At 30.4% G+C, this 57671-nt stretch carries 52 protein-coding genes, 1 pseudogene and 1 riboswitch (2 of these 54 only partly in view); of the genes and pseudogenes, 10 read left to right on the top strand and 43 right to left on the bottom strand.

What is annotated here, in order from left to right:
- From CLOPA_RS07745 to pyrB, 12 genes are all read right to left on the bottom strand, one after another.
- On the bottom strand, positions 1-183 hold the start of the coding sequence (locus CLOPA_RS07745; RefSeq protein ID WP_015614879.1) for a sugar phosphate isomerase/epimerase family protein. The gene continues 600 nt to the left of window position 1, outside the view; only the first 183 of its 783 coding nucleotides appear in the window; the start codon lies at positions 181-183; the stop codon falls past the left edge of the window.
- A 93-nt stretch (positions 184-276) separates the two neighbouring features.
- Complete coding sequence (locus tag CLOPA_RS07740; RefSeq protein WP_015614878.1) at positions 277-1077, bottom strand: hypothetical protein; 801 nt, start codon at positions 1075-1077, stop codon at positions 277-279.
- Positions 1078-1405: 328 nt separating this feature from the next.
- Positions 1406-4591 (bottom strand): carbamoyl-phosphate synthase (glutamine-hydrolyzing) large subunit, encoded by a 3186-nt coding sequence (carB, locus tag CLOPA_RS07735; RefSeq protein WP_015614877.1) that lies wholly within the window; start codon positions 4589-4591, stop codon positions 1406-1408.
- An 83-nt stretch (positions 4592-4674) separates the two neighbouring features.
- On the bottom strand, positions 4675-5760 hold the full coding sequence (gene carA, locus CLOPA_RS07730; protein ID WP_015614876.1) for a glutamine-hydrolyzing carbamoyl-phosphate synthase small subunit: 1086 nt from the start codon (positions 5758-5760) through the stop codon (positions 4675-4677).
- 559 nt (positions 5761-6319) lie between these two features.
- On the bottom strand, positions 6320-7837 hold the full coding sequence (locus CLOPA_RS07725) for a M1 family metallopeptidase (RefSeq protein ID WP_015614875.1): 1518 nt from the start codon (positions 7835-7837) through the stop codon (positions 6320-6322).
- Between the two features lie 223 nt (positions 7838-8060).
- Entirely contained in the window at positions 8061-8642 is a 582-nt protein-coding gene (gene pyrE, locus CLOPA_RS07720) for an orotate phosphoribosyltransferase (protein ID WP_015614874.1), read from the bottom strand.
- Between the two features lie 38 nt (positions 8643-8680).
- On the bottom strand, positions 8681-9580 hold the full coding sequence (locus tag CLOPA_RS07715; protein ID WP_015614873.1) for a dihydroorotate dehydrogenase: 900 nt from the start codon (positions 9578-9580) through the stop codon (positions 8681-8683).
- Positions 9573-10313 carry a dihydroorotate dehydrogenase electron transfer subunit gene (locus CLOPA_RS07710; protein ID WP_015614872.1) on the bottom strand — a complete coding sequence of 247 codons (741 nt, stop codon included), beginning with the start codon at positions 10311-10313 and terminating at the stop codon, positions 9573-9575. Before CLOPA_RS07710 ends, CLOPA_RS07715 begins: the two co-directional genes overlap by 8 nt.
- A gap of 58 nt (positions 10314-10371) precedes the next feature.
- Positions 10372-11241 carry an orotidine-5'-phosphate decarboxylase gene (pyrF, locus tag CLOPA_RS07705; protein WP_015614871.1) on the bottom strand — a complete coding sequence of 290 codons (870 nt, stop codon included), beginning with the start codon at positions 11239-11241 and terminating at the stop codon, positions 10372-10374.
- Between the two features lie 14 nt (positions 11242-11255).
- Positions 11256-12443: a dihydroorotase gene (locus CLOPA_RS07700; protein ID WP_015614870.1), complete on the bottom strand. Its 1188-nt coding sequence runs from the start codon at positions 12441-12443 to the stop codon at positions 11256-11258.
- 100 nt (positions 12444-12543) lie between these two features.
- A complete protein-coding gene (locus CLOPA_RS07695; protein WP_015614869.1) occupies positions 12544-12966 on the bottom strand; it encodes an aspartate carbamoyltransferase regulatory subunit in 423 nt (140 codons plus the stop codon).
- Entirely contained in the window at positions 12967-13890 is a 924-nt protein-coding gene (gene pyrB / locus CLOPA_RS07690) for an aspartate carbamoyltransferase (protein WP_015614868.1), read from the bottom strand.
- 439 nt (positions 13891-14329) lie between these two features.
- Here pyrB and CLOPA_RS07685 point away from each other — a divergent pair, with 439 nt between their 5' ends.
- Entirely contained in the window at positions 14330-14953 is a 624-nt protein-coding gene (locus tag CLOPA_RS07685; RefSeq protein ID WP_015614867.1) for a DedA family protein, read from the top strand.
- A gap of 110 nt (positions 14954-15063) precedes the next feature.
- Here CLOPA_RS07685 and CLOPA_RS07680 read toward each other — a convergent pair whose 3' ends face one another.
- Complete coding sequence (locus tag CLOPA_RS07680) at positions 15064-15636, bottom strand: xanthine phosphoribosyltransferase (protein WP_015614866.1); 573 nt, start codon at positions 15634-15636, stop codon at positions 15064-15066.
- Between the two features lie 194 nt (positions 15637-15830).
- Positions 15831-17570 carry an ABC transporter ATP-binding protein gene (locus tag CLOPA_RS07675; RefSeq protein ID WP_015614865.1) on the bottom strand — a complete coding sequence of 580 codons (1740 nt, stop codon included), beginning with the start codon at positions 17568-17570 and terminating at the stop codon, positions 15831-15833.
- 544 nt (positions 17571-18114) lie between these two features.
- On the opposite strand from CLOPA_RS07675, the gene CLOPA_RS07670 reads away from it, so the two are divergent.
- Together CLOPA_RS07670 and CLOPA_RS07665 are read left to right on the top strand one after the other, a co-directional pair.
- Positions 18115-18312, top strand: a complete 198-nt coding sequence (locus tag CLOPA_RS07670) for an alpha/beta-type small acid-soluble spore protein (RefSeq protein WP_015614864.1) — start codon at positions 18115-18117, stop codon at positions 18310-18312.
- Between the two features lie 123 nt (positions 18313-18435).
- Positions 18436-18843, top strand: a complete 408-nt coding sequence (locus tag CLOPA_RS07665) for a hypothetical protein (RefSeq protein ID WP_015614863.1) — start codon at positions 18436-18438, stop codon at positions 18841-18843.
- Between the two features lie 85 nt (positions 18844-18928).
- On the opposite strand, the gene CLOPA_RS07660 is transcribed toward CLOPA_RS07665, so the two are convergent.
- The 10 genes from CLOPA_RS07660 to CLOPA_RS07615 all read right to left on the bottom strand — a co-directional run bounded on the left by CLOPA_RS07660 (position 18929) and on the right by CLOPA_RS07615 (position 30281).
- Positions 18929-20212, bottom strand: a complete 1284-nt coding sequence (locus CLOPA_RS07660) for a homocysteine synthase (protein ID WP_015614862.1) — start codon at positions 20210-20212, stop codon at positions 18929-18931.
- 69 nt (positions 20213-20281) lie between these two features.
- Positions 20282-21199: a homoserine O-acetyltransferase MetA gene (metA, locus tag CLOPA_RS07655; RefSeq protein ID WP_015614861.1), complete on the bottom strand. Its 918-nt coding sequence runs from the start codon at positions 21197-21199 to the stop codon at positions 20282-20284.
- 209 nt (positions 21200-21408) lie between these two features.
- Positions 21409-21515, bottom strand: a riboswitch (SAM riboswitch).
- Between the two features lie 313 nt (positions 21516-21828).
- Entirely contained in the window at positions 21829-22587 is a 759-nt protein-coding gene (locus CLOPA_RS07650; RefSeq protein ID WP_015614860.1) for an SDR family NAD(P)-dependent oxidoreductase, read from the bottom strand.
- A 364-nt stretch (positions 22588-22951) separates the two neighbouring features.
- The gene (gene yiaK / locus CLOPA_RS07645; RefSeq protein WP_015614859.1) at positions 22952-23959 is read right to left on the bottom strand and encodes a 3-dehydro-L-gulonate 2-dehydrogenase; all 1008 of its coding nucleotides are present in this window, start codon (positions 23957-23959) and stop codon (positions 22952-22954) included.
- 178 nt (positions 23960-24137) lie between these two features.
- Positions 24138-24608 carry a YhcH/YjgK/YiaL family protein gene (locus tag CLOPA_RS07640; RefSeq protein ID WP_015614858.1) on the bottom strand — a complete coding sequence of 157 codons (471 nt, stop codon included), beginning with the start codon at positions 24606-24608 and terminating at the stop codon, positions 24138-24140.
- Between the two features lie 213 nt (positions 24609-24821).
- Positions 24822-26141, bottom strand: a complete 1320-nt coding sequence (locus CLOPA_RS07635; RefSeq protein ID WP_015614857.1) for an MFS transporter — start codon at positions 26139-26141, stop codon at positions 24822-24824.
- 557 nt (positions 26142-26698) lie between these two features.
- Positions 26699-27556: an SDR family oxidoreductase gene (locus CLOPA_RS07630; RefSeq protein ID WP_015614856.1), complete on the bottom strand. Its 858-nt coding sequence runs from the start codon at positions 27554-27556 to the stop codon at positions 26699-26701.
- Between the two features lie 138 nt (positions 27557-27694).
- Positions 27695-28741 carry a mannonate dehydratase gene (gene uxuA, locus CLOPA_RS07625; protein WP_015614855.1) on the bottom strand — a complete coding sequence of 349 codons (1047 nt, stop codon included), beginning with the start codon at positions 28739-28741 and terminating at the stop codon, positions 27695-27697.
- A 49-nt stretch (positions 28742-28790) separates the two neighbouring features.
- Positions 28791-29795 (bottom strand): Gfo/Idh/MocA family protein, encoded by a 1005-nt coding sequence (locus CLOPA_RS07620; protein WP_015614854.1) that lies wholly within the window; start codon positions 29793-29795, stop codon positions 28791-28793.
- A 15-nt stretch (positions 29796-29810) separates the two neighbouring features.
- A complete protein-coding gene (locus CLOPA_RS07615) occupies positions 29811-30281 on the bottom strand; it encodes a YhcH/YjgK/YiaL family protein (protein ID WP_015614853.1) in 471 nt (156 codons plus the stop codon).
- 510 nt (positions 30282-30791) lie between these two features.
- Between CLOPA_RS07615 and CLOPA_RS07610 the strand changes: the two genes are divergently transcribed.
- The gene (locus CLOPA_RS07610; protein ID WP_015614852.1) at positions 30792-31781 is read left to right on the top strand and encodes a LacI family DNA-binding transcriptional regulator; all 990 of its coding nucleotides are present in this window, start codon (positions 30792-30794) and stop codon (positions 31779-31781) included.
- A 331-nt stretch (positions 31782-32112) separates the two neighbouring features.
- Here the strand turns inward: CLOPA_RS07610 and CLOPA_RS07605 are convergent, their stop codons facing one another.
- The 4 genes from CLOPA_RS07605 to CLOPA_RS07590 form a co-directional block, all read right to left on the bottom strand.
- Positions 32113-32424, bottom strand: coding sequence for a hypothetical protein (locus CLOPA_RS07605; protein ID WP_015614851.1), 312 nt, complete (start codon positions 32422-32424; stop codon positions 32113-32115).
- 504 nt (positions 32425-32928) lie between these two features.
- Positions 32929-35208, bottom strand: coding sequence for an ATP-dependent Clp protease ATP-binding subunit ClpA (clpA, locus tag CLOPA_RS07600; protein WP_015614850.1), 2280 nt, complete (start codon positions 35206-35208; stop codon positions 32929-32931).
- A gap of 3 nt (positions 35209-35211) precedes the next feature.
- The gene (locus tag CLOPA_RS07595; RefSeq protein WP_015614849.1) at positions 35212-35511 is read right to left on the bottom strand and encodes an ATP-dependent Clp protease adaptor ClpS; all 300 of its coding nucleotides are present in this window, start codon (positions 35509-35511) and stop codon (positions 35212-35214) included.
- 255 nt (positions 35512-35766) lie between these two features.
- Positions 35767-36675, bottom strand: coding sequence for a hypothetical protein (locus CLOPA_RS07590; RefSeq protein ID WP_015614848.1), 909 nt, complete (start codon positions 36673-36675; stop codon positions 35767-35769).
- A gap of 222 nt (positions 36676-36897) precedes the next feature.
- On the opposite strand from CLOPA_RS07590, the gene CLOPA_RS07585 reads away from it, so the two are divergent.
- Positions 36898-37077: a hypothetical protein gene (locus CLOPA_RS07585; protein ID WP_015614847.1), complete on the top strand. Its 180-nt coding sequence runs from the start codon at positions 36898-36900 to the stop codon at positions 37075-37077.
- A 125-nt stretch (positions 37078-37202) separates the two neighbouring features.
- On the opposite strand, the gene CLOPA_RS07580 is transcribed toward CLOPA_RS07585, so the two are convergent.
- The 4 genes from CLOPA_RS07580 to CLOPA_RS07570 all read right to left on the bottom strand — a co-directional run bounded on the left by CLOPA_RS07580 (position 37203) and on the right by CLOPA_RS07570 (position 40052).
- Positions 37203-37592 carry a DUF1523 family protein gene (locus tag CLOPA_RS07580; RefSeq protein ID WP_015614846.1) on the bottom strand — a complete coding sequence of 130 codons (390 nt, stop codon included), beginning with the start codon at positions 37590-37592 and terminating at the stop codon, positions 37203-37205.
- Between the two features lie 661 nt (positions 37593-38253).
- A complete protein-coding gene (locus CLOPA_RS25535) occupies positions 38254-38406 on the bottom strand; it encodes a hypothetical protein (protein WP_015614845.1) in 153 nt (50 codons plus the stop codon).
- Positions 38407-38611: 205 nt separating this feature from the next.
- Complete coding sequence (locus tag CLOPA_RS07575) at positions 38612-38998, bottom strand: phage holin, LLH family (protein ID WP_015614844.1); 387 nt, start codon at positions 38996-38998, stop codon at positions 38612-38614.
- 85 nt (positions 38999-39083) lie between these two features.
- Complete coding sequence (locus CLOPA_RS07570; RefSeq protein WP_015614843.1) at positions 39084-40052, bottom strand: GH25 family lysozyme; 969 nt, start codon at positions 40050-40052, stop codon at positions 39084-39086.
- A 331-nt stretch (positions 40053-40383) separates the two neighbouring features.
- Here CLOPA_RS07570 and CLOPA_RS24915 point away from each other — a divergent pair, with 331 nt between their 5' ends.
- Positions 40384-40536, top strand: coding sequence for a hypothetical protein (locus tag CLOPA_RS24915; protein WP_015614842.1), 153 nt, complete (start codon positions 40384-40386; stop codon positions 40534-40536).
- A 181-nt stretch (positions 40537-40717) separates the two neighbouring features.
- Here the strand turns inward: CLOPA_RS24915 and CLOPA_RS07565 are convergent, their stop codons facing one another.
- Positions 40718-41095 carry a hypothetical protein gene (locus CLOPA_RS07565; RefSeq protein ID WP_015614841.1) on the bottom strand — a complete coding sequence of 126 codons (378 nt, stop codon included), beginning with the start codon at positions 41093-41095 and terminating at the stop codon, positions 40718-40720.
- A 685-nt stretch (positions 41096-41780) separates the two neighbouring features.
- Complete coding sequence (locus tag CLOPA_RS07555) at positions 41781-42575, bottom strand: COG4705 family protein (RefSeq protein WP_015614840.1); 795 nt, start codon at positions 42573-42575, stop codon at positions 41781-41783.
- A gap of 269 nt (positions 42576-42844) precedes the next feature.
- Between CLOPA_RS07555 and CLOPA_RS07550 the strand changes: the two genes are divergently transcribed.
- The 3 genes from CLOPA_RS07550 to CLOPA_RS07540 all read left to right on the top strand — a co-directional run bounded on the left by CLOPA_RS07550 (position 42845) and on the right by CLOPA_RS07540 (position 45840).
- Positions 42845-44020, top strand: a complete 1176-nt coding sequence (locus tag CLOPA_RS07550) for an amidase domain-containing protein (protein WP_015614839.1) — start codon at positions 42845-42847, stop codon at positions 44018-44020.
- 110 nt (positions 44021-44130) lie between these two features.
- Positions 44131-44931, top strand: coding sequence for a polysaccharide deacetylase family protein (locus CLOPA_RS07545; protein WP_015614838.1), 801 nt, complete (start codon positions 44131-44133; stop codon positions 44929-44931).
- 183 nt (positions 44932-45114) lie between these two features.
- Positions 45115-45840, top strand: coding sequence for a polysaccharide deacetylase family protein (locus CLOPA_RS07540; protein ID WP_015614837.1), 726 nt, complete (start codon positions 45115-45117; stop codon positions 45838-45840).
- 176 nt (positions 45841-46016) lie between these two features.
- On the opposite strand, the gene CLOPA_RS07535 is transcribed toward CLOPA_RS07540, so the two are convergent.
- The 4 genes and pseudogenes from CLOPA_RS07535 to CLOPA_RS26785 form a co-directional block, all read right to left on the bottom strand.
- Entirely contained in the window at positions 46017-47144 is a 1128-nt protein-coding gene (locus CLOPA_RS07535) for an alpha/beta hydrolase family protein (protein ID WP_015614836.1), read from the bottom strand.
- Positions 47145-47216: 72 nt separating this feature from the next.
- Positions 47217-47801 carry a TetR family transcriptional regulator gene (locus tag CLOPA_RS07530; protein WP_015614835.1) on the bottom strand — a complete coding sequence of 195 codons (585 nt, stop codon included), beginning with the start codon at positions 47799-47801 and terminating at the stop codon, positions 47217-47219.
- A 290-nt stretch (positions 47802-48091) separates the two neighbouring features.
- Positions 48092-49439, bottom strand: a pseudogene (gdhA, locus tag CLOPA_RS07525) (NADP-specific glutamate dehydrogenase).
- Positions 49440-49644: 205 nt separating this feature from the next.
- Positions 49645-49725: a phage terminase small subunit-related protein gene (locus CLOPA_RS26785; protein ID WP_080648290.1), complete on the bottom strand. Its 81-nt coding sequence runs from the start codon at positions 49723-49725 to the stop codon at positions 49645-49647.
- A gap of 376 nt (positions 49726-50101) precedes the next feature.
- Here CLOPA_RS26785 and CLOPA_RS25985 point away from each other — a divergent pair, with 376 nt between their 5' ends.
- Positions 50102-50341, top strand: coding sequence for a hypothetical protein (locus CLOPA_RS25985; RefSeq protein WP_015614834.1), 240 nt, complete (start codon positions 50102-50104; stop codon positions 50339-50341).
- A gap of 409 nt (positions 50342-50750) precedes the next feature.
- Here CLOPA_RS25985 and CLOPA_RS07510 read toward each other — a convergent pair whose 3' ends face one another.
- The 5 genes from CLOPA_RS07510 to CLOPA_RS07490 form a co-directional block, all read right to left on the bottom strand.
- On the bottom strand, positions 50751-51434 hold the full coding sequence (locus CLOPA_RS07510) for a hypothetical protein (RefSeq protein ID WP_015614832.1): 684 nt from the start codon (positions 51432-51434) through the stop codon (positions 50751-50753).
- Positions 51435-51464: 30 nt separating this feature from the next.
- Positions 51465-52040 carry a matrixin family metalloprotease gene (locus CLOPA_RS07505; protein ID WP_015614831.1) on the bottom strand — a complete coding sequence of 192 codons (576 nt, stop codon included), beginning with the start codon at positions 52038-52040 and terminating at the stop codon, positions 51465-51467.
- A gap of 731 nt (positions 52041-52771) precedes the next feature.
- Complete coding sequence (locus CLOPA_RS07500; RefSeq protein ID WP_015614830.1) at positions 52772-55552, bottom strand: bifunctional YncE family protein/alkaline phosphatase family protein; 2781 nt, start codon at positions 55550-55552, stop codon at positions 52772-52774.
- 251 nt (positions 55553-55803) lie between these two features.
- Entirely contained in the window at positions 55804-56199 is a 396-nt protein-coding gene (locus tag CLOPA_RS07495) for a hypothetical protein (RefSeq protein ID WP_015614829.1), read from the bottom strand.
- A 1359-nt stretch (positions 56200-57558) separates the two neighbouring features.
- On the bottom strand, positions 57559-57671 hold the 3' end of the coding sequence (locus tag CLOPA_RS07490; protein WP_015614828.1) for a hypothetical protein. 148 nt of this gene lie beyond the right edge of the window; 113 of the gene's 261 nt are visible here — the last part of the coding sequence; the start codon falls outside the window, past its right edge; its stop codon occupies positions 57559-57561.

Here is a 57671-nt window from a genome sequence, read left to right as displayed (position 1 = left end):
GCTTATTTCTAATTTATATTTATCTTTTATCTCTACAAGTTTTTTTACATAATCAACTTCATACTCAAAGGGACTATTTAAAAACACTTCTGCACAGAGAAAACCTAAATCTGAAATCAATTTTATGCTATTCTCTGTTTTAACATTTGGATAAAACACTGCCGATGATAATCCTATCTCCATAAAACCTCTCCCAAAACACAATTAGGCATGTGAAAATAAATAGTAAGTCAAAGATGCTCTAGCATACTGACTAGTTATCTATTTGAATATGCCTTAATTAGCTATAGACCCGTCTCCCTTTAGATACTGAGTAACATTATCTATCACTATCTCAAGTCCTTTATTATTTATATTATTTATTTGAATATTGGTACCTGTTATATTTGTATTTATATTTGTCTTATCTTTAATGTTATATTTCCATATAAATTTAGAAGGCCTATTATCAAACCATGGTAATTGACTTATATATGCTATATTATTATCATCTATAAATTTAGGTGACTGCTGCCATATGTAATTATTGTTTTGTGCTAATATGCTATCTTTACTAAAAACTGTTCCATTACTTGATGTATATGAAGTATTTGTAATATCAGAAGATGTCCCATCTGCATTTACAAGAAGCACATTTTGTTTGCTTTTCTCATAGGCAACGGCTGATGTACCTGAGGGATTAATATTAAAATCTATATCAGAATCCTGATTTTGTATATTTGTGATTTTTCTTGCGCTTGAACTATCATCATATATAATATTTAAAGCTTTTCCATCAGGCATAGTTACTGTAAATGTTTTGTCAACTGGTTTTTGCGGTTCTTCCTTAGCTTTTGCTTTTTCATCAGCTGCAGCTGTATCTTTTTTACTAACTGTATTTTGTTTCGGATCATTATTCCCTTGAGATACTTTTTTCGTATTAAAATTATTTTTAGTCCAATTATTTAGACTGCCATTTATCAATATTATTCCAAGTATAACAACAATGGCAATCACTATTATAATAGTGATAGTTTTGTTTCTCCTCTTTCTCATTTCTTTTCTATACCGATTACTAAAAATACTTGGTTTTCCCAATTTAAAAACCTCCTTACATCAACATACATTATTTATTATAACTCATTGTTAAATATTTTAATAATAATTTTTTGTATATTTAAAATTAACAATACGCAAATGCCTATCCAAAGCAAACTTTTAATATAAGTCATATGAAAATAAAATCTAGTCAATGAAAAATTAACACTATCAAAATTATTTTATTTGAACAATTTATTTTGATAGTGTTTCTATTATATTTTTAATATAGTTCCCAATTAAAAGCTTTTAAAATAATTAACTCATTTACGTATTCTATTATTTTAAAGCTTTCACTTGTTATTTATTACTATATACTTAAGTGCTACTATAAAAAATACTTATTCATAGGTGAATATTCCACTTCTTTACCTGATATCTCATAATTTACAGCAGTTACAAATATATTTGCAGTATCTATACAAGTAAATACTGGTATTCTATGTTCTGCTGCTTTTCTTCTAAGCTTAAATCCTAAGGTATCTATGTTATTTCCCTTTGTAGGTGAATCAATTATAAATGCTATTTTTCTCTCAACCATATTATCAGTTATTTCAGATAATGACTCTATATTGCACTTTATACCATTATCCTTCAAGAATTTTCCTGTACCCTCAGAGGCAATTATATTGAAGCCAAGTTCAATATATTTTTTAACTACCTGTAACCCCTCTTCTTTATCTATATCTTTTAAAGATACATATATATTTCCACTCTTAGGAATTTCATAATTTGCAGCACAGAATCCCTTATATATAGCATCTTCAAAATTATCACCTACACCAAGTACTTCACCAGTAGATTTCATTTCAGGTCCTAAATAAGTATCTACATCTACCAGCTTCTCATTAGAAAATACTGGTATCTTTACTGCACACAATTTATTTTCCTCATTAATTCCAATTCCATATCCAAGGTCTTTTAATTTCTTTCCAAGTATAATTTCTACTGCCAGCTTCACCATAGGTATTCCAGTAACTTTACTCAAAATAGGCACTGTTCTGGAAGCTCTTGGATTTACTTCTATTACATATATATTATCTCCATCAAAAACATATTGTATATTTACAAGTCCCTTAATTTCAAGTGATTTTACAATTCTCTCTGTATATTCCTTTAGAGTATTGAGAACATCCTTTGAAAGCGTTCTGGTTGGATACATTGTTATACTGTCTCCAGAATGTACCCCAGTTCTCTCAACATGTTCCATAATACCAGGTATTAATACATCTTCACCATCTGAGATTGCATCCACTTCTATTTCTGTACCTTTTATATATTTATCTATAAGTACAGGGTGTTCCGTAGATAAATTAACAGCTTCCTTCATATATCTTTCAAGAGTCTTTTTTTCATACACTACCTGCATAGCTCTTCCGCCTATTACATAGGAAGGTCTTACTATTACAGGGTATCCTAAAGTTTCAACTGCTTTATAAGCCCCTTCCATGCTGGTTACAGATAAGCCTTCAGGTAATGGTATGTTTATACTATTTAAGAGTTCACTAAACTTTTCTCTATCCTCAGCTAAGTCTATAGATTTAAAGGAGGTTCCAAGAATCTTTATTCCTCTTTTATCAAGCATTTCTGCAAGATTTATGGCAGTTTGACCACCAAATTGTACAATAACACCATAAGGTTTTTCCTTCTCAATAATATCTAATACATTGTCTATATATAGAGATTCAAAATATAATTTGTCCGCTGTATCAAAATCCGTACTTACAGTTTCAGGATTGTTATTTATAATTATTGATTTATATCCAGCTTCCTTAATACCCCAAACTCCATGAACACAGCAATAGTCAAATTCAATACCCTGACCTATTCTTATAGGACCGGAGCCTAAAACTATTATCTTTTCATTATCTGAAACAGCATCTTCATCCTCATCTTCGTAACAAGAGTAATAATACGGGGTATCTGCTTCAAATTCACCACTGCAGGTATCTACCATTTTATATACTGGTTTTACATTATTTTCTTTTAAAATATCTTTTACTCTATCTTCACCTATTTTTGTAAGTCTGTTTATTTCCTTTACAGTAAAGCCCATCTTTTTAGCTTCAATTATGTTTTCTTTTGCGGACTCTTCTTTAAGTTTGTTTTCCATATCTATTATTGTCTTAATACTATTTAAAAACCATTTATCTATTTTGGTTATATTGTGTACTTCATCTATGGAAATTCCCTTTCTCATAATCTCTGCTATGGCAAAAATCCTCTCATCATCCTGTTCCTTTATTTTATCAACAAGAGCATCTACATCTAGAGCTTCAAAAGCCTCAATTCTCAGTGCACTAAATTTTCCTTCAAGAGATGTAACTGCCTTTAAAAGAGCATTATGGAAAGTTCTATCTATAGCCATTACTTCCCCTGTAGCCTTCATCTGTGTACCCAATGTTCTAAGAGCTGTATCGAATTTATCAAAAGGCCATTTTGGTATCTTAACTACACAATAGTCTAAAGCTGGTTCAAAACAAGCACTAGAATTTTTAGTAACATAATTTTTAAGTTCATCTAGACTATATCCTATTGCAATCTTAGCTGCAATCTTAGCTATAGGATAACCTGCTGCTTTAGATGCAAGAGCACTGGAACGGCTAACTCTAGGATTTACTTCTATTACTATATAGTTATTACTTTTAGGATCTAAGGCATACTGTATATTGCAGCCACCTTCTATTTTAAGATTTCGTATAATTTTTATAGCAGCATTTCTAAGCATCTGATATTCAGTATCTCTTAAAGTCTGTGAAGGTGCCACAACTATACTATCTCCTGTATGAACACCTACGGGATCTATATTTTCCATATTACATATAATTATGCAATTATCTTTCTTATCTCTTATTACTTCATACTCAATTTCTTTCCAACCAGCCACACTTTGCTCTAATAGAATTTGATCTATAGGACTCATTTCAATTCCTCTGCTGGCTATTTCAAGAAGTTCTTCCATATTTTCTGCTATCCCGCCACCAGTTCCACCTAAAGTGTATGCTGGTCTTATAATTACCGGGAATCCATACTTATTTACAAAGTCTACACATTCTTCAATATGGTTTGCAATTATACTCTTAGGTATAGGTTCATTTATCTCTTCCATAAGATTCTTGAATTCTTCTCTGTCTTCAGCCTTCTTTATAGCTTCACTATTTACACCCAGAAGCCTAACATTGTACTTTTCAAGAATCCCCACATCTTTTAATTTCATTGCAAGATTAAGAGCAGTCTGACCTCCAAAACCTGCAAGTATTCCATCCGGTCTTTCTTCTGATATTATTTTTTCTAGTGCTTTTACAGTTAATGGTTCTATATAAACTTTATCTGCTATATGATAATCTGTCATTATAGTAGCTGGATTACTATTTACAAGAACAGTTTCTATTCCTTCCTCTTTTATAGCTTTAATAGCTTCCGTACCTGAATAGTCAAATTCAGCCGCTTGACCTATAATTATTGGGCCTGATCCAATGATAAGAGCTTTTTTTATAGTTTTATCCAAAGGCATATCTGTTTCCTCCAAAATCGTTAGTATTATAACGAGCCAATAGTCATATTATTATAATGGCCAGTTATTTTTTAATTAATTATTTAAATTGCTTCATCATTAATTGACCCATCCATAATGGTTAAGAATTTATCAAATAGATAAGCTGTATCTATTGGACCTGGTGCCCCTTCTGGATGGAATTGTACTGAAAAAACTGGCAGAGATTTATGTTTCATTCCTTCAACTGTGTTATCATTAAGATTTCTATGTGTAACTATCATACCTTTATTTTCTATGCTTTTTTCATCTACTGCATATCCATGGTTTTGAGAAGTTATATATGCTTTATCTCTCTCAATATCATAGATTCCATGATTCCCACCTCTATGACCGAATTTTAATTTGTAGGTATCTCCGCCTACAGCTAATGCCAATATCTGATGTCCAAGGCATATACCAAAGGTAGGTAAAGATTTCATTAAATGCTTTACTGTTTCAACAGTTTCAGGTATTGCCTTTGGATCTCCAGGACCATTACTTAAAAATAATCCATCTGGTTTTATCTCCATAATATCATTATAGGTAGCATTGTATGGGAATATTGTTATATCACAATTTCTCTGTTTTAAATTTTCAATTATATTTTGTTTAGCACCAAAATCCATTAATGCTACTTTAAAACCTGTTCCTGGAATATGTTTAATCTCATTTGGACTTACTTCCTCTACATAGCTTTTACTAAGCTCAGTGCTATTCATAATTTCTTTCAATTTTTCTAAAGAGAATTCTTCGTTGGAAATTACACATTTCATAGAACCTACATTTCTTATTCTTTTTGTAATTGCTCTAGTATCTACATTATAAATACCAACCACATTCATGTTTTTAAGCATTTCATCTAAACTTGCTTCATTCATATAATTTGATGGATTATTACTTACTGATTTTACCACAAAACCTTTAGCATATACCTTTTCTGATTCATTTTCAAAACTATTTGTTCCATAATTTCCGATCAAAGGATATGTCATATTTATTATTTGACCTGCATAGGAAGGATCAGTAAGTACCTCTTGATATCCAGTCATACAAGTATTAAAAACCAATTCTCCAACGGATGTGCCAATTTTTCCAAAGCCATCCCCTTTATATATTGTACCGTCTTCCAAATATAATATGCCTTTCATAAAATCCACCTCTTCTTTATATTAAAAAACTAAACTATTAATATTTATACAGCATTTTTTATATTTATTCACAGATTAACATAAGTCTATTTTTTCTGTCAACTTATATTTAAGCCTTTATAGCTTTATTTTTAGTCAGTAGGCATATGAAAATAAATAGTAAGTCAAAGATGCGACGAATATTTTGCATCCTATAAGGAAACAGGTTCCGAGGATAGTAGTCTATCTGAGGGTTCTGTTGACAAAATAGGATACAAAATAGGCTAGCATACTGACTAGTTATTTATTTGAATATGCCTTATACAAAAATAGAGCCTTCTACTATGGCAGAAGGCTCTTGCATACGAAAACAAAGCTATACATAAATAATGCTGCTTTTACACAATATATACAATCTTACCTTCTCAGCCTCTCTGGACCAAATTTAAAGGTCGTATTTAATTTCTATATATTATAATACACTATTATTGTATAAATATCAATTATTTCTTTTAAATTTTGATCACGGTAAAAGAATAATCAATTAATATAGCCTATTATTATATCTTTTTCACAAGACCTATTCACCTTTTAGCCACTTATTAAAATAATCATTCCAATCCTTCCCTGTAATTTCATTTGCTACTGATATAAAATCTCCTGTTTTGGTAACTTTGTATTTATATCTGTTAAAATAAGTTTGAATTATTTTAAAGAATTCCTCGTCTCCTACCTTTTCCCTAAAATCATCCAGCATTACAGCCCCTTTATAATAAACCAAAATAGAATATTCCATATCATCCTTAAAATCCTGTACTGGTTTTAACATGACTTTTTGATTTGGATTAGCTGCAGCATAAGTATAATAATAATCCTTTAATTTCAAAAAATCATCTCTGTTATTTTTTACACTCTCATTGTATATATCTTCTGAATAACATGCAAAACTTTCATCCAGCCATGCTTCATTCACCTCATCATCTCCTATGACACCATACCACCATTGATGAGCAGTTTCATGAACTACAATGACTTCATAATAACCACTTTTCTTATATTCTGGATTATCAGAAATGAACACTATACCTGGATATTCCATACCAGTTAAAAAACTGCTTTCTGCTACAGAATAAGTTTTATAAGGATATTTACCAAAAAATTTATTGAAAGTTTCTACAGCATTCTTTGCATAATTCATTTCATTGGAAAGTTCTTCATCTGTTCCAAGACCATAACATTTTACATTTATTCCATCAACCTTTTCCTGCTTAAACTTAAACTTATTACTGGTAGTGAAAGCAAAATCTCTAACATTATTTTCATTGAAAGAATAAGTTTTTAAATTGTTTTTGATTTTTTCCTTGCCGGATTCTCCAGTAGCTGCCACTATGTAATCCTTAGGAACTGTTACATTTACTTTGTAGTCAGATACTGTACTGTAAAAAGGATCTCCCATGCTGTAATAAGAATCTAAATGCCAACCTTTTTCATCATATTCTGCTGCTATAGGATACCAATTTCCAAAATTATAGGATGTATTATAATAACTTAATCTATCTTTCCCTTTCGGAATTTTTACTGTGAAATTTAAACTAAAATCAATTTTATTTCCTGGTTTCAGTTCCTTTTCCAGAGGTACTCTTAAAATTGTTTTATCTTTTCCACTTATTTCGAAATCAGAAGTTTTACCATTCACCCATAAATCCTTTATGTCAATACTTCCAGCACTAAATCCATCTGGAAAGGTTTCATTAAATCCAAATTGTGCAGGTGTAGTAGCTTTTTCTTTATAGGCATTAGGATAAATATGAAAATATACTTCTTTAAGAGGACTTTTACTCTTATTCACATAGGTTAACTTTTCTTCCCCAGTTAAAGTTTTAAGTTCAGTATCCAATTTTACATCTAGTTTGTAATTGTTCTTAGGAAAATTAACTTTTGTATTACTCTCCACTGCAGGCTTTATGGAATTTATACTCTTTATTGCAGGGCTAGCAGGACTAAAAGTCTGCGCACTTTCACTGCCTTTTCCACATCCTGAAATTAATAGCATTATGACTGTAAATATACATATAAGCTTTGACATCTTTTTTAACATAAATACACCTCCCATATGAAAGTTTGTGTAAAATTCACAAATATCATACAGACTAATTTATTTTTATTTATTTTTTTACAACAAAAAAAGTGGTAAACTAAATCTACCACTTTTATACATCTCCAAATAAATAAGCAAAGCTTTATTAAATATTTTACAGCTCTTTTCTACTTTTTGATGAATCTTTCTTACTACAAATAATTTTTACTAAAAACTTCAGTAATTAAACTATATTCCTACTTCCTGGTTTTACATATGGAATTCCCTTTGCGCAAAGAGGGCAACTTTCTTTTTCATAGCTTTCAATTTCCAGCTTAATGGCACTGTATATAGGTAATTCAGTCTTTACATCTTTTGCCCTTCTATCCACTATACAACATAATGCAACTACTTCGGCTCCAAGCTTTCTTAAAATTTCCACTACTTCAAAAGAAGATTTTCCTGTAGTAACAACATCTTCAGAAATTATTACCTTATCACCTTTTTTAACTTCAAAGCCTCTCTTTATAGTCATCTTCCCATCTACTCTCTCGGCAAAGATTCCAGGCTTTCCTGTCTGTCTTGCCAATTCATAAGAAACCAATACCCCACCCATAGCTGGTCCTACAATTATATCAAAATCCACATCCTTTATTTTATCTACAATTACGCTTATAACCTTTTCTGCCTTGTCAGGATGTTGTAAAAGTTTAGCACATTGACAGTACTTTTCGCTGTGCCTTCCTGAGGATAATAAAAAGTGTCCCTCCAAAAGTGCTTCTGATTCTCTTAAAATTTCTATAACCTTATCTTCTGAATTTCCCATAATTTTATACTCTCCTTGTATCTTTTTTAGTGATTTTTTTATTTAATTATACCTGTTATTTCTGACAAATCATTTATTCCTTCTTTTTTCATAAATGCTTCAATGTCATCTATTATATCAAGGCATATATCTGGCTTCATGAAATTAGCAGTTCCAATTTGTACTGCAGTAGCTCCTGCCATAATGAATTCTAAAGCATCTTTTCCATTTGATATTCCGCCCATACCAACAACAGGTACATCTACAGCTTTTGCTACTTCATAAACCATTCTAAGCGCTATAGGTTTTATACATGGACCAGAAAGTCCTGCACTTACATTGTCAAATATAGGCTTTCTCTTATTAATATCAATTGCCATGGCCTTAAATGTATTTACTAAGGATATGGAATCCGCTCCAGCTTCTGTACATTTAACTGCCATATCTACTATGTCCTCAGCATTTGGAGATAATTTTACCATTAGTGGCTTATCGCAATATTTTTTTACTCTGCTCACCACATCAAAAGCTACATTAGATTTTATACCAAAAGCCATCCCACCATGTTTAACATTAGGACAGGAAATATTTAACTCTATAATGTCCACATCTGTGTTATTTAATAATTCTATACCCTTTTCATAATCCTCTGTAGTTCCACCACCTAAATTAGCTATAACTACTGTATCAAGTTTTTTCATTGCTTGAAGTTCTTCTTTTATAAAATGTTCAACTCCTGGATTTTGAAGACCTACGCTATTCATTATTCCACTGGCTACTTCATAAATCCTCATACCATTATTACCTTCCTTAGGCATAATAGTTAAACCCTTTGAAGAAATTCCGCCCAGTTTACCTACATCAAAATAATTAATGTACTCATTTCCAAAGCCAAAGGTTCCAGAAGCAGCTATTACAGGATTTTTAAAATCTACTCCACAAATGCTAACATTAGTCATTTATTACAAGCTCCTTTCCTAAAAATACAGGTCCTTCCTTACAGGATCTCTTTCTTCCATCCTTAGTTTTACATGTACATACAAGGCATGCACCAATTCCACAAGCCATTCTGTTTTCCATAGACACATATAATGGTATATCTTTCTCATTACACATTTTTATCACTTTTGCCATCATTATTTCTGGTCCACAGCAGACAACTACGTCATATTTTTCCACATCGAGTAAATCAGTTACGTAGCCTTTATGTCCAGCTTCACCATTTTCTGTGGATAAATAGAAGTTATTAACATATTTTTCCACACTATCCACAGTTTTGCTATTATTTCTAAAACCAGCATATAAATCTACAGAAGAAGCCTTTAATTCCTTAGACAAGTATAACATAGGTGCAATGCCTATACCACCTGCTACTAAAGCCACTTTTCCCTGCAATTTATCTAGGTCAAATCCATTTCCCAAGGGTCCTGTAAGTTTTATTTCGTCACCTTTTTTTAATTTAGCTAAAATTTCTGTACCTCTTCCAAAGACTCTATATAAAAATTTTATTTTTTCTTCATCTTTATCGTATATACTTATAGGTCTAGATAATACCGGTTCTGTATCCCAAGCTCTCAAGAGATAAAACTGTCCAGGTTTACCTTCAAAGTTTCCCGCTATAGTAATTTCATAGATGTCTTCCTCTATTTTTTCATTGCTGAATACACTTTTCACCATATATTTTTTGCTCATGAGTTTCCTCCAAAATTAATATTTCTAACCTATGTTCTTTAAGGCATATGAAAATAAATTATTTATTTTTTGAATATGCCTTAATATCATCTCTCATATTTATAGCAGCATTTCTGGCACATTTTTCAAAGTCGTGCTGCCCATCCTCAACTTTTTTATATGCAAGAAGTATGCCCCTTGAGGAATTCACTATTCCTCCATTACCTTCTGATAAATAATTAGCTACTTCCTCTGCAGTTCCTCCCTGAGCACCATAGCCAGGTATTAAAAAGAAGGTAGATTTATACTTATCTCTTATTTCTTTACCTTCAAAGCCTGTAGTACAGCCAACCACAGCACCAATAGAACTGTATCCGCATTCACCTAAATAAGCTTTTCCCATAGTATTTATCTTTTCACCAACTATATTATACACTCTTTCCTCTTTATCTGTAGCTATATATTGTATATCCTTTGAGCCAGGATTAGAGGTTCTTAAAAGTATAAATGCTCCCTTTTCCTTATTTTCTATGTAAGGAAGGTATGGTTCTACACTATCAAAGCCCATATAAGGATTTAGAGTAACAAAATCACTTTCAAAATCTCCCTCAAAATGAGCCTTTGCATACATTTCAGCAGTTTTTGCTATATCTCCTCTTTTTATATCTGCTATAGATATAGCTTTTTCATTCTTTATATATTCTAAAGTTTTCTTGTAGGCTCTTAATCCACTTAATCCGTAAGCTTCATAATATGCGATTTGCACCTTGTAGCAAGCAACTACATCTAGAGTTTCATCTATTATTTTCTTATTAAAATTAAATAGAGCATCTTCCATGTCATTGTATTTATCTAAAAACCATTTTGGTATGTAGTCCATATCTGTATCCAGCCCCAAACAAACATGGCCATTTTTTGCAACTCTTTGGTAAAGCTCATCTATAATCATAATTTATAATCCTCCTACACGCTCTGAAAGACAGTTTTACCTGACTTTATTGTTCTTACAATTGAACCATATAATTCTCTTCCATCAAAAGGCGTATTTTTGCCCTTTGACTGAAAATTCTTTGAATCAACGGTATATTTACTATTTAAATCTACAATTACTAAATCCCCCGTATAACCTATGGATATTTTGCCCTTATTAACCTTTAGTATCTCTGCAGGAGTTTTAGACATTATTTTAGAAAGTTTATTTATAGTTAAATTACCCTCTTTAACAAGCTTCGTATAGCATACAGAAAAAGAAGTTTCAATACCAGATATTCCACAGGCACCCTTTTCCTTATCCTCTTTGCTATGTGGAGCATGATCCGTACCTATGGCATCAACATAACCTTTTTCAATAGCATTTATAAGATATTCCACGTCCTCAACTTCCCTAATAGGAGGATTTACCTTATATATATCTTCTCCTATGAGAGCTATATGATGTGGTGTGACTTCACAAGTTATATTAAAGCCATCTCTCTTTGCATCAATAATAGCCTTCATAGCCTCCTTTGTACTTACATGAGATAGATGTAAATGACAACCGGTAAATTTGGCTAAAGTAATATCTCTTTCGGTCATAATATTTTCAGAAAGTCTGGTACTTATTGGTGTAATTTCCTCATCCTCTGCATGAGACATTACTACGAAATCTCTTTCTTTAGCTATAACCATGGCGTCATGCATAATTTTTCCGCTATACACACCTTTTCCATCATCAGATATACATTTTACAGAAGCATCAATTTCACTGAGATGGCTAATATCTTTTCCCTGAAGATCTTTAGTTATACTTACAGTTTGATATGCATCTACAAGGCCAATTTCCTTTGCCTTATTAATAACATAATTTACAATTCCCATATTACTGCATATAGGTTTAGTATTTCCCATAAGATTTGCAGTAGTATAACCACCTCTAACTGCTGCTCTACTGCCTGTTTCTATATCCTCTTTATATTGTAAACCTGGATCCCTAAAATGACTGTGCAAATCCACAAAAGCAGGCATAACCACATAGCCTTTTGCATCAATAGTTTCACAATCCTTATCTAAGTTATCCCCTATTTCCTTTATAATTCCATCTTTAATATATACGTCACCAATAAAATTAGAGGCACAATCTATAATTCTTCCGTTCTTTATCAAAAGTTCCATAATCTTTCGCTCCTCTTCCTATGAAATAATAAGTTATTTTTAAAGGAAAGCTTTATTAAACATTTAACCATATTTTATAAAAATTTTTATTTTATATACTCTATACTGTTACTATTTCATCACAATATTCACACCTATATTCACCTTTTTCCTTATCAACAAGATGAAATATGTGCGGTACATATTTTTCAATAGAGGTTATGCATCTAGGATTCTTACACTTAATTACATTTTCAACTCTTTCCGGTAGGCTTAGTTTTTTCTTCTCTTTAATTTTTTCATTTTCTATTATATTAACTGTAATATTAGGGTCCAAAAGTCCAAGCATTTTAAAATCCAGATCTATTACATTTTCAATTTTAATTATATCCTTTTTTTCATCCTTTGTACTATTCACATTCATTATTAAAGCTGTAGGAAAGTCTGCATCTTGAAGATTTAAATAATTATAAATCTTTATCCCATGACCTGCCTTTATGTGATCTATAACTATGCCATTTATTATACTGTTTATAGTAATCAATTAGCACACCCCCAAAAGTTTAGCAATCAATGCCATTCTCACATACATGCCAAATTTTGCCTGAATAAAATAGCAGGCTCTTTTGTCTTCATCCACTTCATAATCTATTTCATTAACTCTAGGAAGAGGATGAAGTATTATCATGTCTTCTTTTGCATTATTCAATTTTTCTTCATTTAGAATATAACTATCTTTTAATCTTATATAATCCTCCTCATTGAAAAATCTTTCCCTTTGTACTCTTGTCATATAAAGTATGTCTAACCTATCTATTACATCCTCTAAATTTTCAGCTTCTACATATTCTATATTGTTTTTTTCAAGTATTTCTTTTTTTATGTATTCTGGTATTCTTAGCTCTTTAGGGGAAATTAATACAAGTTTATTATTTTCATATCTGGATATTGCCTTTATGAGAGAATGAACTGTTCTTCCAAATTTTAAATCACCACATATACCAATTGTAAAGTTTGAAAGACTTCCCTTCATCTTTCTTATGGTAAGAAGATCTGTCAGCGTTTGAGTTGGATGTTGATGTCCTCCATCTCCTGCATTTATAACAGGAATTTCTGAATACATAGAGGCTATTTTAGGTGCTCCTTCTTTAGAATGTCTCATGGCAGCTATATCAGCGTAACAAGATACTATTCTAATAGTATCAGCTACAGTTTCTCCCTTTGATACCGAACTGGAATTTGGCTCTGAAAATCCAACTACCTGCCCACCAAGTCTTAGCATTGCAGCCTCAAAACTAAATCTTGTTCTTGTACTTGGTTCATAAAAAAGTGTAGCTAAAATCTTGCCATCTGCTGCATGAAGATATTCTTTTGGGTTTTCTATTATATTATCAGCTAGAGAAAATATTTCCTCAAGCTCTTCTGTAGTAAAATCCATAGGGTCTATAAGACTTCTTCCATTTAACATAATCATCCTCCTTATTAGTCTCTCTGTACTAAATTTAAAGGTATAAAATTGATTAAATCAATTTTTCACTTTCATATTTACTAAATATTATATATTATTTTTACACATTAAAAAATGCCTCCACAAAAGAAGGCATAGGAATCCCTATTATTTTTACCTTCCCAGTCTCACAGGACTGAATTTAAAGGCTAACTTATTTCCTTAATATACTATCATAGAGTATATTCAATGTCAATGGAAGTTATATTCTTGTAATATTAATTCTTATAATTCGTACTTTATTTAAATTATTGTGGAAATTTTTTATTTAAACCCTTAAAATAGATAATATATAAATTTATTTTTTACATAAGACATCTTCAAAAAATAACCAGTCAGTATGATAGACTCTTTGACTTATTATTTATTTTCAGATGTCTAAGAAAGGATTGTGTTAAGTTTGGTAGAACATATCATAAATATCATAATTGTTATCCTAGATAAGCTAGGCTATTTAGGTACATTTTTAGGCATGTTATTTGAAAGTGCCTGTATCCCTATTCCTAGCGAGATTATTTTACCCTTTGGTGGTTATTTGAGTTTTAAAGGCCATCTAAATTTAATACTTGTGATTATCTCCGGTACTTTAGGTGGAACTGTTGGATCTATCATAGCATATTTAATAGGTTCACGTGGCGGAAGACCTCTTGTAGAAAAATATGCAGATAAGCTCCATTTATCAAAGGAAAAAATTGAAAAAAGTGATGCAATGTTTAATAAATATGGGGATAAAATAATATTCTTTTCGAGACTTCTCCCAATTATTAGAACATTCATATCATTACCTGCAGGAATAGCTAAAATGAATTTTTCAAAATTTGTATTATATACTGTAGTTGGTTCTGCAATATGGAGTGCATTTTTATGTTATTTAGGTTTTATAATGGGTGAAAATTGGGAGACCATACGCTCTTATTACCATTACGCAGATATAGCAATGGTTATACTTGTAATTGCGTTTATACTTTATAAAATAATAACAAGAAAAAAAGCTGTCAGCACTGAGTTATCTGAAAAGAAATAAAAATTTAAAAAACCGAAAAATATATCCACTGTTATTTACTTAACATAACTAACAAGAAACACTATGAAATTCAATTTGGTAAAACTGTATGAATTCCATAGTGTTTTTTATTACTTAAAATTTACTGTATTGTTTTCCATGCTATCTATTATTGCTAAGGATTGAAGTTCTACTCCACATTCCTCTATCATCTTTCTCCCACCTTGAAAGGACTTTTCAATTACAATTCCTATACCAGAAGCCTCTGCTCCAGATTGTCTGACTATATCAATCAAGCCCAGAGCCGCACTTCCACTAGCAAGAAAATCATCAATTATTAGTACCCTATCCTCATTGTTTATATACTTCTTGGAAACTCTTATTTTATAGGTTTTTTCTTTAGTGAAAGAATATACTTCTGCCTCGTAAGTATCCTTATCAAGATTTGTTGCATTGTATTTCTTTGCAAATATCACTGGAATATTATCAAAATGTTGTGCTGCTATACATGCAATACCAATACCTGATGCTTCTACTGTAAGTATTTTTGTTATATTCTTGTGCTTAAATCTGTTTCTGAATTCTTTTCCCATTTCATTAAATAGATTTATGTCCATCTGATGATTCAAAAAGCTGTCCACCTTTAATATTCTATTTCCAATTACAATTCCATCCTGCAATATTCTCTTCTTCAAAAGTTCCATATGTACTAATCCTTTCTTTATCTATTAATACCTAAATATATTTATACTATGATTACGTCACAAAAGTATATTTAACAAAACATACATACTATATATAATGAAAATTTCACATCGAAACCAGTATATATAGTATAGTGAAAGTTAATTTAAAGATTTTTGCGGTTTAATCATAGTGTTATTTATTTGATGATATCTTATGTTATAATATCAAACTGCATATTGTAAAGAGCTGCATACATTCCATTTTTATCAATTAATTCCTTATGATTTCCCTTCTCCTTTATTCCTTCAGCAGTAAGGACCATTATTTCATCTGCATTTCTTATAGTGCTTAACCTATGAGCAATTACAATAGTCGTTCTATTTTTTGTAAGTTCTTCCAAGGATTCCTGTATAAATTTTTCGCTTTCATTATCAAGAGCAGAAGTAGCTTCATCAAGAATAAGTATTGGAGGATTCTTAAGAAAAACTCTAGCTATAGATAATCTCTGCTTTTGTCCGCCAGAAAGTTTAACTCCTCTTTCTCCTACATAAGTATCATATCCATCTTCTAGGCTTTCAATAAATTCATGTATATTAGCTCTCCTGGCTGCTTCTATTATTTCTTCAGCTGTGGCATCTTGTTTACCATAAGCTATATTTTCTTTTATAGTTCCCCCAAACATATATACATCCTGCTGAACTAAACCTATGGAATTTCTTAAAGAATTTAATTTTATATCTTTTATATCCATTCCATCTATGGTAATGTTGCCCTCAGTTGTTTCATAAAATCTCGGTATAAGATTACAGAAGGTAGTTTTTCCTCCTCCTGAAGGACCCACAAGAGCTATGTTTTTCCCAGCTGGTATATCTACGCTTATATCTTTCAATATAATATTTTTATCATGGTATCCAAAAGAAACATGATTAAATTTAATATTACCCTTTGGATTAATAATTTCTACTGCATCTTCTCTATCTACAATACTTGGTTTTGTATTAATAATTTGTAGAAATCTCTCAAAACCAGTAATACCTCTTTGAAACTGTTCAGTGAAATTTACTAACTTATCTATAGGATTTAAAAATATATTTATATATAGAATATAAACTACTAAATCTGATACATTTAATAGTGATTTACTTATTAATATTCCACCAAAAAGTATGGCAGTAAGATACAATGTACCCTGAAAAAATCCATTTCCACTATAATATTTACCCATTATGAAATAGCTTTCTTCTTTAGTTTTTAAGAATTGTTTATTTCCCCTTTTAAATTTTTTTGCCTCAACTTTTTCATTAGCAAATGATTTTACCACTCTTATACCAGCAAGAGTGTCCTGTACAACTGCATTAACATCTGCAATTTCCTTTCTATTTTTCATAAATACATCTTTCATTCTATTATTATAGAAAACAGAAAAATATATCATCACTAGTGTAATAAACAAAAGTGCAAGTGTTATTGGAATATTAATGCTTGAAAGTATAGCAAAAGATCCTACTATTTTTAAAATGGAAATGAATAAATCCTCTGGCCCATGATGGGCAAGTTCAGATATATCAAAAAGATCTGTTATTATCCTTGACATAAGTGTTCCTGTATTATTATTATCATAATATGAAAATGGCAGTTTTTGAAACTGATTAAAGAGATCTTTTCTCATATTAGCTTCCATTTTTGCACCCATAATATGTCCCCAGGATGTTATGAAATATTGACAAAAATACCTTATTACATACATTATAAGCAGAGCTAATCCTACTATTAAAACATATTTTATTATCTTGTTTCCATCCTTTAATATATATACATCATTGAGCAAAAATCTCACTATAATGGGGAAAACAAGATCTATTGCAGATAAAATCAGTGCACAAAACATATCTGCAAAAAATAAAGTTCTATAAGGCTTGTAGTATTCTAAAAATTTACTTAGACTTTTCATTATATATATCTCCTTTCTTAGTTTTAACAGTTTAAAATACTTTTTTAAACTCTCATGGAGCTTGTACCTATATTGAAATAATTTAAGACATATTCAAATAAATAACTAGTCAGTATGCTCACATCTTTGACTTACTATTTATTTTCACATGCCTAATAAAAAATCATACTTGTTACATTAACATTATATTTAAAAATAATCAATATAATTTTAAGAATTGTTAATTATTAATTAAACTATCACCTTCAATTGTAATTTAATATAAGTCATCTTCAAAAAATAATTTACTCAGTATGCTAACCTATTTTGAATCCTACTGCGTCAACAGAATCCTCCGATAGCTCACTATCATCAGAACCTGTTTCCTTGTCGGATTCAAAATATTCGTCGCATCTTTGACTTCTTATTTATTTTAATATGCCTAAATTTATTTATAGCTTGGATATATTTCCTATAGCACCGTGAATTCCCTAGAATATGATTGTTTAAATTACACAATATACTAGTGTAACATAAATAAACAATTAAAAAGGAGATGGAACACATGGCAAGTAGAAGTAATAGAATTTTAGTACCAGAAGCAAGAGAAGCTTTAAACAAATTCAAATTAGAGGCAGCTCAAGAAGTTGGTACTCCTTTAACTAATGGTTATAATGGAGATCTTACTTCAAGACAAAATGGTTCTGTTGGTGGCCAAATGGTTAAAAAGATAATTCAGGACTATGAAAACAATATAAAATAGTTCTAAATCTTATCAAATAATTTTTAGGCACGTAGATAAATTCTACGTGCCTATTATTTTACATACTTCATATTTATATACCTTTATATTTATAATATAATATAAGTAAAGGAGGTGTAGAATATGAACTTAAAACATTTCATTGGTCCTTTAGGTACATTAACCGCTATAGGCTTTATATTTGCTTTACTTAATTTTTTTGTAAAGTTTATAAACAAAAATTATATTCTTAAATTGCCCAAAGACAAAAATTACTTTGTTACTTATTATAAAAAAATAATGAAATTCATAGTTAAAAATCACAAAACAGCTGGTATTATCACTTTTATACTTATGTTATTACATTTCTTTATTGCCTATAATTCTCATAGAATTAAAATAACAGGCATAATTGCAGCAATAATTATGACCGCAGTAGTTATTTTAGGCATATATGGTAAATCAATTAAAAGACCACGTGGTAAATGGTTAACTATTCATAGATCTTTAGCTTTTATCCTTATTATAGCTATAATATTTCATATTCTGTAAAAAACGAAAAGGGAACTGTCTCTAATGCATATTAATACATTTTGAGACAATCCCCTTTTTATCTTAAAATTCTAAAGCTTATAAATTAAGCCTGTTCAAGAGCTTGATTTAAATCATATATTAAATCATCTACACCTTCAACACCAATTGAAAGTCTTATAAGGTCTGGAGTAACTCCAGCAGCTCTTTGTTCTTCTTCATTAAGTTCAGCATGTGTTGTACTTGAAGGATGAATTACAAGAGATTTTGCATCTGCCACATTTGCAAGTAATGAGAATAATTTAACGCTATTTATGAATCTCTTTCCAGCTTCAAGTCCGCCCTTTATTCCAAAAGTAAATATTGAACCTGCACCTTTTGGTAAGTATTTTTTAGCCAATGCATTGTATGGACTATCTGGTAATTCAGGATAGTTTACCCATTCAACCTTTGGATGATTCTTTAAAAATTCTACTATCTTTCTTGTATTTGATACATGTCTTTCTACTCTTAAAGATAATGATTCTAGACCTTGTAAGAATAAAAATGCACTTTGAGGAGAAAGAGTCGCACCAGTATTTCTTAGAAGCTGAACTCTAGCTTTTAAAGCAAAAGCAGGTGCTCCTAAATCTGCGTATACAAGACCATTATAGCTTTCATCAGGTGTTGTAAAGTCAGGGAATTTACCGCTTGCTCTCCAATCAAATTTACCACCATCAACTATAATTCCACCAATAGTAGTACCATGCCCTCCGATAAATTTTGTTGCAGAGTGTACAACTACATCAGCACCATATTCTATTGGTCTTACAAGATATGGAGTTGCGAAAGTATTGTCTATGATTAAAGGAATCTTATTTTCATGTGCAATATTTGCTACTGCTTCTATATCCAACACATTAATTCTTGGATTTCCTAAAGTTTCAGCATATACTGCCTTTGTTCTATCAGTTATAGCTCTTCTAATATTTTCAGGATCATCTGGATCAACAAATGTTACTTTTATTCCAAGTTTTTTCAAAGTTACTGCAAATAATTCATAAGTACCACCGTATAATGTACTTACAGATACTATTTCATCACCTGAATTAGCTACATTAAGTATTGCATAAGTTATTGCTGCAAGTCCTGATGAAGTTGCAAGTCCTGCTACCCCGCCTTCAAGCTCTGCTACTCTTTTTTCAAATACATCAGTAGTAGGATTCATAATTCTTGAATAAACATTTCCAGGTTCTTTTAATTGAAATAAATTTGCTGCATGATCTGCATTTTTAAACACATAAGATGTTGTTTGATAAATTGGAACTGCTCTTGATCCTGTTGTTGGATCTACCTCCTGACCTGCATGCACCTGTAATGTTTCAAAACTATACTTTCTCTCTTCACTCATTTCTAATATCTCCTTTTATATTATATTTTTGCATATCTTAATAAAATTAAAATATACAATTATTATTTATTATAGAATTTCATCTAAATTATAGGGTGTTTCCTGATATACATAATAATTCAGCCAATTTAAAAATAACAAATTAGAATGACCTCTCCACTTTACTACTGGATCTTTTTTAGGATCATTATCTTTAAAATAATTCTTAGGAATTTCAATATTTTCATTATTTGAAATATCTCTATCATATTCGGCCTTTAAAGTTAAAGAATCATATTCAGAGTGTCCCATAACGAAAATTTGACGTCCATGCTTTGCTGTTACTATATATATACCTGCATCCTCGGATTCAGATAAAATTTTCAATCTTGGATCTTTTTCAATATCTTTTCTTCTCACTTCTGTGTGTCTTGAATGTGGAACGTAAAACACATCATCAAACCCTCTTAAAAGATTTACATTTTTTTCAGTGGTTTTGTGCAGAAAAACTCCAAACATTTTTTTTGAAAGAGGGTATTTAGGAATATTATAATGATAATATAAGCCAGCCTGAGCTCCCCAACATATATGAAGGGTTGAGTATACATTATGCAGACTCCACTCCATAATTTCAACTAATTCATTCCAATAATCTACATCTTTAAAATCAATCTGTTCAATAGGAGCTCCTGTAATTATCATACCATCAAACTTCTTATTTTTTATATCATCAAAGGTTTCATAATATTTGAATAAATACTCTTCTGAGGTATTTTTAAAAGAATGAGTCTTGGGATATATTAAAGTTATATCCACTTGTAAAGGCGAATTACTTAGAAGCCTCAATATTTGAGTTTCAGTTGTAATTTTCATTGGCATTAAATTTAATATTACTATGCTAAGCGGCCTTATATCCTGTTTATTTGCACGTTTTTCATCTATTGCAAATATGTTTTCATCATTTAAAACTTTGGCAGCTGGAAGATTATCAGGTATATTTATAGGCAAATGCTCACCCCCTATAGAAAGATATTAATAGTTTTTATTCCAACGTACTTATTTATCATATTTGTTTAATAGGTTATTGTGGATAATATAATCTCTATTATACATTCATTTGCAATTATTATTAATTTATTGAATCAATCTCTTCCTGTAAATAAATAAAAGTTGTCTTTCCATAATAAGAAAAACAACTACACAAACCAAAATAGTTTTCCTTATCTTTCAGAAACAATCTGCTGGAATTAACACCATACACATTAAAAACAATGCTGGTTGTCGGGTTTCAACGGGCCAGTCCCTCTACCACTCTGGATAAGATTTTATTGAATTTACTATATAATAAATCAAAAAATATTGTTTGTCAATAATATTTTTTGAATAGTATTTATTTAAATCTCTTTACAAAAATTATTTTAATAATAATTAGCTATTAAAATAATTAACAATTGAAAAACACCTAAATATTTTGTAATACTAATAAAATATTTCAAAAATATTTTCCAATATAAATTTCAAATATCTTTCATTAATTTTTTAACTTTAGTTTTTCTATCTATATCTGTTTTTAAGATTTAATAAAAAATTTTTTCAATACCTATCAATATACAATTGTTTTATAGAAAGATTATACTCTATCTTCCTAAATATCCCCCATCAACAGGTATAACTGTACCATTTAAATAATCAGAGGCAGAAGATGCCAAAAATATAGTTATTCCCTTTAAATCTTCTGGAGTTCCCCATCTGGCAGCTGGTATTCTTGAAAGTATTTCATGATTCCTCACTTCATCATTTATTAATTTTGTGTTCATAGCAGTATCCATATATCCAGGTGCTATAGCATTAATGTTAATTCCTTTACTTGCCCATTCATTGGCAAGAGCTTTTGTAAGCTGAGCTACCCCACCTTTACTGGCAGCATAAGCCGGTACAGTATATCCACCAAAGAAGCTTAGCATAGAAGCAACATTTATAATTTTACCACTGCCTTTTTTAAGCATTTTTATACCAGCCATCTGACACAGCTGAAAAGTAGCTGTAAGATTTACACTAATAACTTCATCCCAATCCTCTAAGGTGAACTCTTCACATTTATTTCTTCTTTGGATACCTACATTATTTACTACTATATCTAAATCGCCACCTAATTTATCTAAGCAGCTATGAAATAATTCTTTTAAATTTTCTCTTTTGCCAATGTCTCCTTTTATTGCATGTACCTTATATCCTAATTTATTTAATTCCTCAGCAGTTCCATAAGCATTATCTGATACACCTACAATAACCACTTCTGCCCCAGCTTCTGCAAGGCCTTCAGCCATTCCTCTCCCAAGTCCGCTGCTTCCTCCTGTAACAATAGCTTTTTTACCATCTAAATTAAAGTAATTCATAATTACTACATCCTTTCTTTATTTAAATACAGCATACATGTTTTATGAAAAGTTTTTCTAGTTTTGCCTAACTGTCTCTAGGTCTAGATATACTATGTATATAATTTATCCTATCACAAAACTTATCCTATCACAAAACTTATAAAATAATTATAGGTTTTATGTGAATTTTTCTAATAATTAAAACTAAGTAGATGTCTCAAAAGGAATAAATATTCATTAATTTTCAGAATGACCTAACGTATTTATTAAAAATCAAATAGTAAATAGTTGAAAAGCTGTCTCACTGTGCTTAGGTGCACTAATGAGACAGCCTCTTAGCTAATAATTGAAAAGTAATATTCCACCTTTATGTTTCAAATCATTACATGTTCTTTATTTTTTTCCAAACATCTTCATCTACTGGTATTCCCTGCTCTAAATTTCTTTCTCTAGTATTTAATGTTCTTTCTCCAGGATAGAATATCTCCTTATTCTCATCCACTCTCTCTGAAGACTTTATATCATTCAACACTTCATTTACTGCTGATTTAAGGAATTCATTTCCCGCTACCCTCTCAGCATCAATAGCTATAAATATCTGTGATAATTGATACTCTGATGATCCATCTATTTTTCCTATTTTGAAAACGGAATTACCCCCTGATAATACCGTAGCTATAAGGTCTAGTAATATTGACAAACCAGATCCTTTCCAATAGCCTATAGGCAAAACTCTACCAGTTTTTTCAATTTCTTCTGGATCTGTAGTTATATTTCCCTTTGAATCATAGCCTCCAGGTATTGGTAATTGTTCTTTATTTAATTTAGTTACTTCAATTTTACCATAGGAAAATTGAGCCATGGCTAAATCTACCACTACATGATTTCCACCTTCTCTTGGTACAGACAATATAAGTGGATTGTTACCTATTCTACTATCCTTTGCTCCCCAAGCCGGCATATTTGTAAAGGTATTAGTCCAGCAAATACCAATACATCCTGCATCTGCTGCCTGCCAACCATAACTTCCGCCTCTCATCCAATGGTTAGTGTTTTTTAATGCCACACAGCCTATTACATTGGTCTTTGCCAATTCAATGGCTCTCTCCATACAAAACTTAGCATTTAAATTTCCCATTCCTATATTTCCATCCCATTTTTCAAAGGCACCTATACCCTCTACTTTACTAGGAACAGCTTCTACATCTATAAGGCCCTTATCTATATATTCTATTACTCTTGGAAATCTGACATACCCATGAGAATAAACTCCATCACAACTAGTTTCTGTAAATAATTGAGCTGATACCTCTGCTCTTTCTTCACTAAAACCCTTTTTTATCAAGATTCTTTTAAATTCACTTTTCATTTCTTCAAAACTAACTCTCATAATAATATCTTCCCTTCATATAAATTTATATGCCAATAGCACTCTACCAGATAATACATACTCCATATTCTCAAGTTTTAAAATACATGGACATCATCTAATACTCAGTAGAAGTACAACTTCTACTGAGTAAAATTCACTTGCTTATTTATACATTTTAAACTTATTATAACATAAGCTAAATCAACGCAATATTAATCTTTACATTTATTTTTCTAACTTTGCATGGTTCATTATGTGCACACCATGGTCTGTGAATATCTTCCGGAAAAAATATAGCAAAACTTCCTGGATTCATTATTAAATCGGTTTCATCTTCTACATCCTTATAAAACATTACATCTTTTTCCTTTAATAATTCCTCTGAAACAACATTCTTACCGTTATCTCTTGCAAATCCTATTATTTCATTTCCTCCAACAGAATATTGAATCTCCACACATTTTCTGTGAACCTCTGCCTTTGCCTCAGATTTTTCTTTTGTAGTTCTATCTACTACTTGAGCATATATGTCATCCCCCATAATCTCATATACTCCAGTTTCCATATTAACAAAATCATTATCTTTTAAATAATTGATGGCTTTCATTATTGGTTTTGGACAAACCTTCTCCAAATCATCAACATTGTCTATATTTCCAAAGATCATAATTACACCTCACTAAAATAAATTTTATATTGTCTAAATCTTAAAAAAACTTTATGAAAGGGCTTTCAATTTGGATTATTTTAATTATATTATATTTAAAATAATATTTCAATGCCCAACTAACTTTTAATAATATTTATTATCTACATATTTTCCCAATATAAATTATTCATACTATTCTTTACATATGACTATTTTGTGATTTACACATTTTTAAGATCTAACAGCACCTTCTGGTTTTATTGGTACTGTCTCATGTGCACAATCGTTTTTCTCCTTTGGAAGCGTAGTAGTAATTATAACTGCAAATACTAAGGATAGAACTAAGCTGTATATACTCATATTGTAACTAAACATCTGCATTAACAATCCAACTAGAAAAGGTCCTATAAAACCACCAAGATTACCTAATGCATTTATAATTCCAGTAGCACCACCAGCTACATCTGCACTAAATACAGCAGGTGGGATTGTCATGAATACAGCTGAGGATGCCTGTAAAAATAATCCACAACCAACCAACATTGCAAAGGATAGCCATATAGATTGCTGAAGTCCTACTGATAGATATAAACATATTGCAAAGCCTATAAGTGGTAATATAACATATTTCTTTCTCTTCATAGTTTTATCTGAAATGGCTGGGAAAACAAACAATCCAATTATAGTTGCTATATAAGGGAATATAGATAAAATTCCTACCTGACCCATTCCTGTTTTAGTTAAATTTTTAAGGATAGTTGGAAGCCATAATGTATATCCGTATACTCCTGTTTGATAAAAGAAAAATATAAGGATTAATTTCCATAAGGTTTTATTGCCTATAATCTCTTTTAAAGATGTCTTTTTTTGTTGAGTAGCATCTAAACATTTTTGTTCTGCTTCTAATCTTTCAACAAGATATTCTCTCTCTTCTTTACTGATCCATTTAGCAGTTTCTGGTCTATCGCTGATTAATGGTAGCCAAACCAAAATCAATGCCAGTGATATTATTCCTTCTATTATGAATACATAGTGCCAGGTAAATCTAGTTAAAATAAATCCAGAAAGGGGTCCGGTTATAATTGATGCAATTGGATTATTCATTATAACAAAGGCAGTGGCTCTACCACGTTCTTCACTTGGAAACCAATGACGAACTATTGTAAGTACTGCGGGCATAACGCCGCCCTCTGCAACGCCCAATAAAAATCTAAAAACAAGTAATTGAGTTGTACTTCTTGCAAATCCACAGGCGATTGCAAGAATACCCCATACAACTATGGTGCCTGCTATAAATTTTTTAGCACTTCCATGTTCTGCAATCTGCCCTCCTGGAACTTGAAGAAATAAATAACCTACAAAGAATATTCCTGCTGCAATTCCTGTAACACTAGCAGTCATTCCAAGATCCTTGCTCATTCCCCCTGCCATTGCAAAACCTATATTAGTACGATCCATAAAAGCTACTATATAAACTAAAAGAATTGGCGGAATTATGTGTATCCAACGCTTATTTGGAATTTTTATTGCTGAACTTGTATTTTCGCTCATAATTTATACACTCCTCATATTATAATTTATATTTATTTTGAAAGCGTTTACTTAACAGTCAAATCTATAATATATGCATGTCTTATACAGATAAATTCTATAAATTTTGTTAAATTTAAATTTTACAAAACCATTGTAATTATCCATATACATACTAATATTATCTAATAAAAAAAAATATATTATCTAGTTAAAATTTTAACTGAAATGAACATAGAGAGAAATAAAACTAGTAAATCTATAAAAATCACATTGAAGTTGCTTAATTTTAATTTTTAGTTTACCATTAATTAACAAAATTTTCAATATATAAAACTGTTATCTGCAGCATAATTTATACAGGAGTAAAACTTTCATTTAGATAGGTATCTATACCCATCTAAATGGAAGTAAAACATTCAACAAGAATAGATTAATTTAAGCTATGTGGAAATAAACGGCCAATGAAATATACTAGTATACATACTGACCAGTTATTTATTTATCATGTCTAAGATAGTAATAAACATTTTTTAATAGTACCAACAATTTTATATTTCAGACAGTTATAATACAATTTAAACCCCAGAGTAAGCTGAAAATCCCCCATCTACTGGAACAACCACTCCATTTACAAAGCTTGAAGCTTTACTATCTATAAGCCAAAACAGTGTACCAAGTAATTCTTCACAATCACCAAATCTATCCATTGGTGTTGCACTTAATATTTTTTTAGATCTTTCAGTATAGCTTCCATCTTCATTTAAAAGCAATGCCTTATTTTGATTAGTTACAAGAAAACCCGGAGCTATTGCATTTACTCTTATTCCCACCTTTGAGAAATGTACTGCAAGCCACTGAGTAAAGTTAGAAACTGCTGCTTTAGCACCACTATAAGCTGGAATTTTTGTAAGTGGAGTAAAAGCATTCATAGAAGATATATTGACTATAGCTGCATCCTTTTTATCTATCATATCCTTTGCAAATACCTGAGTCGGAAGAAGAGTTCCCAAAAAGTTTAAGTTAAAGACAAATTCAATTCCCTTTTGATCTAAATCGAAGAAAGTTATCTCATCTTCTTTTTTGTTTTCTATATCTTCTTTAAAAAGATATTCTTTAGATGTGGTTCCCTTTGGATTATTTCCTCCTGCACCATTAAGTAAAACATCACATGTTCCCAACTTCTCATTAACTGTATTCCTTGCCCTCTTAAGACTTTCAATATTAAGTACATCTGTGGGTACGCTAATTGCAATTCCGCCATTAGCATTTATTTCCCCTGCAACAGCACTTGCTCTCTCTTCATTTCTATCTAGTACTGCTATCTTACCCCCACACTGGGCTAATGCCTTAGCAAAGGTACCGCAGATAACTCCACCAGCACCAGTAACTACTATAACCTTATCCTTTAAATCAATTTTAAATGGTAAATCCATAATTTAACTCCCCCTACATTTTATATTTTTCATAGCTGCTGAGCTGCAAATTTCTATGAATAATAGTCTAAACATAATATTGGTAAATGTTAATTTTTAATATTCCATGTCAATAAAAAATATATAAGTTCCATAATTCTATTTGGATTGCTTCTCTAAGGTTTCCCATATTCCATTTAAATAGGTTGCGCCTAAAGCTCTGTCATAAAGCCCATATCCTGGTCTTCCAGTTTCACCCCAAATCATTCTTCCATGATCCGGTCTCATTGGCCCATCAAAACCTACATCGTGATAGGCTGTCATGATTTCAACCATATCTAGAGAGCCATCTACACTTCTATGAGGTGCTTCTTCAAAATCTCTATCACCAGTAATTTTAATATTTCTTGTATGAGCAAAGTGTATTCTGCCCTTGCTTCCAAAATAACGTATCATATCAGGTATATCATTATTAGGATTAGGTCCTAAAGAACCTGAGCAAAGAGTTATTCCATTACTAGGACTATCAACTAAATTTATAAGTCTATCTAGATTTTTCTTACTGGTTATTATTCTTGGAAGTCCAAATATTGACCAAGGTGGATCATCCGGATGTATTGCCATTTTTATATCTGCCAATTCTGCCACTGGAACAATTTTTTTAAGAAAATATTCTAAATTATTCCATAAATCTTCTTCAGTAATTTTTTTGTATTCATTTAATAAGTCCTTAAGTTCTTCCTTTGTATAGCTTGAATCCCATCCTGGAAGGGACAACTCCCCTGTAGATGGATCCATTTTTTCTACAGTTTTCTGTCTGTATACAAGAGCTGTTGATCCATCTTCTAATTCAAAGTCTAGATCAGATCTAGTCCAGTCAAATACTGGCATAAAATTATAGCAGACTACTTTTATTCCTACCTTTGATAGATTTCTCAAGGTCTCACAATAGTTTGATATAAGTTCATCTCTGGTAGGTAATCCTCTTTTTATATCTTCATGAACTGGTACGCTCTCTATAGTATCAAAATTTAATCCCTTAGCTTCTATTTTTTCTTTTAAAGCTATAATCTTTTCTATTGGCCAAACTTCACCTACTGGAACATCATATATAGCGGAAACAATTCCTGTAACTCCTGGTATCTGCTTTATTTGGTCTAAGGTAACTTTATCATCATCACCGTACCATCTAAAAGTCATTTGCATAATTTTTTCCCCTCTCTTTTAAGCTTTATTATATAATTATAGTTAAATACTATATAAATTTACTAAAACCTTTTTTAATTCTATAGTTCTTCAATATTTTATCTGCTACCTCACTTGTTCTTGCAGCACTTTCCAAATCTCCTGAACATTTTCCGTTTCCTATTAATTCATTTACAATACTTTGAATAAAAGGTTGTTGAACATGCTCTGGATCTTTATACTCATATTGAACTACACCCTCTTTTGTTGTTACATATATAGGCTTTTCACTAAAAAACTGAAAATATATCTTTCCTCTATCACCAATTATTTCAACTCTATCACAGTCTTCAAAGCTTGTAAAATGCCAAATTCCAGTACCATGTACATCATTTTGAAACTTCCAATTAGCTGTAACTATATCTTCAACTTCATACAATCCTGCTTGATTTGATGCTTTTCCCTCAATTTCTAAAAAAGGCCCAAATATAAAATCCAAAATGTCAATTTCATGAACTCCCATATCTAAAAACTTGCCACCACCAGAGATTTCAGGTATTAATCTCCAAGGCAAATTATTTCTGTCATAGTCTTCCTTAGCAGCTTTTTTATATAAAGTTACATTTACAAGTCTTACATCTCCAATAACTTTATCGTTTACAATTTTCTTAATCCTTTTAAACCGCTCCATGGCTCTTCTATAATATGCAACAAATGCAAGTGTATTTGTTTTTTTACATTCTTCTATTATTTCAAGACAATCCTTATAAGTTTCAGCCATAGGTTTTTCAATATACACAGTTTTACCTGCCCTAGCACATTTTATAGCATATTCTTTATGAAAACTTGGAGGCGTAGCAATATATACAGCATCTATATCAGGAGCATTTATTAATTCATCTGCTTGATTATATACTTTTGACACATTATGTCGTTTGGCATAATTTTTAGCTCTTTCTATTCTCCTGCTAGTTACCGCTTGTAAAGTTGAATTTTCACATTTATAAAAACCAGGGCCACTTTTAACTTCTGCTACATCACCACAGCCAATCATTCCCCAACGTATAGTTTTCATTAAAGAATTCTCCTTTTAAAGTATTTCTGAGTTTACCTTTACGATTACCTTCCTTATATTACATGGTTCTCCAACAGAACAAGCAGGTCTATGAACATCATTTGGGAAAAGTACAGCAAAATTTCCCGGCTTCATTATTAAATCCACTTCATTTTCAGCATTTTCATAAAACTTAATATCTCTTTCTTCTAATAAATCTTCTGATACTTCATTATTACCAGTATCTCTAGCAAAACCTATCTTTTCTTTTCCCTCTACTGAAAATTGTACATCAATATATTTTTTGTGCACTTCAGGTTTAGCATTACTTTTTTCCTTCGTTGTAGTATCTATTACCTGTGCATATATATTTTTTCCATCAATTTCATAAACTCCTGACTCCATATTAAGGAAATCATTACTCTTTAAATAATTAATCGTTTTCACTATAGGCTTAGGAAGAATCTTCTCCATATCACTAAGATTATTTATGTCACCAAATATCATAATTTACACCTCCAAAATTTTTATTTATATAATTGAAAATACTTATTCTATGTACCCCCTACATAGATATTCATAAGCTCTTATGAAAGGGCTTTCATTTTCAACAACTTCATTATATTATATTTTGTAAAAGATTTCAATAGCTATTTTAATATATTTTTTTGCAATCTCTAAAATTCTTTATATAAAAATATTTTTCAAAAGAATTTCATGTAAATATTCTGGATTAAATAATCTTTCTTATCTTATTGATATCAAGAGTTCAAGCTGTTTGCTGTTAAATTTGACATTATCTAAATTAATAAATATAATAAGCTTATCTTATTGATAGAAATTTTAGGAATTAAATGTACTATACTAAATAATTACTTCTATATTAGTATAATTAGTTATCAATTTTTTACAAATTGTAATTATTACTTATTAATAATATATAAAAATTATAAGCGCTTTCAATAAGATGAAAAGAAATAATTTTGTTTATATACGTATTTCTACGGAGGAAAAGCTATGAATATTTATGATATTGCCAAAGAAGCTGGTGTTTCTATAACTACTGTATCCAGAGTCTTAAATAATAAAGAAAATATCAGTAAAAAAACTAAAGATAAAGTTGAATATATATTAAAAAAATATAATTATACACCTAATGCCATAGCTAGAGGTTTAGTTTCAAAATCTATGAAATCTATAGGGGTACTGACTATAGATATTACAGATGTGCACCATGCTAATACTGCTTATATAATTGAAAGAGAATTTAATAAGTTAGGCTACAGCGTCATACTTTGCAATACAAGTGGTAAGACTACAGAAAGCATAAACTACATTAAAATGCTGGCTGAAAGAAATATAGATGGCATTATTCTAATGGGATCTATATTTGACAATGAAGATATAAAAACTGCAATATCCATCTATGCTAAAAATATTCCCTTAGTATCTATAAATGCTTTCTTAAATGTAGAAAATACCTATTCAATATTAGTAGATGATTCTTACGGAATAACCCTTTGTGTGGATCATCTAGTTGAAAAAGGCCATTCAGATATTGTATATGTAAAAGATTTAGACACCTATAGTGCCAATGAAAAAAAAGATGGCTTTATAATTGGAATGAACAAACATGACCTAACTATAGATGATAATTCTATAATAACAGTAGAAAAAGGACTGAAAGGTGGCTGTGAAGCGGTGGAAAAACTTATGAAACTCCACAAAAAATTTTCCGCCATAATATTTGGAGAAGATATCACTGCCATAGGCGCTATTAAAAAACTTAGGGAATTAGGTCTTGATGTTCCGAAGGATGTTGCTGTAACTGGCTTTAATAACTCCATCTTTACTGAATGCTGCTATCCAGAATTAACATCTGTAGACAACAAAGTAGAAATCACCAGCTCACTAAGCGTTAAATTACTTAATGATGTTATTGAAAATAGAAATGTATCATCAAGTATAATGATTCGCCCTGATTTAGTAATTAGAAAAAGTACTTAACACTTTATCCGATAACTAGTCGCTGTAACACTCCACCGCACTCTGTGAAAGTGATTCACACAAAATCAAGATTTTGGTTCTCTACTTTTCTACAAGGTGGAGATAACAGCGACACGTTCCTTGATAATTCATCTAAATTTAGTAGAATTACAAACTTCCACTAAATAAGATTCATTGATAATCTAAGCCTGGGTGTTATTTTCAACATAATAGCCAAATTTAGATTACCTTTATATTATGCTAGCCGCTGTCAAATAAATAATATTTATACTGGATATAAGCATTATTTATTAAGTTATTACCCTACATAATTTAATCTTTATTCTATCTTTTAAGCTTTTCCATCTTCAAGCCAACTCAAAGCTACCTTACCTGCTTTTTTATAATCCCTAATTTCATAATTGTAAATTTGAAGATCTATATCTATATTGTATTCATTATCCTTTAAATACTTTAATATCTGTATACAATCTTGAATTAAATATAGAGTTTGTGAAGATAATACCTGCTCATTTTCTGTAAATTCTTCTCTTGACAATTTATCAAGGTTATTACAATGTTCGCGCACATTTCTTATTAACTCATCCATATTCGCCTCTTTATAATCTACTTTAGAGTTTTTTATCAGTATTGGAATTTCCATTATTCAATCTCTCCTTATAATTAATGTTATTCTGTGAATATTTTTATTCATACTTAGACATGTAAAAAGAAAATTGCTGCTGTTACTATACTAGTTTTTACAGCAGCTGTCTCAATAATAAGTTGTCCACTCATTTTACATTATTTACAAGTTAATTTTTATTTATACCGATTATTTTAAAAATAATCACATAAAAAAATAAGTACTGATATTTTGTATCAGTACTAAATGAATATTACATATTAAGTTTTTGTAAGGGATAATTTTCATATTTTTATAATATCAGAATAATATTAAATTTTCTTTTCCATTTTGTTACCATTTTTTGACTTAAATCTTAATATTTTATTAAGATAGCTGCCAATCTATTTTTTTAAGTTCCTATTCATACGTTTAAACACTGCCATAAGTATTAATATGTCATTTATAATAAATCTTACTGAGTAAAAATTTGTTTTTATCTGAAGTTTTTCAGCTTATTTATCAATCAGGCTCAATACCGGCTTAATGCTCTTTAGAAAAATCACTGTCAATTATTATTTTTCCATCTTTAACATCAATCATTGCAGTGCCTCCTTTAGCTAAATCGCCAAATAGAACTGCATCTACAAAATAGGGTTTAATTTCATGCTGTACTACCCTTAGAATTTCTCTAGCACCATATATTGAAGAATATCCCTTTTCAGCAACCCACTGGTAACAATCTTCTGTAACCTGTAAGTTTATATTTTTTTCTAAAAGTTTTTCTTCAAACTCCTTTAAAGCTTTCTTTGCAATAAGCAGTGCCATGGTTTTATCTATACCATTGAATACCACAATATCATCAAGTCTATTTCTAAACTCTGGAGAGAATAATCTTTCAACTTCCTTTTTGATTTCTTCCCCCTGGAGCTTTCTCTCCCCAAATCCAATTATAGATTTTCCAACCTTTGATGCTCCTGCATTGGAGGTCATTATTAAAATAACATTTCTGAAATCCGCTTTCTTGCCTGTATTATCTGTAAGCGTTGCGTAATCCATTAACTGAAGAAGTACATTTAAAATATCCGGATGAACTTTTTCTATCTCATCCAGCAGTAGTACACAATGTGGAGTTTTCCTAACTGCATCTGTTAACAGTCCACCCTCTTCGTAACCTACATATCCTGGTGGCGCTCCTATAAGTTTAGCTACTGAATGCTTTTCCTGATATTCACTCATATCAAATCTTATAAGTGGAATAGATAATGTTTCAGCCAATTTCTTTGAAATTTCTGTTTTTCCCACTCCAGTAGGGCCTACAAAAAGAAGATTTGCAACAGTTCTATTATCATCATTGAAACCTGCTCTTGAACGTTTTATTGCTCTTACAACCGTTTCTACAGCCTTATCCTGAGAATATATTTCTTTTTTTAAAATTGCTTCAAGATTCTTCAATTTATCAATTTCACTGGTTGAAACATTTTGTTCCGGAATTTTTGCTATGGAAGCAACAACTTTTTGAATATCATCTTCATCAATTATACTGATATCCTCTTCATTAACCTTATGTATCTTAACATATGCACCTACTTCATCTATCACGTCAATAGCCTTATCAGGAAGGAATCTATCATTAATATATTTTGCAGATAATTCAGCCGCTGATTTTAGTGCCTCATCTGTATATTTAACTTCATGAAATTTTTCATAGTTATCTTTAAGCCCAAGTAGAATATTATAGGTTTCCTCCACTGAAGGCTCTAATACTTCTATCTTTTGAAATCTTCTAGATAATGCCCTATCTTTTTCAAAAATCTTCTTATACTCATCATAGGTAGTTGCCCCTATAAATTTGATTCTTCCATCCAGCAAAAAAGGTTTTAAAATGTTTGAAGCATCCATAGCACCACCAGAAACAGAACCAGCACCTACTATATTATGGATTTCATCAATATAAACAATAGTATTTCCTTGTTTTCTAAGCTTATTTAAAACCTTCTTTATTCTCTCTTCAAAATCGCCTCTGTATCTGGTTCCTGCCAGCAAACTTCCCATATCAAGATAATATACAGTACTTCCTCTCAGTGCTTTTGGCACTTTATTTTCTGCAATTAAATTTGCTAATCCTTCTGTTATGGCTGTTTTACCCACGCCAGGCTCACCAACATGTACAGGATTATTTTTAAACCTTCTACATAAAATCTGGATACTTTTTTCTAAAATATCTTCTCTTCCTATAAGAGGATCAATGTTACCCATTCTGGCTTTTTCAGTTAAGTCAACAGTAAACCTACTTATGAAATTCTCTTTTTTATCTGCTCCATTCACTTCACCATTTTCATCGTATCCATCTTTTTTCTCGCCTTCACTGATAAGTTCATACTCTTCCTCATCTTCTACCTTAGAAATACCATGTGTAATATAATTTAAAATATCTAATCTTTTTATTCCCTGTTTCTTTAAAAAATAGCTTCCGAAGCCCTCTTCTTCATCATATATAGCCACAATAACATGTTCAAGTTTAATATTGTCTTTCCCTGAGGACAATATATGTTGTGCTGCTGTATTCAGTACATTTTGTATTCCTTCTGTCTGTGTCGGTTCACTATTTTCTACTACTGGTATATTATCATTAAAATAAGTGTTTAAATCATCTTTAAGTAATTCTATATTTCCACCACAGCTTTTTATTAATTTTTTTCCTTCATCAAAAAATAACGAAGCATAAAGGATATGCTCTGGTGTCAGATATTCATGTTTTTTATCCCTAGCTTCATTATAAGCAGCAGTAATAATTTCATTTAACAAATCATCTATTCTCATACTCTATTCCTCTTCCATACTTAATTTAAAGGGAAAACCACTTTTTTCAGCCATATCCATTGCCTGATTAAGCTTAGTTTTTGCTATATCATAAGTATATATGCCAGCAACCCCAATGCCTTTTTTATGCACATCATACATGATCTTTGTAGCTTCAATAACACCTTTTTTAAACACCTGAGTAAGCACCTGAATTACAAATTCCATAGTTGTATAATCGTCATTGTGCATAATGACCTTATACAGCTTAGGTTTCCTTATCCCTATTTTATTTTCTTCTCTAACAATGGTTTTTTCTGACAAAGTATCAACTCCTAAACCTTTAACAATTCAAGAACATGCTTCTATTATATTATATGTCAATGAAATTATTATATCATAAACTAGAAATACATATTTAGTACAAATTATTATAATAATTCTTTAATTTAACTCTATAGTTTTCTACAATTTAGTATATAATCTCCTTTACAAGCCTATAATTATAATGTATTATAATTTAAAAATTCAATGTATATTTGTATTTAATAATCTGTACAATTTATTTCTTATGTAATTTTACTTCTTTATCAGTGTTTCCAAGATGAAAACATAACTTTTTGTAATATCATAATCCCAAAGCCAGCAATCAATTCCATCAAATTTTAATTTTTTATTTATTATACGATTCCACATATCCTCCGCTGCCTGTGCAGCTCCTGATACCGGGCATTGCATGGCTATTCTGATTACTCCTTCAATATCATTTTTTAATAATGCAGCTTCAATTTCCCCATAAAATTTTTCAGTACCATTTTTTAACGATAATTCCATCAGATCAAAGCCTATAAATAACAAATCAGTAGAGTGATTAATTATGGATTGGTTAAAATTTTTTTCAGCCTCTTTTTTACATATTTTAAATATGTTAATTAAATCTTCAATATCCTTTTTATCATAGAAATTCTGTGCATACATTAATATTATGTTTATAGCTACTAATATTTGACTGTGAACACCTAAGCAAAGAGTAATATTAAATTTATCTAAATCTGAATTTATATTATTATTTCTTGTAATACTCTCTTTTAGATTTTCCAAATATATTCTTAATTCCTTTACACTGTGTCTATTTTCAACAAGTTCAAAAAATTCCCTGTATATTTTATCTGTATTACCCATGAAATCAACTTTTTTAATTTCAATATTTTTTTTGCCAGTGACATTATGCAGCTTTAAAGCATCTTTCATACAATCTTCATTTATATCCAAAAGCATGACTCTATTAAACTTATTACTTAAATAAGTTAAATCAATATCATAACACTTCCCAGCTCCCCATATTGCAATACTTTTATTATTATCTAAATTTACCTCTGCCACTCTTTTATCAATCACATCCCTTATGATTTTCCTGTGTTCATACCATTTTTCAAATTTTGAATCATCTTTGTCATATATATTTTTTATTAAATTATCAAATTCCAAAATATTACCCTCCTTCTTTCATAAATATTTCTACAGAGAAAGATAATATCCTTCATTTATTAACTTATTACTGATTTCTGGTGATTTATCAGTGAATCACTTTCACAGAGTGCAAGCAGAGAACCAAAATCTTTGATTTATTCATAACTTTTACACATTTTTACAAAGGTTTTTTGTACTATTTTGTAGAATTATTTTTAAGAAAGTCAAGGAGGTGATATTGTGGATAAAGCTGAGATAGCTAAGCTAATTCATGAAACTACTAATGAAGTTTTCATAGAAAATTCATCTGTTTTAGAAGGGCAATTAGATAAAGCTATTGAAATAGCTATTCAATTGAGTTGTGAAACTAATCTTAGACTTCTTCAAAAATTAGGCATTCTAGAAGATTTTAATATTTAAGCAATAATTTAAAGAGAAAATACATTACTTAGTATTACTGCAATAAATTTAAATATAATAAATATCCTCTACACTATAAATATGTTTCATTTATAGTGTAGAGGACTTTTTTATGGAAAACCACTTCATCTTATTCCTTTAACTTTTACAATATTTTGATAAGCCGCTGTTAATGGTATTCTAAAACCATAGGTTTTAACCTCATAAGTTCTATTAATTCTCAATGCACCATATATATCTTCAGAATTAAATTTAAACTCCAATAAACTATCAGTATCCTCAAATACCCTTGCATCTCCATTTTCCGTTTGTGTGTAAATTAAATACACATTTTTATTATCTTTTCTTTTTACTTGCTTACTAGAAATAGTTACTATATAGGTATTTCTAAAAAAGTGTGGAAAAAACATAATTATACTTGCCATTATAATAATCCCAAGCATTAATGCTATTATCTTAAATTTATTAATCCTAAACCTATTGAAGCTAAACCGATAAAATTTATTTCTTCTCATAAAATCCCCTCAAATTTAATAAATATATTCTCTTTTATTTTTATTATTTTTTTCTATAAATTATTATATATGAAGTGATATATTTATTAATATATATAATTTTAGATATAAAAAAACACCAGTACTCTCACTGGTGCCAACAGGAATAAGTTTATTGTTTAAGAAAGGGAGTTTATTTCCACAAATTTATAATATCACCTTATTGTTAAGACTAATTTTAATTACTGTAAATAATATTTAACTTATTTTAAATATTAAAAAATACACTAGTTGCAACTGCACTAGTGCTTATCAAAACTTTATAGTTGGAAGAAAATCTAACAATTTTTATTATATAAGCTAAATATTAAGATTACTTTTATTCTATGTAATGATTTAGTTAAATAATTCATTGATATTAAAAAGACACCAGCATTACTACTGGTGCTAAATAAAATTTATATTTAAATGGGATCCTTACCTTATTATAATCTCATTTTAATGTTAAATTCTCATTATAATATTATAAATAATCAGTATCTTGAGTATAAACTTTTTATTAACAAAAGCACCAGTATTTCTACCAGTGCTAACTAAAAAAGGGGTACCAAATATGCTATGGTACCCCTTAATGTTACTCCTATCCTATATTCTTGTAAATATATATTGACTAATTTTTATTTTACTCTTTAAAATAAGTAAAATTACATGGTTGGCCTTCGCAATTCATTACAATTTCATCATCTTCAATTGCAAAAATTTTTTCATCATCCAAAAGATTCTTATTTAATTCAACATCCTTATTGACATCCTTATTAATATTTTTATTATTCATAATACCTACCTCCTAAAATAATTTATATATCGAACATAATTAATATTTATTATTAATTAATATTTGCTTTCCATAATTCTATTATAATACATAATTTATATTTTTCAATAGATTTATAGATAATTTTTTAATTTATTTTTGTATTAAATCTGTGTCATTTAAAGTTTAATGCTTTTACAAAAAATCCTCCCCTAAGGGAGGTAAATTATTTTTGTGCTGAAATAGTTCCTGAAGAGTTTTTTAAGCTATTAACTTCCAAAACAGCACCTTTAATTATATTGTAAATCTGTTCATCTGTAAGCCCAGTCTTATCTGCAATAAGCTCCAAAACTTTACTATGCTTAAAAGTGCCCGTCCAGTCATTTTCTTTGCCAAGCTGCTCTACTGCTTTAACTGCATTCTTAATTATTACTACATCAATATTGTATTTATCTATACCTATCTTCTGTATTAATTCCTGCTGCTGCAACTGCAAGAAGCCTTTGTGCTTATTATAGAGCTGCCTAGCATAATAAGTGATTATCCCTATAAATGTACTTATAATTGCACCTAGAATAGGTATTAAAATTTGGCTTATTATTATTTCTTTCACTTTTTCATTCCCCCAAATATATTTTTATAATTCTACAAAATAAATTTCTCACTATATTATTTATTTAGCGGAATGATTATTTATGCTATACATTTTCATCAAGAAATCTGCTCCAGGTTACTGATCCAACGATACCATCTGCCCTTAGGCCATGTTTTACTTGCCAATTTTGTACTTGTACTTTTGTCTCATTACCGAATATACCATCTACCTTAGCACCTACACGCATTTGAATATATCTAGTTGCATATTCATAATGGGGATATGACACTCCATCCTCAGGTTTTGAATAAATTTCTTCCACTGCTGCTGTCTTAGGCCCCCAGATTCCATCCTGTGAAAGTCCCATAATTCTTTGAAATTCTTTTATAGCTGCTGTTGTTAATGGACCTTTTATACCATCTACTGCTAATCCTTTTTTAAGCAATGTATTAAGTTGTAACTGAATTATCCTTACTGTTGGATCTTCTGTTTTTTGCGATTGTTCTGGAGTTGTTTTAGAATCTAGATTGCTAATATTCAGTAGCATATCTATACTGAATATATTCATATCTACATTTCTCTGTATTCCAGTTACTCTTCCAGTCCAGGTATATTGAATACCCGCGTAACCATTGGTGTATGTTGGTGCTGTATTAGGTTCCGCTATCCATATCTTATTTTTAGGAAGCCTCGATTTATCAGCCACACTGTGAGCAGAATATAACAATAAATTAGGATTTTGATCCATGAATTGCGATAAAAAGCTTATATCCGGATTAGAAACTTCATAGTCAAGTACTGGTTTTAAATCCTGTTCATAATTACCTATAGTATCTATAAAATGTCTATACTCCCCTACAGGATTATTTTTAGCTGCAAAATGATAGAATCCAACCTTTAAGCCTTGATTTTTAGCATTTTTGTACTGGCTATCCATTAAGGGATTTACATAAGTCAAACCTTCAGTGGCTTTTATATAAACAGCTTCAACACCAGTACCCTTAATTGCACTCCAATCTGTAATTATAGTACCGCTATAAATGTCTATTCCTCTCATCGCCAAAATAATCATTCCCCTCTCTTAATTAAATTTCGTACAAGCTATACTAATAATATATGCTGAATTTAGCAGCTTTGCTTATTAGTTAAGGAAAATTTAATCTTACTAAGCAAATATAGATTATATAGTCCCATTTTCTTCATATTTCTTTATATATGCCTTAGATATTAATATTTGACAGCAAAATCGTATTACCAAATTTCAACTATCCTTTTCATCTATATTTTATAACCATTTGCTACACGCAAACATACGTTCATTGTAAATTCCTTTTATTAGACAATATATGGTATAAAATTTCTTTAATTGTAAATAATTAATAAAAAAGATATGGAGGGTCATTATGGAAAAAGAGGATGCTGCTATAAATGCAACTATTACTATAAATAAAAAAAACAAGGTGTTAATGAGACAATTAGCTAAAGAATTATTGGTTATTGGGGCTATTACTGAAAGCGAATCTGACTTGATTATAAGAAAAGCAGATGTTTTATAGATGATTAAAATTTATATAATCTTTAAATATTCATAAATGCATTTTTCATAATTCAACCAACTTTGATTTTTAAGGTGTACCACAGTGGTACATCTTTTTTACCCTTATATTATATTGAAAAACATGATATCAATAGAAAAACTATAAAGAAAAGAAAAGGAGTAACACTAAGCTACTCCTTTTACTTATTTAATTTTAAGGCATTTATTATCTTATCGGCTTGCTGTTGTGTAATAACTTTATCATTTACTAATTTATTTAAACTATCTATTTGCTTTTGTTTGCTCTCCTGGCCGATATTACCTATGTTTGCCATAAGAGAATTCAATACTGCAACAGCTTGATCCTTAGTTATTGTAGCATCATTTACTAATGTTTGAAGGGTAGCATCATAGCTTTTCTTAACTTGGTCTTTATTAGGCTCTTTTTCAACTAAATTTTGTGTTGAATTTTGAGGACTTGAAGATTTCCAATTACTACATCCAACAAACAAAAATGCAGGAATAGCAAAAACTAACAGTATAAACGCAGTCTTGTTAAAAGTTTTAAGCCTTCTCATTTTAAAACACATCCTCTGTAAATATTTTATTTATGTAACTGTATACTGTTAGTATGTTGTAACTTTTTATATTTATACATTATGTAATAACAAGTAATTGCTATATTAATGCAAATAAAACTCTAACATCTGTCAATAACCATAAAACTACAATGAAACTTTCTTCATTTCCTAATTCTTATTGTTCCAATTTTCCTTTTTATTTTTTTATTACGCTAAACAATCTTACGCTACGTATTTTTTATAATTGTATGAAAATACTAATAATATTCTAGCATTAATTACTCCAATAAATGAATAAACCCCTAATATATTTATAATAACAGCACTTAGGGAGGTAAACTCTTATAATTTATTATAAAAATCTGATAATCTATTTTAATGTCGCCTAGACATTTTGATCCATATTTCTCTACTTTAGAGACCTTATCTTGCCATGCAAAACTCGTAAAAAAGCCCTGAATTCTCAACTGTTTACCAATTGGATCCAGGGTTTCACATTGTTTTTTAGTTTTGGGGACTATCAATAAATTTTACTTTTGAGAACATCCCTTTAGGGTTCCACTTTGGTTCTAACATTATCTGCTGCTCGGAGCAATTTATCTGAATTTGTAACTTCATTATGAAGCACAAACTATATAGCTATTGCTAGAGAGCCATGGCAGTAAGCTTGATACTAAGACTGTTATGTGGCATGTTTACCGTTCTTAACATCCTTGCGGGTGACCGCCAAGTAACTCACAAGTCCAAGAATTATAATCGCTAAGCCAAGGCTGACCGACCCAGTTCCTAGTCCAAGGCCGCCGCGATTATGAGGCACCCCCATCCAGTCAGCAAACGAGGCTCCTAGCGGTCGCGTAACTATGTATGCAAACCAGAATGCCAAAATCTCGTTTAAACCAATCAGCCAGTAGGCCAGAGCCGGGATAGCAATCAAGATGGCAAACAGCACACCCGATAAGAAATATCCCAAGTTCATGGTTGTCGCTGTCATATCTCCTGCAGCAGTGCCAAGTGCGAATGTAGCCAGTATGGTGGTCCAATAAAAAGCTTCACGACGACGAGTGTAAATGCTGTGTATAGACAGAGTCTTCTCGCTGGCATACCAGATTGCGAAGATAATTGCCAGTGCCACCACAAAGAACGTAGTTGAGACAATGTATGGAATGCCAAACCCAACGTGCAAAACATCGGCAGCCATCGTACCAAAGATACTTACCATGACGACATTTAACCAGTAGATCCATGCCACATATCGGCGTACTAAGAACTGCAGTACTAACGAGGCCACTAGACCAATCCCCGCCAAGGCTACTGCAATTACCGGATCTAGCTGGTGGGCTAGATAGTCAGATGTAACCTCGCCCATTCCAGTGGTCAAAATTTTGATAATCCAGAAGTAAACCGTAATTTCTGGAACTTTAGTAAGGGTACGCTGTGCATTATGTATGGTGTCAGATAAAGGTTTATCAATATGCAAATTCTTTCCCTCCAATTTTATTTAGTCATTATATAACATGGTTTGTAAACACCACATTATATCACCTTACTTATCAAATTTTATATTTTTTACATTAAAATTAGATTAAACTTTATCTATCAACTTTATTTAAATTGCTTACAATATAATAACTGCCAATATATTCATCACATGATTTCGCCACAAATTTCTAATCATATATCTATAAAAAGTTTTTATCAAATACTAATAGATAAATTGGCAAATTATATTTGGGGAGGATGCTATTTTTGAAATTAAAATATTTAATAAAAAAAATTAAAGTTATATCCTTATTAAAATATACAGCTATAGCACTAATTTTTATAATGTTTCCTGTGTGTAAAAGTTCAGCATATGAATCTACTCAACATATGATAAATAACGATGAAGTGGGTTTAGAAATTGAAAAAATATATAATTTGCGCTGCTCTGCTCTTAAAACCGGTGATTATTCAGCATTAAATAATTATTATGATATTTCTAAGACAAGTGGTAAATATGCACTGGAACATGAAATAAAAAGAGTTAAATATTTAAAAGACTGGTCGTCTCAAAGAAATATAGAATTCAAAGATATTAAATCTACGGTGAAACTGAAAAAAATTATACCTTCTGATAATGTATTAAAACTTATTCTTGAAGAAAGTTATAAATTTGACTATTCATATAAAAATGATCAATCTACTATTCCAAATTCATTTGGAATAGGCGTACGTCATACAGCAAAATTAATCAAAAAAAATGAAAGATGGATTATACTTAGTGATTGGTATACTGATTGCTTTGAAGATTCATTGCAATTTTATTCATCTAATTTAAATTGTAAATTTAATTCATCAAAAAATACTTTATATTCAATAGAAAATTTTATAGACATAGCTAAACATAATAAAAGCTTTTATCATAGAGAAAAAGCAGCAGCTTATGCTGATAAATATTGTGGTGCAGCTTGGGGAAGCAGTAACAATTTTAAATATAATAAAAAGTACAATGATTATAATGGCTTAGGAGGAGATTGTACTAACTTTATTTCTCAAGTCCTAGGAGATAAAGAAGGTGGATCAATGCCTATTAATAATATATGGCATTCCGGTACTAGATCCTGGTCAAATGCAGATGGTTTGAAAAATTATTTACTACAAAGCGGTAGAGGAACTATTATAAAAATTGGATCTTTTAATGAATTAACAAATTCTCAATTCAACATGACAGATGATATAGCTAATAGATTACAAATTGGAGATTTGATAGCTTATGAAAAGGGAAGAGGAAACATAGATCATTTTGCAGTAATAACAGGATTTGATAGTCATAGATATCCTTTAGTTAATTCTCATACCACTGATAGATATCATGTTCCATGGGACTTAGGATGGAGAAATAAGAACATAAGATTTTTTCTTATACACATAAATGATTATTAATTTTTAATGTCTTTTATATTATCTTACCTTATCAAATTAATTACATTGAATTTACAATTCAAATCAGATCATAACTATATATTTTAAAATATTGAGGAGAAGCAGAAATAATGAAGATTTTAAAAAAAATTTTAATTTTATCCTTAAGTATATTGATTATAAACTCATATTCATATAATACAATATTGGGTCATGAAGTATATATTAATGAGAAAATAAAAAGTATGCCCCTAAAATATAATAATGAAGGCGTATGTATACTTATGTATCATTCTATAGGTTTTGAAAAAAATAATAGATTAAGAATTCCACAACAACAATTTAAAGATCAAATGAAATACATAAAGGACAATGGGTATACCACTGTTACTCTTCAAGATCTATATAATTTTTTTGTAGAAAATAAACCTATACCTAAGAAATCTGTGGCTATAACCTTTGATGATGGATACTTAGATAATTATGAATATGCATATCCCGTACTTAAAGAATTTAATCTTAAGGCTACAATATTTGTTACTACAAATACCATAGACAGGAATAATGCATATATAACTTCAAATCAACTTAAGGAATTGCAAAATAACGGAATAGATATAGAAAGTCATACTGTTAATCATGAAGAATTAAGTAAAATTTCTTATGAAAAACAATTAAAAACTTTGAAAGAATCAAAAGAAACCTTGGAGAGAATATTAAATAAAAAAGTGAATTATATTGCTTATCCTTGTGGTAAATATAATGAAGATACAATAACAGCGATGAAAAATGCGGGGTATATCATGGGATTTACAACAGGAGGTAAAATTGCAAGAAAAAATGATGGAATATGTACTTTACATAGAATAGGAGTAGTATCTATTGACGGAATAGATGTACTTGAAGGAAGATTAAAAAGTCAAATGGAATAAATATAAATACTAAAATAAATTAGCTTAATCAACAGATCCTTAGTATTCAATATATCCTGCTGTAAGCTCATAGTGGCCTCTGAAGAATTTAATTAAAAAAAGGAATAAAAGCAGTAATAAAATATCTCTAAAATTGAAATAATAAAGAAGTAATTACGACATAAATAATTGGAGGGCAACAAATTGAAAGCTAAAAAGATTATTTTATACGGTACAACTATATTTTTAATTACATTAATGCTATTTAAAGGATTTTTGAGTTTTTATAACCCTAAATCAACCCCTGCACAAAATATTATTGAAAACAAAAAAGTCATTTATCTAACTTTTGATGATGGACCAAGCAATGTTGTAACTGATAAAGTATTGGATATATTAAAGGAAAACAATGTACATGCTACTTTTTTCCTAATTGGTAATCAAATTAATGGATTAGAAAATACAGTGAGAAGAATTCATGCAGAGGGTCATAGTATAGGATTACACACCTATACGCATAAACTTAAATATATTTATGGCAATCAAAATAATTTTATTAAAGAAATGTTAGATTGTAGAAATGAAATAAATCGAGTAACGGGAATTTCGCCAAATATAATCAGATTTCCTTGCGGTAGTAGAAAATATCTTAATCCTGACTATTTAGATAAATTGCACAGCTATAACTTTAAAATATATGATTGGAACGTTGAAACATCAGATGGAATAAATCCAAAGCTTTCACCTTATAAACAATATATGCGAGCTGTAAAAGAGAGTAAAAACTTATGTGAAATTATATTACTTATGCATTGTGACTATATGCATAAAAACACCTGTAAAGCGTTGCCAAAAATAATTAAGTATTATAAAGAAAAAGGATATGAGTTTAAAACTATTACAGATGATACTCCTGAGCTTATTCAATAGTTAGTAACGAAACTTTAATCAACTTACTATGAATACTTTCCATATATTATCCTCCCCTATAATACCTATTATGAAATTCTTAGCATTTCATAATAGGTATCTAAATATTATATTTTTAATGTATCATCTAACCAATCAAACATGACTTGATGAAATAGAGCATGATTTCCTTCCTGTCAGTGTTCTTCTGCACCTTCTTCACGTGTAAACACACGTATTGTCTTAGAACACTTCAATTCATTAGCAAATTCATCAACTTGTTCGGGTGAAACAAAGTGATCTGCTTCACCAACTAATATTAATAATGGACAATCTATTTTATTTGCAATTCCTTTAAGTGTATATTTTTTTAATGTTTCTGGGATTTCATTTCTGTGTTCTATCCCAAATACCCAAAGCGAATTTTGAATAGCCCAACGAAGATTAGAACTTCTTTTTTCAGCGAATCTCATCATTGTTTCTATCATCATTGGAGAACGTCCTTCTAATTTTTTCAATTTTGGATTTTGATTTATTGTTGAATTCCATAGGTCATAGAATACATCATATGCAATACATGCTTTTATGCGCTTATCAAAAGCAGCAGCTCTAGGTGCATAATACCCACCCATGCTCATTCCCATGAGTGATATTTTATCCATATCAACATCTCTTCTACTTTCCAAATAATCGATAGCCGCTCTAACAGGCACTTCATAATCAAAACGAGTTGGTATTTTTTGAATTCTTAATGTCTCTCCCTGTCCTGGTCCATCAAAAACAAGACAATTGTATCCTCTTTTAATTGCCGCTGCCGCACCACAGAAATATAATTCTTCAGCTGTGGAATCAAATCCGCCTATAAAAATTAATGTAGGACATGGTTGTTTATTTTTATCATAATCTAATGCCCGATAAAAATAACCTGCCATATAAGAATTTTCATAGGGAATTTTTACAATTTCATAATAAAAATCCATCTCTGCCATAGCCTTTTTGAACGTTTCAACACTTTTTTTATAATTTTCATCACGTCTTGAATCAGTTGCCTTCAAGAAGAACTCAGCGGTTCTATAATAGTTTGAAGCTCTAAGCAATGCTTCTCTACCACTTACTACATGTCTTTTAGATAAACAATTTTCACCAATTTTCTCTACACGCTTAGCGGTTTTTTCCCATTCCTCAAACCAACTATTAAAGTCTCCTTCTTTAATATTAGCAGCAGTTGCTAAACATTCACCTATTTCTGCTCCTTGATATCCTGCATAAGATGCTGCTCTAAGTAATTCAAATGAAAATGCTTGATCTTTAAAATGTAATTTCATAATTTTCCCTCCCAACAAAAGAATTGATGCTATCTTGTTTTACATTGAATTGTCAGAGTATAATTTATATCTTTACTTAAATCCTAACCCTTTTAAAATAAATAATAGTATTTCCTCTATGATTTCATTTTTATTTTCTTTTTTTTTAACAAACTCTATAAATAATGGATTTTGACGTGGAAAAATTGCTACTGCCATCACAAAAGATATGGCATTATCTATGTCTTTAAATTGAAATAGTCCCTCTTTTCTTCCATTACTTAATAATGTTTTTACTCTAATCCATGTAGGTAATAATACTTGTCTAAATTTCTCAGTTCTTTTACTATTCATAATAATTTCTTGTTGAAGTATAGTTACTAATTCAGGATCTTCAAAACGTAATTTAATAATTTGGGTTATAATTGATGAAAATTTACTGATTGTATTAATATTATTACCTTTATCATCAATAGTATTTGTTTCAACATTAAAGTTATCGAATAACGAAAAGAATACATTTTCCTTGCTTCCAAAATAGTAAGATATAAGTGAAATATTCACTCCTGCTTCTTTTACAATCTCTCTAGTTGATGTTCCATCAAAACCATTTTGTGAAAAAAGTTTTTTTGCAGCTTTTAATATTTTAGATTTTGAATCAATCGAGTCTTTATTCATTTAATTATCCACCTTTATAATTTTACTTTGTCAACACACATTGATAAACTTTAAAAATTATCTTTGTTATTTATTATTAGGAAATGTGTGCTTCATTTTTAAACACAACGAAATCACCAGTATCTCTACCAGTGCCTTTCCATATATTATATATTTAAATATAATAGAAAACTTTATTTTAAAGTTCTTTCCAGAGTACTCCTAGCTTTAGATAAAAGCTCATTTTTAATTATAAAATTCCATACTGGCTCAAATTTTTTCCATGCGCCGGCATAAAGTAATGTTTTATTTTAATAATTTCCTTGTAGATGCATTGCATCTGCAACTTTTACAAAGCCTGCAGTATTTGCTCCAGCAACTATATTGTATCCAAATCCATATTCTTCAGATGCATTCTTACAGTTGTTATATATGTTAACCATTATTTGATGAAGTTTTGCGTCAACTTCTTCTTTAGTCCATGTTATTCTAGCGCTGTTCTGTGCCATTTCAAGAGCCGAAGTAGCAACACCACCAGCATTAGCTGCTTTAGAAGGTCCTACTATAACTCTATTTTTCTGTAAATAGTCAACAGCTTCATTTGTGCAAGGCATATTAGCAGCTTCACAGACAAATTTAACTCCATTAGCTACTATTTGTTTAGCATGTTTTAATTGTATATCATTTTGAACAGCACATGGCATTATAATATCAGCTTTTACATTCCATGGTTTTTCTTCTGATAAAAATCGAACTCCATATTTGTCAGCATAATCTTTAATTCTTGCACCTTTGTTTATATTAAGCATTTGTACTAAGTAATCTATTTTCTCTCCTGTTACCCCTTCTGGATCATGGATATATCCGTCTGGACCTGAAAGTGTAATGACTTTACCTCCTAATTCACTAATTTTTCTGCATGCTCCCCATGCAACGTTACCAAAGCCTGATACAGCAACTGTTTTGCCTTTAAAAGTTTCTCCTTCATGCTTTAACATTTCATTACAGAAATAAGATACTCCAAATCCAGTAGCTTCTGGTCTTATTAAACTTCCACCATAAGTTAAGCCTTTACCAGTAAGAACTCCATTTTCAAAGGCTCCTTTAATTCTTCTATATTGTCCGTATAAATATCCTATTTCTCTTCCACCAACTCCGATGTCTCCAGCAGGAACGTCTACGTCTGGTCCTATATGTCTATAAAGTTCAGTCATAAAGCTTTGGCAGAATTTCATTATTTCATTATCCGACTTTCCTATAGGATTGAAATCAGAACCACCTTTACCGCCGCCTATTGGAAGACCAGTTAATGAGTTTTTTAATACTTGCTCAAATCCTAAAAACTTGATTATTCCTATATTAACTAAGTCCTCCTTTGTAAGGTCCTATACAACCGTTAAATTGCACTCTAAATCCACGGTTTACCTTTAAGTTTCCTTGATCATCAACCCATGGTACCCTAAATATTATTTGTCTTTCTGGTTCGCAGAATCTTTCTAAAAGATTTTCGTTGATATACTCAGGATGTCTTTCAAAAACTAGACCAAGATAACTTAATACTTCTTGAATAGTTTGCAAAAATTCTGGCTCGTAACTATTTCTTTTCTTAACACTATCTATTACTCCATTAATATAATTTGTCACTTTTTTATTTGTCATAAAATTTCACCCCAAAATAATTAGATTTTTATTTACTTATCCCTTTAATAATTATACTTTCTGCTAAAATGATAATATTCTAAAATAATTCAAAGACTAGCAGCGAAGATCTCTAGTAGAACTCAAATCATTTAGAGCATTATATTCCTTAAATTTTAACATATTATATAAAATGCATATTAATATGAATTTGTGAGTGAAGCCGTCAGTACTTATAGCGACATACTGGAGCTTCTAGATATATTCCAAATGCCTTATCCCTATTTTGGCTTCGTTGTCTCGACATCAATCACCCCACCTTTCACCGTATGTCTGTAAGTGCCTTTTTTATTTTAAACACAACAAAACACCAACATTTCTGATGGTGTTCTGTTTTAGATCGTGAGGTTTTCATATAAATGTGTTTTTTTAGTATGATTTTATAATACCTATTCAATGTTACAGTTTTATATCAATAATATTTCTATTATCTTAAATATAGATTAATAAATTCTAAACATGAAAAAACATCAGCATTTCTGCCAGTGCCCTCTCTGTATTTACATACAAGGGATATCCTATATATTTATGATATTATTTAAAATTTACTTTTATTCTATTCTTGTAACGTATTTTATAATTTCACATAACCTATTTATGTAGTAAATTTTATGGAGGTAATTATGTACTATAATACTTACAATAGAGATTCAGACATTAACAATAATAATCAGGAGATTGGCGAAGATCGCGTTAGTCCTTCTATGAATCCTGGACCTTCTATGAATCCTAATCCTTCTATGAATCTTGGGCCTTCTATGAATCCTAAGCCATACCATCATGTTAATAAAAAATATCCTAATATGCCTTCTATGGCACCGCATACAGCTTATTATCCAATGATGATGTATGATGATGGTTAACGACGACGGCTACGATGATGGTTATGACGACGCTTATGCTGATGATCCAGATGATTACTATGATGACCCAGACCCTTATTATTTTGATGACCCAGCGGATGACCTAGATCCTGATCCTCGTCGCAGACGCCGTAGAAGGCGTAGAAGACGCAGAAGAAGACGTAGACCTCATATGATGATGCATATGCCTTATAGATCTTTTGGGATGTACTAAATATAAATTTAAAGGAGCACCCTGTTCAAGAGTGCTCTTTAGTATTTCTATTATCTTAAATATAGATTAATAAATTCTAAATATAAAAGTACAATATCTAAATAATATAATCTTGTAGCTTCCATTTTTATCCTCTGGATTTAAACTTTTCACCATATTATTTGTTTGAATATAGCAGTTTATAATTGATAATTCTTATTTGATTTTAATAGCTGCTTGAATTTTTTGATCAATTACGGCTTTATTAAAATTTAAAGGAATTATTGATTTCTCATCATTATTTTTTATTCGAGATATGCTTGTTCCATTTATTAAGAATTTACCTTGGAATGCTCCAAGAGGAACATATGGATTTTCAGGCAAAATAGTAGACTTAGTAGCAAATAATAGAACTTGTTGATTGGGTTGCATAACATCTGCTCCACAAAGAACTCTTTTTATAGGTTTATCAGTAGCATGTTCTACATATTGGGAGAATTTTGCTGATTTTTTACTTAATGCTTTTACAAAATTTTTTTGAGTTGTTATTCCTCCAATCTCTGTAAAAGTCAAAATATCTCCTTCTTTAATATTTTTACTGTATGATTTAGTTACTTTTACTTGTGATTTTGTATAAGTTTCAATATTATAATCAAAATAACTTACTTTTAAAACAACTCCCTGTATGATAATATCTGCGTCTTTTGAAAGATCTTCTATGCTGTTATAATTTTTATCAAAATCAGCATCGCTATAAATCATTTGTATATTGTCATTTACATTCTTTGTTGGCTGTGTAATTTTATTTTTTGAAGACATATTAATATTATTATGTAATATAAATGCTGTAGAAGAAGTTAACATTCCTACTAAAAATAATGCTAAAAATAATTTTTTCATTAAAAAAATCCTCCTTAAGTATATCTGTAATTAATAATATAAATGTATAATTCCATTTATATCATCAGTCGTAGGATAATTGACAGCACGGTGATCTTTTAATTGACACATAATACTGTGGGGATTAGTATTGTGCGCTAGTCCCATAGCATGACCAAGCTCGTGAGCCATAGTTCCTTGCTGCTTATATGCAGTTAATTTTGGCATTACTAAAGTATTTATTTCGATTAAATTAATATCCCAGTTACTAACATTAGGATTTACAGAATATAGTTGAAAATCTGCGTCAACTGAAATAAAAAGTGTTTTAGCTATTATATGGGCACTTTCGTCTGCAAATGCATCTGCTGAAAAGAATACATCTGCTGCATCAGAATTATAAAGAAGTCTTGTGTAATGGGAAGAATCATTCCATGCACCTACGCCATCAAAAATTGCACTTGAATAACTATTAGCAGAACTATCAATAGAATAGTACATGGGATCTACTCTGGAAGATCGAGTATGTTCATTAAAAGTATTATATGCAAAAACTGAAATTGAATAAAATATAACTAATAAAATTGATATAAACAATATGGTGAAAATACACTTTTTTGCTCTCAAAAAAAACACCTCCTTTAATTAGTTTAATGTTTGATTTATTTTGTATTTGTTAGCTTTCCCTTTAGGTCCATGTCCTATTACAGACAGCAGCTTGTCATTGTATAAAAATTGAATACAGTGCTGATAGCAGTTCCTACTGTAATATTTATTAGTACCATATTAGTATGTGTTATCTTATTATTTCCATACAAATCAATTTCTAATTTTTTATCCTATGACAAGAATGTCAATATAAAAGAAAAAACATGAAAAATTAAATGATTTATTTGCATATTTTTTTATATCTATCTATAACTTTTGTAAGAAAAATAAAAATACAAGCAAATTTACATCATCCGTAAACTAGATTATATCAAGGCTTTGGTGCACTCAGTGGAAGTGGAACCCTCGACCTTCAGATTTGTTTTAATAGACTCTTATTTTTCCACATTTTCCTATAAATGTTGACATTACTAGCTTTGCTTACTTATACCTTCTAATCAAAACTATAGCTATCTGAAACTTTTGTTGGAAAAGTGTGGGGAAATTTTAATCAGCTTATTGATTGAGTAAGCTAGCTTTCAATTTAAGTAGAGTGATACTTGAAAAACATATAATTAAATCTTTATTTGAAATCGCCTTTCATTTCTTGGCACACTAAGAATATTGTGCCTTATATAATACAAGTAGCTACCCATTTGTATGGGTAGCTACTTTAAATTATTTTTTACGGAAATAACTATATAAAACGATTAGTCGTTATCAGCAGGTGATGGTGCACTGCTTTCAGGTTGTTTCATTACTTCATCTGGTGTAAGTGCCTTTTTCTCTCCTGGATACGGTTTATCAAAGCCCTTTGTCGCATACCATACAGCATGGTTAAGCATGTTCGCGTTAACAGCATCTGGTGTTGCATGTTTCCCAGAAAATTTATCTTTGTTATTGTTTGACCATTCTGTCCACTGTTTCGAAAGGTCTTTTGCTTCAGGTGTTACATTTTGTGTGTTAGACAGTGCTGCCGTATTTGAACTTGGTTGTCCATTCAATGTGTCAAGTGGAATTTGGTTTTGTTCAAAATTATATGGTGTGAAATCTGGTTTATTCGTGAAGAGCTCACTCATCGGCTCTGCGGCGAAGTCGTTTTGGTTCATAGCAGGAATTCCAAGAATTTGTTCAATACTGCGAACCATGTTAATTATAGTCCAATAGTGGCTATCCGTAATTCCTCTCTTCACCCAAGGGCTGATAACGTAAGCAGGCTGACGATGGCCGTCAACGTGGTCTAATCCATTTTGGGCATCATCTTCTGTGATAAAAACAACAGAATCTTTCCAGTATGGACTGTGTGAAATCAAGTCAACAATTTTACCTACGGCTAAGTCATTGTCAGCAACCATTGCTTGTGGTGTTGGATTGTCTGTTGACGTTCCAGCCGTGTGGTCATCCATTACCCACATAGTGTTCAATGCTGGTAAGTCTTTATTTTTTACATGTTTTTCAAATTCTTGTTTAAAAATTTCAAATCGGTACTGATCTGGAATATTCGTATCAAATGTTGGGAATGGCTTATAAGTAATTGGTCCAAGTGACGGAATATCAGATGTAGCCGAATAGTTTCCTACTGGTACATGAAGGTTACCTTTTTGTTGTCCATCAAGAATTTGGTAATCTTTATACCAATCTGTCCAATTTCCATATGGTGCTGAACCTGTAAAGCTTGTTGTATCTTCCCCGAAATTCTCAACAGATTTTTGATATTTTTCTGCTTGATCCCAAAGATGACCTGTAGGGGCATATGCCATGGCATCTCCTGCTCCACCAGGATAACTTTTTACATTTCCAGTATCTGTTTCTTTATCTTCATAGTCTGTATTTGTTCCTTGCATGACCCATTGATGTCCACTTGCTGATTGGATACCCGAAGTATACATATTATCTAGAAGTGGGAAAGTATTTGCTAATTTATGCAAGTTAGGAGTTACTTTTTGAGGGAACTGCGCTAAAGCTGGTTCACTATTTCCTTTTCCAAGGTCACCTAGTACTTGGTCATACGTTCTGTTTTCTTTTATAATATAGAATACGTGCTTAATGGTTGAAGGCTCGCCCACTCGTTCGGGCATAGCCACAGGTTTTATATTTTTCCGCGGCTTCGCGTTTAAATCTTTTAAGCCATACCAGTTGTTGTTAGCGTATACTTGCGTTGTACTTTTAGCTATATCTTCAGGATTAGGAAATGGAATCAATGAAAGGGATCCTTCTTGCGCATAAGAAGAGTGACCTGTTACCGTAATTCCTTGAATGGTTAGATCACGTGCCGGTCCGCGAGAACCAATTCCATCTGCATTGGCTACTACTAATTTTTTATTAGTAGTAGCCACGGCGATATCCACTGGGAACCATGCGGTTGGTAACAGTCCTAATAGTTCAGGCTGGTTATTATTATGGCCATCCTTATTATTGGTTACGTCAGGAGCTTTCCAATCATATACGGCAATGGCATTGTCACGACCAAGGCTGACCATTAACTTACCATCTATCACTGTTACAGCGTTTGGTGCAGATCCCTTTGGAGAATTTGGATATGGCTTAATGTCAATGGTTTGTACCACATTATTTGTTTTCGTATCAATGACGGAAACAGTATCGCTATTTGTATTTGCAACAAAAACATATTGACCTGACTGGGTCATACGTTCTGGCTGTACACCAATAGGGATTGTCTTAATGACCGTGTTCGTAGTAAGAGCAACAACAGAAACGCTTCCTGTGGAAGTAGCACCTGTCTTAGGATCAACAACCACTTTCGTTCCTGAAGAATCAATCGTCGTGTCGCCTGATTGTGCTGCTCGTCCCCCTTGGTTGGTTACATAAGCGATATTCTCATTAACTAAAATACTTGTTGGCGCATTACCTACTGCAACTTTGGTCAATGCACCTGTTTTTGGGTCAAGAACGCCAAGGCTGTTATCACGGTTTAGGGCAATTAGCAGCTTGCCTTGAGGAGTAACTCTTATGTCAAGTGGGTTGATATTTCCGCCAACAGTTGCGTTTGGTAAGGAAATACTTTTTTGAATTGTTGGAGTTCCATCTGTACCGATGGACATCACAACTACTTTCCCTGTGGTTCCGGATGAGCCAGTGGCATAAAGTTGACTTCCATCTGATGAATAAGCCAATCCCCACATGTAGGAAAGACCTAAACTTATATCTTGTTTAATCATTTTTCCAGACGCCAGATCAACTACGTTAATTCCTTTACCCCCATAATTATTTCTACCAACGATTGTTGCAGCCGTTTTTCCATTCGGATTGACGGCGACGGAAATTGGGTTTCCTCCAAATTTAATTTGTGTACCAGCTGGTGTAATCAACTGGTTAACAGGAGTTAGAACAGAGCCATTGGGTTGTTCTCCTACAAGATTGAATCCAAATGGACCATATTGTGCAGCATAAACTCCAGCAGATCCAAAAAGAAGAATACCTAATGTTAATCCAGCTATAAGTTTTTTCTTTTTACCTGATTTTTTCGCCACTTTTTATCATCTCCATTTCTTTTTACACTTAATAGTCTACTCCTGATTCATTAAGCTACTGTAAATCAAATGTTAAATATTGTAAATTTATCGAATGGTAGATTTATAAAAATAACCGTTTTTTCTTTGTACGATTTATCATGTAATCTATTAAAATGGCAGGTGATGTACCATGGAAAAAATTCTTTACTTGAAATAAAGTTGTATACTGGATAAAAAAATCAGATCCCTCCTATATAAGCTACTCCTTTTTATTTTATATTGTCTTTATAGAACTGATTTAATTCTTCAAATAAATATTTGTCTAATAGAATTACATTCTCATTTAATTCACCATTCCTATCTATTATTTTATATATTGTAATACCTTTATTTCTATTGAATACAAATGCAGTTAGCATAATACTTTTTCTATTAAGAACAGTAAATTTACTAAATACTTTTGATTCCAAAGGTGCTAATGCAGATAATCTCTCTTTCAGTCTTCTTTTAGTTTCAGACATAATAATATTATTTTCATTATCATATATTGATTTAAAATAATTTGTAGTGGTTTTATAATCTATAATTTCCCTACAAATTATACAAGGATATTTATTACCTTCTGTATCTTTAAACACACATTGTTTACATCTTATATTTGCCATTTGTTTTATCCTCCTGCTAAAAAAACATTATTAACAATTTTACCATAAGGATACCTAAATTAAAGGTATTTTATTAAATTACACATATTTACTTTAATAGTTAATATTTAGATGCATCTTTTTTAATATTGTATAAATTCACAATATCTGCCGATAATATAATTATGATGAAACTTTTTTCATTAAATCTCTTTATAAAGTTTTTATTTACCAATCTAAAAAGGTACACAATATTACGGGTGTACCTTTTTACTGCTTGTACATATAATATATAGTGTAAGCTTTAGCTATGCTATACTTCTCCTTTAAACTCTATAAAAGACTGCTAGTAGAATAATGTTTGCTAATTTTCACAAATATCACTCCCAGATGTGCCCTTGTGGCGCATCTCTTTTAATATTGAATATTATAATCTTATATGATATTATAAATATTAGTTTTTTTGATTTATTCCATGATATTACTTAAAGATGTATCCCCAGATACATCTATTTTTTATGTATAAATTATATAAACTTTCAAATACTACTATTGTATTTTTCATTATTAACCTCTTTTGCGACTTTCTAAATAATATGTTAAATGCACTTACAAATTGCATACACTTAACCTACTTAAAGGTGGCTTGCAAAAGTCGCCTACTTTTTATGTATAAAATAATCCCTCAAATATATCTCTAAATTAAATACAAATATAAAATAAACATGGCCATGATTAAAGTAAACACCATGATAATAATTAATACTTTTCTCATTTTTTCGCCTCAATTATGTTATAACAATTCATATATTATTACATAATATCACGTTATATTTAAAATGTTTGTATTTACATGTCGACACTTTATAAAAAAATAAAACCTAGAGCATCTCACCCTAGGCTTTTCAATTATTATATACTATGATCTTTATCTTTAATACCCAAGCTGAAGCTAATATGTTGCTTGGTACCAATGTATTTTAAGAGCTGCTTAGTTTCAACTTATTATCCTATTATTCAATAAAAAAGAGAGTAGATTCACCACTCTCATCATATACGATATTAGTAATTAACAAAGTATACGCCTAAATTTTTTTGTTATAGACAGGCGTTTCCTTTGAAGCAGCTTTGCATAACGACATTACTATTATGCAATTCACTAAAGCAATACTAAAGATAGATATTAAAAATAACATATCAACTCACCTCGCTTAACAATAGTTTTCTCTTCCTTTTGTAATATTTTAACATAAATTTACATTTATGTAAACATTTTCATAAATTTTCTTTTAACTTAAACTTGATTAATTATCTCTTATAAAAATATATCTATACGCCTTGATTTATCTAGCTTTGTGATACTCCGTATCCTATTATAAATTATAAATAGGTTAAGATGTTTTGCAAATTTTCTATTTCTGTGTTAATTTTCTTTTTTAAATTATCTACTTTTATAAAATTAAAACCAAATAAACTATCGCTATTCATTTTTA

Origin of the sequence: Clostridium pasteurianum BC1 (assembly GCF_000389635.1) — a bacterium.
Lineage (GTDB): Bacteria > Bacillota > Clostridia > Clostridiales > Clostridiaceae > Clostridium_I > Clostridium_I pasteurianum_A.
Note: the sequence above shows the minus strand (reverse complement) of the source record. Positions and strands in the feature narration are given on the sequence as shown.

What these genes read in the sequence shown, in the direction of transcription:
- CLOPA_RS07715 (WP_015614873.1), bottom strand. Translation starts at nt 9,580, where the DNA reads ATGACTAATGTTAGCATTTGTGGAGTAGATTTTAAAAATCCTGTAATA.
- CLOPA_RS07640 (WP_015614858.1), bottom strand. Translation starts at nt 24,608, where the DNA reads ATGATCTTTGGAAATATAGACAATGTTGATGATTTGGAGAAGGTTTGT.
- pyrE (WP_015614874.1), bottom strand. Translation starts at nt 8,642, where the DNA reads ATGGGAAATTCAGAAGATAAGGTTATAGAAATTTTAAGAGAATCAGAA.
- CLOPA_RS07710 (WP_015614872.1), bottom strand. Translation starts at nt 10,313, where the DNA reads ATGAGCAAAAAATATATGGTGAAAAGTGTATTCAGCAATGAAAAAATA.
- yiaK (WP_015614859.1), bottom strand. Translation starts at nt 23,959, where the DNA reads ATGAGAGTTAGTTTTGAAGAAATGAAAAGTGAATTTAAAAGAATCTTG.
- CLOPA_RS07635 (WP_015614857.1), bottom strand. Translation starts at nt 26,141, where the DNA reads ATGAGCGAAAATACAAGTTCAGCAATAAAAATTCCAAATAAGCGTTGG.
- pyrF (WP_015614871.1), bottom strand. Translation starts at nt 11,241, where the DNA reads ATGATTATAGATGAGCTTTACCAAAGAGTTGCAAAAAATGGCCATGTT.
- CLOPA_RS07670 (WP_015614864.1), top strand. Translation starts at nt 18,115, where the DNA reads ATGGCAAGTAGAAGTAATAGAATTTTAGTACCAGAAGCAAGAGAAGCT.
- CLOPA_RS26785 (WP_080648290.1), bottom strand. Translation starts at nt 49,725, where the DNA reads ATGTCGAGACAACGAAGCCAAAATAGGGATAAGGCATTTGGAATATAT.
- carA (WP_015614876.1), bottom strand. Translation starts at nt 5,760, where the DNA reads ATGAAAGGCATATTATATTTGGAAGACGGTACAATATATAAAGGGGAT.
- CLOPA_RS24915 (WP_015614842.1), top strand. Translation starts at nt 40,384, where the DNA reads ATGGAAAAAGAGGATGCTGCTATAAATGCAACTATTACTATAAATAAA.
- CLOPA_RS07675 (WP_015614865.1), bottom strand. Translation starts at nt 17,570, where the DNA reads ATGAAAAGTCTAAGTAAATTTTTAGAATACTACAAGCCTTATAGAACT.
- CLOPA_RS07650 (WP_015614860.1), bottom strand. Translation starts at nt 22,587, where the DNA reads ATGAATTACTTTAATTTAGATGGTAAAAAAGCTATTGTTACAGGAGGA.
- CLOPA_RS07535 (WP_015614836.1), bottom strand. Translation starts at nt 47,144, where the DNA reads ATGAAATTACATTTTAAAGATCAAGCATTTTCATTTGAATTACTTAGA.
- CLOPA_RS07510 (WP_015614832.1), bottom strand. Translation starts at nt 51,434, where the DNA reads ATGAAAAAATTATTTTTAGCATTATTTTTAGTAGGAATGTTAACTTCT.
- CLOPA_RS07615 (WP_015614853.1), bottom strand. Translation starts at nt 30,281, where the DNA reads ATGATATTTGGTGACATAAATAATCTTAGTGATATGGAGAAGATTCTT.
- CLOPA_RS07495 (WP_015614829.1), bottom strand. Translation starts at nt 56,199, where the DNA reads ATGGCAAATATAAGATGTAAACAATGTGTGTTTAAAGATACAGAAGGT.
- CLOPA_RS07610 (WP_015614852.1), top strand. Translation starts at nt 30,792, where the DNA reads ATGAATATTTATGATATTGCCAAAGAAGCTGGTGTTTCTATAACTACT.
- CLOPA_RS07530 (WP_015614835.1), bottom strand. Translation starts at nt 47,801, where the DNA reads ATGAATAAAGACTCGATTGATTCAAAATCTAAAATATTAAAAGCTGCA.
- CLOPA_RS07570 (WP_015614843.1), bottom strand. Translation starts at nt 40,052, where the DNA reads ATGATTATTTTGGCGATGAGAGGAATAGACATTTATAGCGGTACTATA.
- carB (WP_015614877.1), bottom strand. Translation starts at nt 4,591, where the DNA reads ATGCCTTTGGATAAAACTATAAAAAAAGCTCTTATCATTGGATCAGGC.
- CLOPA_RS07665 (WP_015614863.1), top strand. Translation starts at nt 18,436, where the DNA reads ATGAACTTAAAACATTTCATTGGTCCTTTAGGTACATTAACCGCTATA.
- CLOPA_RS07680 (WP_015614866.1), bottom strand. Translation starts at nt 15,636, where the DNA reads ATGGAACTTTTGAAGAAGAGAATATTGCAGGATGGAATTGTAATTGGA.
- CLOPA_RS07605 (WP_015614851.1), bottom strand. Translation starts at nt 32,424, where the DNA reads ATGGAAATTCCAATACTGATAAAAAACTCTAAAGTAGATTATAAAGAG.
- CLOPA_RS07660 (WP_015614862.1), bottom strand. Translation starts at nt 20,212, where the DNA reads ATGAGTGAAGAGAGAAAGTATAGTTTTGAAACATTACAGGTGCATGCA.
- CLOPA_RS07630 (WP_015614856.1), bottom strand. Translation starts at nt 27,556, where the DNA reads ATGGATTTACCATTTAAAATTGATTTAAAGGATAAGGTTATAGTAGTT.
- CLOPA_RS07620 (WP_015614854.1), bottom strand. Translation starts at nt 29,795, where the DNA reads ATGAAAACTATACGTTGGGGAATGATTGGCTGTGGTGATGTAGCAGAA.
- CLOPA_RS07700 (WP_015614870.1), bottom strand. Translation starts at nt 12,443, where the DNA reads ATGGAACTTTTGATAAAGAACGGAAGAATTATAGATTGTGCCTCTAAT.
- CLOPA_RS07580 (WP_015614846.1), bottom strand. Translation starts at nt 37,592, where the DNA reads ATGAGAAGAAATAAATTTTATCGGTTTAGCTTCAATAGGTTTAGGATT.
- CLOPA_RS07545 (WP_015614838.1), top strand. Translation starts at nt 44,131, where the DNA reads ATGAAGATTTTAAAAAAAATTTTAATTTTATCCTTAAGTATATTGATT.
- CLOPA_RS07725 (WP_015614875.1), bottom strand. Translation starts at nt 7,837, where the DNA reads ATGTTAAAAAAGATGTCAAAGCTTATATGTATATTTACAGTCATAATG.
- pyrB (WP_015614868.1), bottom strand. Translation starts at nt 13,890, where the DNA reads ATGTTAAATGGAAGAAGTCTTATAGACCCTATGGATTTTACTACAGAA.
- CLOPA_RS25535 (WP_015614845.1), bottom strand. Translation starts at nt 38,406, where the DNA reads ATGAATAATAAAAATATTAATAAGGATGTCAATAAGGATGTTGAATTA.
- uxuA (WP_015614855.1), bottom strand. Translation starts at nt 28,741, where the DNA reads ATGCAAATGACTTTTAGATGGTACGGTGATGATGATAAAGTTACCTTA.
- CLOPA_RS07565 (WP_015614841.1), bottom strand. Translation starts at nt 41,095, where the DNA reads ATGAGAAGGCTTAAAACTTTTAACAAGACTGCGTTTATACTGTTAGTT.
- clpA (WP_015614850.1), bottom strand. Translation starts at nt 35,208, where the DNA reads ATGAGAATAGATGATTTGTTAAATGAAATTATTACTGCTGCTTATAAT.
- CLOPA_RS25985 (WP_015614834.1), top strand. Translation starts at nt 50,102, where the DNA reads ATGTACTATAATACTTACAATAGAGATTCAGACATTAACAATAATAAT.